The organism is Streptomyces venezuelae (assembly GCF_008642355.1).
Taxonomy (GTDB): domain Bacteria; phylum Actinomycetota; class Actinomycetes; order Streptomycetales; family Streptomycetaceae; genus Streptomyces; species Streptomyces venezuelae_B.
This window is the reverse complement of sequence record NZ_CP029193.1, coordinates 6812213-6867768: the sequence shown is the minus strand read 5'-3', so window position 1 is coordinate 6867768 and position 55556 is coordinate 6812213. Positions and strand designations below refer to the sequence as shown.

57 protein-coding genes (2 of these 57 running past the window's edge) are annotated in these 55556 nt (G+C 70.9%); 19 read left to right on the top strand and 38 right to left on the bottom strand.

What is annotated here, in order from left to right; all coding sequences use genetic code 11:
• The 6 genes from DEJ47_RS31440 to DEJ47_RS31415 all read left to right on the top strand — a co-directional run.
• Nucleotides 1-433 carry the 3' portion of a PhzF family phenazine biosynthesis isomerase gene (locus DEJ47_RS31440; RefSeq protein ID WP_150173960.1) on the top strand. It extends 404 nt beyond the left edge of the window, so the window shows 433 of its 837 coding nt (coding positions 405-837); its start codon lies off the left edge, out of view; it ends in the stop codon at nucleotides 431-433.
• A complete protein-coding gene (phzG, locus tag DEJ47_RS31435) occupies nucleotides 426-1076 on the top strand; it encodes a phenazine biosynthesis FMN-dependent oxidase PhzG (protein ID WP_150163946.1) in 651 nt (216 codons plus the stop codon). The genes DEJ47_RS31440 and phzG overlap by 8 nt, the downstream gene beginning before the upstream one ends.
• Before the next feature lie 32 nt (nucleotides 1077-1108).
• Nucleotides 1109-1597 (top strand): PhzA/PhzB family protein, encoded by a 489-nt coding sequence (locus DEJ47_RS31430; RefSeq protein ID WP_150163945.1) that lies wholly within the window; start codon nucleotides 1109-1111, stop codon nucleotides 1595-1597.
• Nucleotides 1598-1644: 47 nt separating this feature from the next.
• Entirely contained in the window at nucleotides 1645-2670 is a 1026-nt protein-coding gene (locus tag DEJ47_RS31425) for a methyltransferase (RefSeq protein ID WP_150173958.1), read from the top strand.
• A 115-nt stretch (nucleotides 2671-2785) separates the two neighbouring features.
• Nucleotides 2786-3997: a phage tail sheath family protein gene (locus tag DEJ47_RS31420; protein WP_150173956.1), complete on the top strand. Its 1212-nt coding sequence runs from the start codon at nucleotides 2786-2788 to the stop codon at nucleotides 3995-3997.
• A 51-nt stretch (nucleotides 3998-4048) separates the two neighbouring features.
• A complete protein-coding gene (locus tag DEJ47_RS31415) occupies nucleotides 4049-4687 on the top strand; it encodes a hypothetical protein (protein WP_223828560.1) in 639 nt (212 codons plus the stop codon).
• A gap of 176 nt (nucleotides 4688-4863) precedes the next feature.
• On the opposite strand, the gene aroC is transcribed toward DEJ47_RS31415, so the two are convergent.
• The 15 genes from aroC to DEJ47_RS31340 form a co-directional block, all read right to left on the bottom strand.
• Nucleotides 4864-6048 carry a chorismate synthase gene (gene aroC / locus DEJ47_RS31410; RefSeq protein WP_150173954.1) on the bottom strand — a complete coding sequence of 395 codons (1185 nt, stop codon included), beginning with the start codon at nucleotides 6046-6048 and terminating at the stop codon, nucleotides 4864-4866.
• Between the two features lie 40 nt (nucleotides 6049-6088).
• Complete coding sequence (gene aroA / locus DEJ47_RS31405) at nucleotides 6089-7357, bottom strand: 3-phosphoshikimate 1-carboxyvinyltransferase (RefSeq protein WP_223828559.1); 1269 nt, start codon at nucleotides 7355-7357, stop codon at nucleotides 6089-6091.
• 155 nt (nucleotides 7358-7512) lie between these two features.
• Nucleotides 7513-8508: a 3-oxoacyl-ACP synthase III family protein gene (locus DEJ47_RS31400; RefSeq protein WP_150173952.1), complete on the bottom strand. Its 996-nt coding sequence runs from the start codon at nucleotides 8506-8508 to the stop codon at nucleotides 7513-7515.
• Nucleotides 8509-8512: 4 nt separating this feature from the next.
• Complete coding sequence (locus tag DEJ47_RS31395; protein WP_150173950.1) at nucleotides 8513-9688, bottom strand: hydroxymethylglutaryl-CoA synthase; 1176 nt, start codon at nucleotides 9686-9688, stop codon at nucleotides 8513-8515.
• A gap of 3 nt (nucleotides 9689-9691) precedes the next feature.
• Entirely contained in the window at nucleotides 9692-10753 is a 1062-nt protein-coding gene (locus DEJ47_RS31390; protein WP_150173948.1) for a hydroxymethylglutaryl-CoA reductase, read from the bottom strand.
• Entirely contained in the window at nucleotides 10750-11841 is a 1092-nt protein-coding gene (gene fni / locus DEJ47_RS31385; protein ID WP_150173946.1) for a type 2 isopentenyl-diphosphate Delta-isomerase, read from the bottom strand. The genes DEJ47_RS31390 and fni overlap by 4 nt, the downstream gene beginning before the upstream one ends.
• Complete coding sequence (locus tag DEJ47_RS31380; protein WP_150173944.1) at nucleotides 11838-12953, bottom strand: phosphomevalonate kinase; 1116 nt, start codon at nucleotides 12951-12953, stop codon at nucleotides 11838-11840. Before DEJ47_RS31380 ends, fni begins: the two co-directional genes overlap by 4 nt.
• Nucleotides 12950-14005, bottom strand: coding sequence for a diphosphomevalonate decarboxylase (mvaD, locus tag DEJ47_RS31375; RefSeq protein ID WP_150173942.1), 1056 nt, complete (start codon nucleotides 14003-14005; stop codon nucleotides 12950-12952). Before mvaD ends, DEJ47_RS31380 begins: the two co-directional genes overlap by 4 nt.
• Entirely contained in the window at nucleotides 13995-15032 is a 1038-nt protein-coding gene (gene mvk / locus DEJ47_RS31370; protein ID WP_150173940.1) for a mevalonate kinase, read from the bottom strand. The genes mvaD and mvk overlap by 11 nt, the downstream gene beginning before the upstream one ends.
• A 124-nt stretch (nucleotides 15033-15156) precedes the next feature.
• Complete coding sequence (locus DEJ47_RS31365; protein ID WP_161236282.1) at nucleotides 15157-16065, bottom strand: aromatic prenyltransferase; 909 nt, start codon at nucleotides 16063-16065, stop codon at nucleotides 15157-15159.
• A gap of 403 nt (nucleotides 16066-16468) precedes the next feature.
• Nucleotides 16469-17860: a dihydropyrimidinase gene (hydA, locus tag DEJ47_RS31360; protein ID WP_150173936.1), complete on the bottom strand. Its 1392-nt coding sequence runs from the start codon at nucleotides 17858-17860 to the stop codon at nucleotides 16469-16471.
• Between the two features lie 49 nt (nucleotides 17861-17909).
• Nucleotides 17910-19193, bottom strand: coding sequence for an aspartate aminotransferase family protein (locus DEJ47_RS31355; RefSeq protein ID WP_150173934.1), 1284 nt, complete (start codon nucleotides 19191-19193; stop codon nucleotides 17910-17912).
• Nucleotides 19190-20032: a nitrilase-related carbon-nitrogen hydrolase gene (locus DEJ47_RS31350; protein WP_150173932.1), complete on the bottom strand. Its 843-nt coding sequence runs from the start codon at nucleotides 20030-20032 to the stop codon at nucleotides 19190-19192. Before DEJ47_RS31350 ends, DEJ47_RS31355 begins: the two co-directional genes overlap by 4 nt.
• Before the next feature lie 172 nt (nucleotides 20033-20204).
• Complete coding sequence (locus tag DEJ47_RS31345) at nucleotides 20205-21398, bottom strand: hypothetical protein (protein WP_150173930.1); 1194 nt, start codon at nucleotides 21396-21398, stop codon at nucleotides 20205-20207.
• Nucleotides 21399-21519: 121 nt separating this feature from the next.
• Nucleotides 21520-21771 carry a helix-turn-helix domain-containing protein gene (locus DEJ47_RS31340; RefSeq protein ID WP_150173928.1) on the bottom strand — a complete coding sequence of 84 codons (252 nt, stop codon included), beginning with the start codon at nucleotides 21769-21771 and terminating at the stop codon, nucleotides 21520-21522.
• Nucleotides 21772-21834: 63 nt separating this feature from the next.
• Between DEJ47_RS31340 and map the strand changes: the two genes are divergently transcribed.
• Nucleotides 21835-22602, top strand: coding sequence for a type I methionyl aminopeptidase (gene map, locus DEJ47_RS31335; RefSeq protein WP_150173926.1), 768 nt, complete (start codon nucleotides 21835-21837; stop codon nucleotides 22600-22602).
• 162 nt (nucleotides 22603-22764) lie between these two features.
• Here the strand turns inward: map and ggt are convergent, their stop codons facing one another.
• Nucleotides 22765-24600 (bottom strand): gamma-glutamyltransferase, encoded by a 1836-nt coding sequence (ggt, locus tag DEJ47_RS31330; RefSeq protein WP_150173924.1) that lies wholly within the window; start codon nucleotides 24598-24600, stop codon nucleotides 22765-22767.
• A 104-nt stretch (nucleotides 24601-24704) separates the two neighbouring features.
• Here ggt and DEJ47_RS31325 point away from each other — a divergent pair, with 104 nt between their 5' ends.
• The 3 genes from DEJ47_RS31325 to DEJ47_RS31315 all read left to right on the top strand — a co-directional run bounded on the left by DEJ47_RS31325 (nucleotide 24705) and on the right by DEJ47_RS31315 (nucleotide 28519).
• Nucleotides 24705-25460: a hypothetical protein gene (locus tag DEJ47_RS31325; RefSeq protein WP_150173922.1), complete on the top strand. Its 756-nt coding sequence runs from the start codon at nucleotides 24705-24707 to the stop codon at nucleotides 25458-25460.
• Nucleotides 25461-25594: 134 nt separating this feature from the next.
• Nucleotides 25595-26779, top strand: coding sequence for an Ig-like domain-containing protein (locus DEJ47_RS31320; protein ID WP_150173920.1), 1185 nt, complete (start codon nucleotides 25595-25597; stop codon nucleotides 26777-26779).
• 117 nt (nucleotides 26780-26896) lie between these two features.
• Nucleotides 26897-28519: an alpha/beta fold hydrolase gene (locus DEJ47_RS31315; protein ID WP_150173918.1), complete on the top strand. Its 1623-nt coding sequence runs from the start codon at nucleotides 26897-26899 to the stop codon at nucleotides 28517-28519.
• Between the two features lie 37 nt (nucleotides 28520-28556).
• Here the strand turns inward: DEJ47_RS31315 and DEJ47_RS31310 are convergent, their stop codons facing one another.
• The 11 genes from DEJ47_RS31310 to DEJ47_RS31260 form a co-directional block, all read right to left on the bottom strand.
• On the bottom strand, nucleotides 28557-29426 hold the full coding sequence (locus tag DEJ47_RS31310; protein ID WP_150173916.1) for an amino acid ABC transporter permease: 870 nt from the start codon (nucleotides 29424-29426) through the stop codon (nucleotides 28557-28559).
• Nucleotides 29423-30067, bottom strand: coding sequence for an amino acid ABC transporter permease (locus DEJ47_RS31305; protein WP_150173914.1), 645 nt, complete (start codon nucleotides 30065-30067; stop codon nucleotides 29423-29425). Before DEJ47_RS31305 ends, DEJ47_RS31310 begins: the two co-directional genes overlap by 4 nt.
• A 9-nt stretch (nucleotides 30068-30076) precedes the next feature.
• On the bottom strand, nucleotides 30077-31009 hold the full coding sequence (locus DEJ47_RS31300; protein WP_150173911.1) for a glutamate ABC transporter substrate-binding protein: 933 nt from the start codon (nucleotides 31007-31009) through the stop codon (nucleotides 30077-30079).
• A 19-nt stretch (nucleotides 31010-31028) separates the two neighbouring features.
• On the bottom strand, nucleotides 31029-31772 hold the full coding sequence (locus tag DEJ47_RS31295) for an amino acid ABC transporter ATP-binding protein (RefSeq protein ID WP_150173909.1): 744 nt from the start codon (nucleotides 31770-31772) through the stop codon (nucleotides 31029-31031).
• Nucleotides 31773-31938: 166 nt separating this feature from the next.
• On the bottom strand, nucleotides 31939-32382 hold the full coding sequence (locus tag DEJ47_RS31290; RefSeq protein ID WP_150173907.1) for a DUF6278 family protein: 444 nt from the start codon (nucleotides 32380-32382) through the stop codon (nucleotides 31939-31941).
• 76 nt (nucleotides 32383-32458) lie between these two features.
• The gene (locus tag DEJ47_RS31285; protein WP_150173905.1) at nucleotides 32459-33706 is read right to left on the bottom strand and encodes a PP2C family protein-serine/threonine phosphatase; all 1248 of its coding nucleotides are present in this window, start codon (nucleotides 33704-33706) and stop codon (nucleotides 32459-32461) included.
• Entirely contained in the window at nucleotides 33703-34713 is a 1011-nt protein-coding gene (locus tag DEJ47_RS31280) for a SpoIIE family protein phosphatase (RefSeq protein WP_150173903.1), read from the bottom strand. Before DEJ47_RS31280 ends, DEJ47_RS31285 begins: the two co-directional genes overlap by 4 nt.
• A complete protein-coding gene (locus DEJ47_RS31275; protein ID WP_161235564.1) occupies nucleotides 34710-35153 on the bottom strand; it encodes an anti-sigma regulatory factor in 444 nt (147 codons plus the stop codon). Before DEJ47_RS31275 ends, DEJ47_RS31280 begins: the two co-directional genes overlap by 4 nt.
• 19 nt (nucleotides 35154-35172) lie before the next feature.
• Nucleotides 35173-35580: an STAS domain-containing protein gene (locus tag DEJ47_RS31270; protein WP_150173899.1), complete on the bottom strand. Its 408-nt coding sequence runs from the start codon at nucleotides 35578-35580 to the stop codon at nucleotides 35173-35175.
• Nucleotides 35577-36458, bottom strand: coding sequence for an STAS domain-containing protein (locus DEJ47_RS31265; protein WP_150173897.1), 882 nt, complete (start codon nucleotides 36456-36458; stop codon nucleotides 35577-35579). Before DEJ47_RS31265 ends, DEJ47_RS31270 begins: the two co-directional genes overlap by 4 nt.
• Nucleotides 36459-36638: 180 nt before the next feature.
• Nucleotides 36639-37139, bottom strand: a complete 501-nt coding sequence (locus tag DEJ47_RS31260; protein WP_150173895.1) for a MarR family winged helix-turn-helix transcriptional regulator — start codon at nucleotides 37137-37139, stop codon at nucleotides 36639-36641.
• 121 nt (nucleotides 37140-37260) lie between these two features.
• Between DEJ47_RS31260 and DEJ47_RS31255 the strand changes: the two genes are divergently transcribed.
• The 8 genes from DEJ47_RS31255 to DEJ47_RS31225 all read left to right on the top strand — a co-directional run bounded on the left by DEJ47_RS31255 (nucleotide 37261) and on the right by DEJ47_RS31225 (nucleotide 44222).
• The gene (locus DEJ47_RS31255; protein ID WP_190415659.1) at nucleotides 37261-38415 is read left to right on the top strand and encodes a PP2C family protein-serine/threonine phosphatase; all 1155 of its coding nucleotides are present in this window, start codon (nucleotides 37261-37263) and stop codon (nucleotides 38413-38415) included.
• 106 nt (nucleotides 38416-38521) lie between these two features.
• Nucleotides 38522-38932, top strand: a complete 411-nt coding sequence (locus tag DEJ47_RS31250; RefSeq protein ID WP_150173891.1) for an ATP-binding protein — start codon at nucleotides 38522-38524, stop codon at nucleotides 38930-38932.
• Nucleotides 38933-39037: 105 nt separating this feature from the next.
• Nucleotides 39038-39184 carry a hypothetical protein gene (locus DEJ47_RS36660; protein ID WP_165283570.1) on the top strand — a complete coding sequence of 49 codons (147 nt, stop codon included), beginning with the start codon at nucleotides 39038-39040 and terminating at the stop codon, nucleotides 39182-39184.
• Complete coding sequence (locus DEJ47_RS31245; RefSeq protein ID WP_150173889.1) at nucleotides 39181-39864, top strand: PRC-barrel domain-containing protein; 684 nt, start codon at nucleotides 39181-39183, stop codon at nucleotides 39862-39864. The genes DEJ47_RS36660 and DEJ47_RS31245 overlap by 4 nt, the downstream gene beginning before the upstream one ends.
• The gene (locus tag DEJ47_RS31240) at nucleotides 39861-40286 is read left to right on the top strand and encodes a hypothetical protein (RefSeq protein WP_150173887.1); all 426 of its coding nucleotides are present in this window, start codon (nucleotides 39861-39863) and stop codon (nucleotides 40284-40286) included. The genes DEJ47_RS31245 and DEJ47_RS31240 overlap by 4 nt, the downstream gene beginning before the upstream one ends.
• A 99-nt stretch (nucleotides 40287-40385) precedes the next feature.
• The gene (locus tag DEJ47_RS31235) at nucleotides 40386-41657 is read left to right on the top strand and encodes a sensor histidine kinase (protein WP_150173885.1); all 1272 of its coding nucleotides are present in this window, start codon (nucleotides 40386-40388) and stop codon (nucleotides 41655-41657) included.
• Complete coding sequence (locus tag DEJ47_RS31230) at nucleotides 41654-42313, top strand: response regulator (RefSeq protein ID WP_150173883.1); 660 nt, start codon at nucleotides 41654-41656, stop codon at nucleotides 42311-42313. The genes DEJ47_RS31235 and DEJ47_RS31230 overlap by 4 nt, the downstream gene beginning before the upstream one ends.
• A gap of 103 nt (nucleotides 42314-42416) precedes the next feature.
• On the top strand, nucleotides 42417-44222 hold the full coding sequence (locus DEJ47_RS31225) for an SGNH/GDSL hydrolase family protein (protein WP_150173881.1): 1806 nt from the start codon (nucleotides 42417-42419) through the stop codon (nucleotides 44220-44222).
• A gap of 14 nt (nucleotides 44223-44236) precedes the next feature.
• Here the strand turns inward: DEJ47_RS31225 and DEJ47_RS31220 are convergent, their stop codons facing one another.
• The 5 genes from DEJ47_RS31220 to DEJ47_RS31200 form a co-directional block, all read right to left on the bottom strand.
• Nucleotides 44237-45016, bottom strand: a complete 780-nt coding sequence (locus tag DEJ47_RS31220; protein WP_150173879.1) for an exodeoxyribonuclease III — start codon at nucleotides 45014-45016, stop codon at nucleotides 44237-44239.
• 30 nt (nucleotides 45017-45046) lie between these two features.
• Nucleotides 45047-45679 (bottom strand): MBL fold metallo-hydrolase, encoded by a 633-nt coding sequence (locus tag DEJ47_RS31215; protein WP_150175987.1) that lies wholly within the window; start codon nucleotides 45677-45679, stop codon nucleotides 45047-45049.
• 73 nt (nucleotides 45680-45752) lie between these two features.
• On the bottom strand, nucleotides 45753-47063 hold the full coding sequence (pcaC, locus tag DEJ47_RS31210; protein WP_150173877.1) for a 4-carboxymuconolactone decarboxylase: 1311 nt from the start codon (nucleotides 47061-47063) through the stop codon (nucleotides 45753-45755).
• A 214-nt stretch (nucleotides 47064-47277) separates the two neighbouring features.
• Nucleotides 47278-47589, bottom strand: a complete 312-nt coding sequence (locus DEJ47_RS31205) for a hypothetical protein (RefSeq protein WP_150173876.1) — start codon at nucleotides 47587-47589, stop codon at nucleotides 47278-47280.
• 140 nt (nucleotides 47590-47729) lie between these two features.
• Entirely contained in the window at nucleotides 47730-48989 is a 1260-nt protein-coding gene (locus DEJ47_RS31200; protein WP_150173874.1) for an arginine deiminase, read from the bottom strand.
• A gap of 143 nt (nucleotides 48990-49132) precedes the next feature.
• On the opposite strand from DEJ47_RS31200, the gene DEJ47_RS31195 reads away from it, so the two are divergent.
• On the top strand, nucleotides 49133-50059 hold the full coding sequence (locus DEJ47_RS31195) for an ornithine cyclodeaminase family protein (RefSeq protein ID WP_223828558.1): 927 nt from the start codon (nucleotides 49133-49135) through the stop codon (nucleotides 50057-50059).
• 33 nt (nucleotides 50060-50092) lie between these two features.
• Here DEJ47_RS31195 and DEJ47_RS31190 read toward each other — a convergent pair whose 3' ends face one another.
• From DEJ47_RS31190 to DEJ47_RS31165, 6 genes are all read right to left on the bottom strand, one after another.
• Nucleotides 50093-51388 (bottom strand): sulfite oxidase, encoded by a 1296-nt coding sequence (locus DEJ47_RS31190; RefSeq protein ID WP_150175986.1) that lies wholly within the window; start codon nucleotides 51386-51388, stop codon nucleotides 50093-50095.
• A gap of 103 nt (nucleotides 51389-51491) precedes the next feature.
• Nucleotides 51492-52103: a sugar kinase gene (locus tag DEJ47_RS31185; protein ID WP_150173870.1), complete on the bottom strand. Its 612-nt coding sequence runs from the start codon at nucleotides 52101-52103 to the stop codon at nucleotides 51492-51494.
• Nucleotides 52104-53261: an ROK family glucokinase gene (locus DEJ47_RS31180; RefSeq protein ID WP_150173868.1), complete on the bottom strand. Its 1158-nt coding sequence runs from the start codon at nucleotides 53259-53261 to the stop codon at nucleotides 52104-52106.
• 223 nt (nucleotides 53262-53484) lie between these two features.
• Nucleotides 53485-54306: an ATP-binding cassette domain-containing protein gene (locus tag DEJ47_RS31175; RefSeq protein WP_150173866.1), complete on the bottom strand. Its 822-nt coding sequence runs from the start codon at nucleotides 54304-54306 to the stop codon at nucleotides 53485-53487.
• Between the two features lie 8 nt (nucleotides 54307-54314).
• On the bottom strand, nucleotides 54315-55370 hold the full coding sequence (locus tag DEJ47_RS31170) for an ABC transporter permease (RefSeq protein WP_150173864.1): 1056 nt from the start codon (nucleotides 55368-55370) through the stop codon (nucleotides 54315-54317).
• Nucleotides 55367-55556: the end of a sugar ABC transporter substrate-binding protein gene (locus DEJ47_RS31165; RefSeq protein WP_190415657.1), read on the bottom strand. Its footprint extends 830 nt past the window's final position; the window shows 190 of its 1020 coding nt (coding positions 831-1020); its start codon lies beyond the right edge, outside the window; the stop codon is at nucleotides 55367-55369. Before DEJ47_RS31165 ends, DEJ47_RS31170 begins: the two co-directional genes overlap by 4 nt.

Genomic DNA, 55556 nt, shown 5'->3' with positions numbered 1-55556 from the left:
AGCCCTGGGCATCCGCGAGTCGACGCTGCCGGTGGAGATCTACCGCAACGGCCCGCGGCACGTCCTGGTCGGCTTCGAGAGCTTCGAGGCCCTGTCGAAGGTCGACCCCGACCACCGCGCCCTCGCGAGCTTCCCCGACATGGCGACGAACTGCATCGCCGGCTCCGGGACGACCTGGCGCAACCGCATGTTCTCGCCCGCCTACGGAGTCGTGGAGGACGCCGCCACCGGCTCCGTCGCGGGACCCATCGCCATTCACGCGGCCCGCCACGGCCTCGCCTCGTACGGGCAGCGCATCGAGATCACCCAGGGCATCGAGATCGGCCGCCCCTCCCCCATGAACGCGCTGGTCCAGGGCGAGGGCGACCGCGTCGACTCCGTCGAGGTCTCGGGCCACGGCGTCGTCACGATCGAAGGAGTGATCCATGTCTGATGTACGGCGTTCCGAGACGCTGACGGGCTCCCTCGAGGTGGCCTTCCCCGAGTTCCGTACGCCGCCCGCGGAGCCGCTGGGCCTGCTGTCCGCCTGGCTGAAGACGGCCACCGAGCAGGGCGTACGCGAACCGCGCGCCCTGGCCCTGGCCACCGCCGATGCGCGGGGGCGCACCTCCTCGCGCATCCTGGCCGTCAACCAGGTCACCGACCGCGGGATCGTGTTCATCACCCACGCCGGCAGCCAGAAGGGCCGCGAACTGGCCGCCAATCCCTGGGCGTCGGGGGTGCTGTACTGGCGCGAGACCAGCCAGCAGATCACCGTGGCCGGGCCGGTGCGCCAGTTGCCGCGCGCCGCCGCGGAGGAACTGTGGGCGGCGCGCGCGGTGTTCACCCACCCCATGTCGAGCGTGTCGCTGCAGAGCGAGCCGCTGCGCGACCTGGACCACCTTGAAGAGATCCGGGCCAGGGCGCTGCAGCTGGGCGAGCCGCCGCGGGCGCTGCCCTGCCCCGACACGTTCGTGGCCTTTGTCCTGGAGCCGGACGCCGTGGAGTTCTGGGCGAACGGCACCGACCGGCTGCACGAACGGCTGCGCTACGACCGCACCGACAGCGGCTGGGACACCACCCGCCTGCAGCCCTGACCCCCTGCCCCCACCCGTACTTCGGAGATGCGATGACCGCCCCCGCCGCCGCCCCGGTGTTCACCAACCACCTCGAGCTGCGCGCCCGCAACCGGCGGGCCGTGGAGCAGTACATGGAGACCGGGCGCGAGGCCCGGCTGCGCCGCTACACCCTCTACACCGAGGACGGCACCGCCGCCCTGTTCAACACCGACATCGGCCGCCCCATCACCGTCCAGGGCCACGCCAGGCTGCAAAAGCACAACGAACTCTCCCTGCAGGTGCTGCCCGACTGGCAGTGGTCCGACGTGCAGATCTACGAGACCCAGGACCCGGCCGTCATCTGGGTGGAGTGCGAGGGCGAGGGCACCATCCGCTTCCCCGGCTATCCCGAGGGCCACTACCGCAACCACTTCATCCACGGCTTCACCCTGGAGAACGGACGCATCGCCGCCAGCCGCGAATACACCAACCCCATCGAACACATGCGGGCCCTGAACATCGACACCCCACACATCCAACGCGACTGGATCCCCTCCTGAACCCGGCAACACCGCCCCCCCATACCCGTACGAGGAAAGACAGGTCAATGAGCCCGGAGAGCACCCCCCGACCGGCAGCCCGCGCCACCATCGACCTCATCACCGCCGCCTGGCACACCCAGGCCGTCTACGCGGCGGCCAAGCTGGGCCTGCCCGATCTGATCGAGGCGGGGCACACAGGACCCGCCGAGCTCGCCAAGGCCGCGGGCGCGGACGAGGACGCCGTCCGCCGACTGCTGCGTCTGCTGCTGCGTCTCGGCGTCGTGGACGGCGACGAGAACGACGGCTACCGCAACACCGACGTAGGCGACATGCTGCGGGACAGGCCCGGCTCGCTGCGCGACGTCTCCCTGCTCTACGGCGAGGAGTTCTACCGGGCCTGGGGCGAGTCGATCGAGACGTTCCGTACCGGCAGGACGGGTTTCGAGAAGGCGTACGGCCGGTCCCTCGTCGGCTATCTGGGCGAGGACCCCGATGCCGCGGAGCGCTTCCAGCGGGCCATGAAGGCCCAGGCCAAGAACTTCGCCTTCGACGCGGTCCCCCAGCACATCGACTTCGGCGCCGACCGGCACATCGTCGACATCGGGGGCGGCAGCGGCCAGCTGCTCGCCACGGTCCTCGGCGCCGCGCCCGAGGCACGCGGGACCCTGATCGACCTCGAACACACCATGCCCATCGCCCGAGCGCACCTGGAACAGACCGTGGGGGCCGACCGCGCCGATCTCGTCGCCGGGGACATGTTCACCACCCCGGTCCCGCGCGAGGCCGACACCTATCTCCTGTCCCGGGTCCTCGGCGACTGGCAGGAGGAGGACTGCGTACGCCTCCTGCGTTCCATACGCGAGGCCATGGCCCCGCACTCCCGCCTCCTGATCATCGAGATGGTCGTCCAGGACGGCAGGGCCGGGCTGCTGGCCCCGCTGTGGGACCTCCACCTGATGGTCGTCAACGGCGGTCATCAGCGTTCCATCGGCGAGTACCGCGAGCTGGCGGCCCGCACCGGTCTGTCCATCGAACGGTCTGTCCAACTGCCCATGGAAACCTCCGCCTTGGTGCTCACTCCGGCAGGCTGAAGTTCCGGCGGGCCGAAGCTCCAGCGGGCCGAAGCTCCAGTGGGCTCAAGACCGCCCGCTCCGGTCCGCGCCACCCGGTCGCGGATCTCCCTCACGTCGTGACCGAGGAGTCTGCATGCCACAACAGCAGCCGAATCAACCGCGCACAGCAACCACCACCGGCCCCCTCGGGCCCGGAGTCCGGCTCCGGGAGGCGGACGTCGCAGGCGGAGCGGGCCACGGCGCGCCCTACATCCACGGCGTGCACACCTCGGTGGCCGCCTTCATCGGGGACGCCCCCGGCCTGCCGGCCAAGCCCGCCTTCGTACGGCATCCGCTGGAGTTCATCGAGGCGTTCTCGCCCCGCAGGAACGAGGGGGAACCGCCGTCCCACATCCACGACGCCGTGCTCGGCCACTTCCGCAACGGAGGCGGCGGAGCATGGGTCCTGGGGACGGGGGAAGCCGCGACAGGCGGCGAAGAGAGGGAGCAGGACCGGATCTCGGCCTACCGGTCCGCCCTGGCCAGGCTGGAGCGGCTGCCGGAGGTCAGCCTCGTGGTCGCTCCGGACCTGTGGCGGGTGGCGGACGACGCGGACCGCGTCGCCCGGGAGATCGCCGGGCACTGCCGCCGCGTGGGGCACCGGGTCGCGCTGCTGCACACCCGGCAGGGCCTCGACCCCGTCGACGTGCGCCACCGGCCGTTCGGGCTCGCGGAACCCGACGCCCGGTTCGTCGCCGTGCACTATCCGTGGATCACGGTGACCGAGGTCGGCGGGCACGAACGTCTGGTGCCGCCTTCGGGTCATGTGTCGGGTATGTGCTGCCGCGGCGACACGGAGCAGGGCGTCCACGCGACTCCGGTGGGCGCGCTGGTGGGCGTGGTCAAGCAGGAGCGCGACCTGTCCGAGCACGAGCGGGAGTCGGTCACCGGACACGGGGTCAACTGCCTGCGGTTCGTCCAGGGGAAGGGCGTGCGGGTGCTCAGCGCGCGGACGCTGTCCACCGACGCCGACTGGGCGGAACTCGGCGTGCGCCGTCTGGTGAACTACACCCGCGCCTCCCTCGAACAGGGCACCCGTTGGGCCGCGTTCGACACCAACTCGGCTCAACTGCGCGCACTCGTGAGCCAGTCGACGACGACTTTCCTCAAGGGCCTCTGGCGGCAGGGCGCGCTGCCCGGCGCGTCCCCGACCGAGGCCTTCGAGGTCGTCTGCGACGACACCAACAACACCCCCGAGGACGTGGCGAACGGCCGGGTGAACCTCGACGTCGGCCTCGCCGCCCTGCGGCCCGCCGAGTTCGTCACGTTCCGGATCCAGCACGACACACGCAACAGAACCACTTGACCGGGGCGGACCCGTAGGGGCCGTCCAGCCACTACAAGGAGACAAAAACCCATGGAGACCCATTCATGCCCGGAAAACCACAGAGCGGAGATACGTGACACGACCGACGTGCGGCACTCGTTGCTCTGCGACGCCTGCGTCGGAAAGCTGGAGCGCGATCTGCGCGCGCTTCCCGGCCTCCATCAAGAAGGCCTGCACCACATCATGGCCACGTCCCGGCGGCGTAATCCCACCAAGGTGTCCGGTAGCCGCAGGCGGGACCACTTGAACGTTTCCGCGCTCGACGCACGGGGCAATATCGTCGCCATTCTGGAATCGTGGGCGAGTTACGTGGCGGATGAACTCGGGGTCACGGTCCCGGGCCGTTCCGTACCGCACCTGACGTGTTTTCTGCTGCACCATCTGGAGTGGCTCACGACCCAGCCACCGGCCGAGGATTTCGCGGCCGAGATCCGGGACCTGCGGACCGAGCTGCTCCGCGTCATCGACCCCGAATCGGGCGACCGCACCCCACTCACCCGGCAGTGCGTGGTGGACAGGTGCACGGGCACGATCGACGCCTCACCCCACGGTCCCGGTGCGGCGGCCGGGAACGGCAGCATCCGGTGTTCCGCGGGGCACGCGTGGGAAGTACGCGAGTGGCTCGTCCTGCGGCACCTCATGGACCGGCAGCGCAAGGAGGCCGCGTGACCGCCGTCCGGCGCGGGTATTGACGTAGGAACGGCTTCGCAGGGACGCACGGCCTGCTCAGCGGGAGAGAGCAGGGTGGAGCGCGACGGAGCCCCCTGGTGGAGGCGGCCTCTTGCGGAGGTCGCCTCCATTCGTACGTCGAAGGCAGGCTCAAGTAGGGCTGTTGGCCACCCGGTTCAGCGGATCTGCAGGTGGTCGAGGTAGGACCGCACGTTGCGGCGCGTCTCGGGAACACTGTCCCCGCCGAACTTCTCCGCGACCGCATCCGCGAGCACCAACGCCACCATCGCCTCCGCGACGATCCCCGCCGCCGGCACAGCACACACATCCGAGCGCTGGTGATGCGCCTTGGCCGCCTCACCCGTCGCCACATCGATCGTCGCCAACGCCCGCGGCACCGTCGCGATCGGCTTCATCGCCGCCCGCACCCGCAACAGCTCACCCGTGGACAGACCACCCTCCGTACCACCGGAGCGGCCCGAGGTACGCCGGATGCCGTCCTCGGTCGTGACGATCTCGTCATGCGCCTTCGAACCCGGCACGCGGGCCAGATCGAAGCCGTCACCAACCTCCACGCCCTTGATCGCCTGAATGCCCATGAGCGCCGCCGCCAGACGTGCGTCCAGGCGACGGTCCCAGTGCACGTGCGAGCCGAGCCCGACCGGCACCCCGTACGCGAGGACCTCCACGACACCGCCCAGGGTGTCGCCGTCCTTGTGAGCCTGATCGATCTCCGCGACCATCGCCTTCGACGCGTCCGCATCCAGGCACCGCACCGGATCCGCGTCCAGCTTCTCGACATCCGCGGGGGTCGGGTACACGCCGTAGGGGGCCTTGGCCGACGCCAGCTCCGTCACATGCGAGACAATCTCGATCCCGGCCGTCTCCTTCAAAAACGACCGCGCCACCGCACCCAGCGCCACCCGCGCCGCGGTCTCCCGCGCCGACGCCCGCTCAAGCACCGGCCGCGCCTCGTCGAAGCCGTACTTCTGCATGCCCGCCAGATCCGCGTGCCCCGGACGCGGCCGGGTCAGCGGGGCATTACGGGCGAGATCGGCCAGCACTTCCGGATCCACCGGATCGGCCGACATCACCTGCTCCCACTTGGGCCACTCCGTATTGCCCACCATCACCGCGATCGGCGAACCCATGCTCAAACCGTGCCGGACCCCGCCCAAGAACGTGACCTCATCACGCTCGAACTTCATCCGCGCACCCCGGCCATACCCAAGACGCCGCCGCGCCAGATGATCCGCCACCATCTCCGTCGTCACCGGAACGCCGGCGGGAAGACCCTCCAACGTCGCGACAAGCGCGGGTCCGTGCGACTCCCCCGCGGTCAGCCAACGCAACCTGCTCAACGGTGCTCCTCCGTGGTGCTGACGTGGTGCGGATCGGTACTCAGGGACTGTCCTGGAACAGGCGGCGTATCTCGTCGTGGAACTCGGGGAACGTCTTCGCCACGCAGTCCGGGTCGTCCAGCGAGACCGTGCCCGGTACGGCGAGCCCGAGGACCGAGAACGACATCGCGATCCGGTGGTCGCGGTGACAGGCGATACGGGCGGGGCGCGGCGTCCCGGGGTGGATGGTGAGCCGGTCGGGGCCCTCGGCGGTCTCGATGCCGCAGGCGCGGAGGTTCTCCGCCATCGCGGCGACGCGGTCGGACTCCTTCAGCCGGGCGTGGGCGACGCCGGTGATCGTGATGGGGGCGTCAGCGAGCGGCGCGATGGCCGCGAGGGTCATGAAGGTGTCGGAGATCTCGCCCATGTCGACGGTGAAGCCGCCCCGCAACGGACCGTTGCCGGTGACGGTGGTGGCGGTCGGGCCGACGCGGACGTCGGCGCCGGTCCGCCGCAGGACGTCGACGAAGCGCAGGTCGCCCTGGAGACTTTCGGTGCCGAGGCCGGGCACGGTGACGGTGCCTCCGGTGACGGCCGCCGCGGCGAAGACGTACGAGGCGGAGGACGCGTCGGGTTCGACCACGATGTCGGTGGCGTCGTAGGGCCGTGGCGCGACACGGATGGTGCCGTCGGCGCTCTCCTCGACGTCGGCCCCGAAGCGCCGCATCAGGGCGAGGGTCATGTCGATGTAGGGGCGGCTGACCAGGTCTCCGGTGCGGATCCGCAGGCCGCGGCGCATGAGGGGGGCCGCCATCAGGAGGCCGCTGAGGTACTGGCTGCTCAGGGAGGAGTCCACGGAGAGGTCGCCGCCCTCGACGCCGCGGGCGCGGAGCAGCAGAGGGAGTCCGTTGCCGGGGCCCGGTTCGAGGTCGGCGCCCAGGGCGCGGAGCGCTTCGATGAGGGGGCGCTGCGGGCGGGCACGCAGTTGCGACGAGCCGTCGAAGAGGAAGGTGCCGTGTCCGGTGGCGGCGAACGGGGGCAGGAAGCGGGCCGCGGTTCCGGCGTCGGCGCACCAGGGGCGGGCGGAGCCGGTGGGGCCGCGTCCCGTGCCGGTCACTTTCCAGAACGTGTCCCCCGGCCCTGCCTGCACCGGGATGCCGCACACGTCGAGTGCCTGGCGGAAGGCGACCGTGTCCTCGCTCACGAGCGGGGCGCGGACGGTGCTCGTGCCGTCGGCCGCGGCGGCGAGGAGCAGCAGCCGGTTGGTCAGACTCTTGGATCCCGGTACTCGGGCGGCCAGGCCGGTGCCGGGCTCCTTCTCCGTGATCACGCGGTGCCTCCTGCGGCGCGGTGACGAAAGGTTCGCGGTGACGAAAGGTTCGGGGTGAAAGCTCGGGGTACTGCCAGGCCGGGGAGCTCGCTCGGGGGAAGTGGAGCTCCCCGGCCCGTTCACGGGTGACCGCCTGGGCAGTCCCTAGGTGCGGGTCACCATTCGAGGAGGGCGAGTCCCGCGGCCATGCCGCCGCCGAAGCCCGCCATCAGGATCAGGTCGCCGGGACTGAAGGCGCCCTCGCGGGCCGCCGTGTCCAGCGTGATCGGGATGGAGGCCGCGCCGGTGTTGCCGTACTGCTCCAGCGTCAGGTGCGTGGTGGCACGGGACAGGGACAGGTCCCCGATCACCGTGTCGAGCATGACACCGTTGGCCTGGTGCGGGACGAAGTGCGCGATGTCGTCGGGCACCACTCCCGCCTCGTGCAGGAACTGCTTGGTGAGCTGCGGCAGTTGCTCGAGCACGAAGCGGCGCACTTCGCGTCCGTCCATCGCGAAGTACTGGAGTCCCGCGTCGAGGACGGCCTGGTCGGGGGGTTGCCTGCTGCCTCCGGCGGGCACCCGGATCAGGTCCGCGAGCTCGCCGAAGGTGTGCAGCGCGACATGCCGCACCCGGGCCCCGGTGGAGCCGGTTCCCGCGCCGAGGACCATGGCCCCGGCGCCGTCGCCGAACAGCACGACCGTCTTGCGGTCGGCGGGATCGAGGATCCGCGAGTACACGTCCGCGCCGATCACCAGGGCGTGGCCGCCCCGCCGCGCCAGCATGCCCTCGACCACCGAGAGGGCGTACATGCTGCCCGAGCAGACCGCGTTGACGTCGAAGGAGGCCGCGCCGAGCGCGCCCAGCTTCTGCTGCACGTACACCGCGGTCGGCGGCTGCGGCCGGTCCGGCGTGGACGTGGCCACCACGATCACGGACAGCTGGGCCGCGGTGATGCCCGCCGACTCCAGTGCGGCCCGCGCCGCCTTGACCGCCAGGTCCGATGTGGCCTCGTCCGGCGCGGCCCACCGCCGCTCCCGGATCGCGGTCTTGCGGACGATCCACTCGCCCTCGACCCCGGCCGGCGCCCCGACCTCGTCATTGGAGACGATGCGGTCCGGCACGTAGTGGCCGGTGCCGAGAACGGCGATGTCGGTCGCCATGTCCGTCATGCGCCTACCGCCGTTCGTAGATGCGCTTGTGGCCGCGCAGGGCTGCGAGACGGAACTGCCCGCCGCTCTGCACCGGCGTCGGGTAGTCCCCGCCGTCGGTGGGGAACTTCCGCTCGTGCAGCTCCCGGTAGCCCGCGTAGTCGAGGACCGTGCGGCGCTCGACGGCCTTCCGGTGCTCGGCGGTGCGCAGCCGGTCGCGGTAGCCGGGGACGACCTGGCCCGCGAAGAACTCCGCGACGCTGCCCGAGCCGTAGCTGAGGAAGCCGATGGAGCGGCCGGTCAGGTCGTCGGCCTGGTCGAGCAGCGCGGCGAGGCCGAGGTACACGGACGCCGTGTAGCTGTTGCCGATGACCCGGTTGTACGCCGTGGTCTGCCCCAGCGCCTGCTCGACGGCGTCCTTGTCGCTGTCGTGGCCGCAGTACTCGAGCAGGTGGCGGTGGGCCTTGTACGCCATCTTGGTGAAGGGCTGGTGGTAGCAGAACGCGGCGAACTCGTCGAGGGAGTGGCCGCCCTGCTCCGCGTAGTCCTTCCAGCAGCCCTCGACGGCCTGGAGGTAGGCGGAGATCGACTCCTGCCCGTCGACGAGCGCGGCGTCCCGGTAGTTGGGCCGCCAGAAGTCCATGACGTCGGCGGTGAACAGTCCGGAAGGGCCGTCGAACCTGATGAGCTGCGGGTCGGCGCCGACCAGCATCGCGACGGCCGCCGCGCCCTGCGTGGCCTCGCCGGGGCTGTCCAGTTCGTACTTGGACACGTCGCTGGCGATCACGAGGACCTGCTGCGAGGGGTCCCTGGCCACCAGGCCCAGCGCGAACTGGAGCCCGGCGGTAGCGCCGTAGCAGGCCTGTTTCAGCTCGACGACGCGTGCCGCCGACGGCAGCCCGAGCAGCGAATGGACGTACACACCGCCGGACTTGGCCTGGTCGATGGACGACTCGGTGGCGAAGACGACCGTGCGGATGCGCTCGCTGCCGTGCCGCTCGATGATCGGTGCCGCCGCGGCGGCGCCCAGCGTGACGATGTCCTCGTCGGCCGCCGGCACGCTCATCGACTCCTGGCCGATGCCGATGTGGTACTTGCCGATCTCCGTGCCGTTGTACTCGGCGAGCGCCGTGTGCGGCAGCACGAACTCGGTCGTCGCGAACGACAGATCGTGGATTCCTATGCCTGAGTCACTGGCCATGCCCTATACACCGACCTTTTCCGTCTTGTTGCCGCGCTCCAACTGGACGTGTGCACGCATCAGTTCGCCGGGGTTCGTCTGCGCGGCGAGGAGTGAGAGCTCACCGCACAGGACCGTCGCCGCCCCGATCACCGCGAGACGGCGGGCGTTCTCGCCGGGCTCGCGGTCGGCCCGGCAGCCGAGCCGGGCGAGGTTGGTCTCCACGAATTCGAGGCCCTTGCCGTTGCCGACCGTGCCGACGATCAGGTTCGGCAGGGTGCAGGCGAAGTACAGGTCGCCGTCGCGGTCCTCGGCCATGGTGACGCCCTGCGAGCCCTCGACGATGTTGGCCGCGTCCTGGCCGGTGGCCAGGTAGAAGCCGAGGAGCATGTTGGCGTAGTGGGCGTTCGCCGAGCGGATGCCGCCGGCGAGCAGGGTGCCGAGCATGTTCTTGCGGATGTTCAGCTGGACGACCTTGGCGGCCGTCGTGTGCAGGACGTCGGTGACGATGTCACGCGGGATCAGGAGTTCCGTGACCACGTTCTTGCCGCGGCCGAGGATGCCGTTGATCGCGGTGGCCTTCTTGTCCGTGCAGTAGTTGCCGGAGATCGACCCGTAGGAGATGCCGGGGATGGTCTCCAGGAGGTGCTTCAGGAGGGCGTCGGACGCGAGCGTCGCCATGTTGTGGCCCGAGGCGTCGCCGGTGGTGAACTCGAAGCGGATGAAGAGCAGGTTGGCGTTGATCTCGTGCCGGATGTTGATCAGCTGGGCGAACCTGCTGCAGCCGCGCACCACCTCGCGCAGCTCGTCGATGCGCGCGTCGATGGCCCGCGCGGCGACGTAGGCGGTCTGCGCGTCCGTCGCCTCCACGAGCACCGAGCGGGTCATCCGCTCGTCGACGAGCGTGGCGACGATGCCTTCCTGGACGAGCCTGGACACCTTGGCGCCGCGGCCCACGGAGGGCCACAGCGGCGTCTCGTAGGTGGCGAGGGGGACGTGGGTCTCGGTGGTGGCGACGTTCCCGGAGATGCGGATCGGGCCGACCCACCGCATCGGGACGCCGGCGATCGCGTGGGTCTCGGTCATCGGGTGCTCCCCGTCAGCTGGTGGGCGGCCTCGACGGAGCGGGAGCGCTGCGCGAACTGTCCCGTGTCGATGCCTCGGTCGGCGCAGAAGTCACGGAGTTCACCGCGGATGAGCAGGTCGCAGCGCGTCAGGTCGGCGGGGGTGCGCGCGCCGAGCATGGTCTGCAGGGCGGCGAGCTGGTCGAGCCACGTCGAGATCTGCGCGATCAGCGCGGAGACGCCCTCGTCCTTCAGGGTGCGCAGGAATCCACCGGAGGCGCCGACGCCGGACGCGCCGAGCGCCAGCGCGCGGGCGACGTCGAGGGCGTTGCGCACGCCGCCGGAGGCGAGGACGGGGATGCCGACGTCCTGGGTGTCGAGGAGGCAGGCCGCGGTGGACTGTCCCCAGCCGTGCATGAACGCGTACTCGCCGAGTTCGCGCCGGCCGTTCTCGATGCGGGCGAAGTCCGTGCCGCCGCGGCCGCCGAGGTCGGCGATCTGCACGCCGAGGCTCTCGATGAGCAGGACGGTCTCCCGGCTGAGGCCGTTGCCGACCTCCTTGACGATGACGGGGACCTCGACGGCCGCCGCGATCTTCTCGATCTGCGGGACCCAGGAGGAGAACGACCGGTCGCCCTCGGGCATCGGTGTTTCCTGCGCGGTGTTGATGTGGATCTGCAGGGCGTTCGCCTGTACGAGGTCGATGGCGCGCTGCACCTTGTCGACCGAGGCCGTCGCGTTGACGTTGGCGAGCACGAACCCGTCGGGGTTCTCCTTGCGGAGCACGCTGAACGTGTCGGCGCAGGACGGGTCCTTGAAGTACGCGCTCATGGACCCGGAGGCGACGGCGACGCCGGTCTCGCGGGCCGCGATGGCCAGGTCACGGTTGATGATGCCGGTGCTGACGCTGCCGCCGGTCATCGCGTTGATGTAGAGGGGCACCGGCCAGGAGATGCCGGCGAAGGTCGTGGCCAGGGACACGTCCGGCCGGTCGATGCCGGCCAGCGCGTGGTGGACGAACGACACCTCGTCGAACTGGTTGTGTCCGCTGTGCTGGCGCTGGTGCTCGACAGCGAGCCGGACGTGGTCGTCCTTGCGTTGAGAGATCATTCTGCGTTCCCTTCCATGGCGGGACGGATCGGCAAGGGCCGCACGCCCGCCGTGGTCCACCGGTTCCGTACGTTGGCGATGTCCTGTGCCGCTTCGGCGTCGAGCAGCGCGATGCCGCAGTCGCCGCCGCCCGCCCCGGAGGGCTTGGCGGCGCCGCCGACGGCTTCGGCTGCCTCGCACAGCGCGGTCAGCCGTGGCGTGAAGATCCCGAGCCCGACCTCGTCGTCGAGGCGGGCCAGCTCGTGCCGGGCGCGCCGGATCTGCCGCAGCAGGCCCTCGCCGTCGCCGCCCTCCAGGGCGTCGACGGCGGCCGTCACGAAGTCGTTGCTGGTCTCCACGAACTTCTGGTGCGATGCGCTGCCCCGCCATGTCCGCCGGTCGAGGCCGGAGACGAGGGACGAGGTGGAAGCCGGTGTCCCGGTCCAGCCGACTTCCAGTGCGAGGCCCGCGGGCCGCGGCAGCGCGCGTACCTCGTGGCCGGGCCAGGGCACGCGCAGCGCCTCTTCGACGCCCGCCCGGCCGGCCAGGTCGAGGACGGCTGCCCGGTCGGGGGCCCGGTAGGTGATCCAGCCGCCCCAGGTGCCCGCGGCGAGGTCGCCGCCGGAGGCTCTGGGTTCGAGGCCCGCGGTGGCGAGCATCGCGAGGCGGTAGCGGGCGTCGCGCGTCAGGTGGAGGCCGCAGTGGGCCGCCAGGGCGGCGACGGTCGCCACGACGACCGCGCCGCTGGACCCGAACCCGAACTTGATGCCGTTGTCGTGCAGTTCGCTGCTGACCGACACGTCGAGCGCGGGTGCGGGCAGGCCGCGTTCGGCGAGCAGTCGGCCGACGGTCTCGATGGCCGCGGCGACGTGGGTGAAGCTCTCGTGGAGCAGTTGCTCGTCCCGCGGCTCCGTCCCGCCGAGCCGTCCGTCCCGCCAGCGGCAGTGCGCCGGGTGCGGGGCGAGGTCGGAGGAGAGGACGACACCGGGGCCGCCGGGGTCGGACACGGTGACGGTGACGTATCGGTCGACGGCGATGAGGATGGCCGGGTTGCCCGGCTCCACGACCGCGTACTCCCCGGCGACGAAGAGTTTGCCCGGCGCGCGCCGGACGGTCGTCGGCCGTCCGGTCACCGTCCGTCCCCGGTGAGCAGCCGGGCGCCGGGGCCGGGCCGGGCGATGTGGATGGCACCGCCCTGCGCGGCGCCGCGCACGACACCGGCCACCCGGTCGGCGTCCGCGTTGCGGCAGAGCACCTTCACGTTGGGTCCGGCGTCCATGGTGGCGTAGGCGAGGACACCGTCCCGTCTGAGCTGCAGGACGCTGTCGAGGACGGTGAGCGAGGCGGGCGACATGTAGCGCACCGCGGGGCGGGCGGCCAGCATCGTGGCGTGCATGCCGAGCGCGTTGCGTTCCGCGATCTCGCCGACCGTTTCGAGGTCGCCGCGGCCGAGTGCCTCGCGCATGGCGGTCAGGTCGTCCTTGCTGGAGACGGCCCACGGTTCGAAGAGCGGTGAGGTGTCGACGGTCCTGCGCATCGCCGCCCTGCTGGACACGTCCTTGGGTCCGGCGTTGACGACGGCGACGACGAGGGCCGGGTCGAGCGGCCCGGCGGGGACCGGCTCGGCGTACGAGCTGAGGTCCGCCTCCTCCTCGGGAGCGTCGTGGCGTCCGGCGTGCCAGACGACGAAGTCCCCGAAGAGGGAGCGGGACGCCGACCCGGATCCGCGCCGGGCCAGGCGGGAGAGGGCGGTGGCGTCGAGGTCGAGGCCGTAGGCGGTGGCCGCGGCGACGGCCAGGGCGGCGAAGCCGCTCGCCGACGACGCGAGGCCCGCCCCGGTGGGGACGGTGTTCTCGGTGTCCACGACGGCGCGGTCGGTGCTTCCGGCGCGCTCGCGCACCAGGTCGAGGAAGGCGACGATGCGCCGCTCGGCCTCGCCCTGCGCGGGCTTGCCCCCGAGCGTCACTTCGTCGTGACCCGCTCCCGGGCTGCGTCGCACGCGGGTGGTGGTCGGGAAGATGTCCAGGGTCATCGAGAGGCTGTCGGTGCGCGGCAGGATGAGCCGCTCGTCGAGCTTGCCCCAGTACTTGATCAGTGCGATGTTCGGGTGCGCGACGGCGGTCGCGCTTCCCGCGGTGCCCGTCGGTGCGGTCAGCACCGCCGTGGCCTGTTGTTCAGCGACCATGGCCGGCAAATCCCCTCAGCGGTACGACCCATGTCTGTTCGGCGCCGGCTTCGTGCAGCCGCCGGGTCACCGCGCTCGCCTGCTCGGACTGGGTGAGCGCGAGCACGCAGCCGCCCATGCCGCCACCCGTGATCTTGGCGCCGAGACTGCCCGCGGAGAGCGCCCCTTCGACGAGGGCGTCGATGCGGTCGGTGCTCAGTCCGGCGGCGCGGAGCAGCTCGTGATACTCCGTCATGCGGGTGCCGAGCTCCTCGGGCTTGCCGTCGGCGAGTGCGTGCCGGGCCTCGTCGGTGAGGTCCGTGGCACGGCGTACGAAGCTCTCCTGCGCTCCCGCGTGGCGCTGGAAGCCTTCGCGGAGCATGCTGACCGCGTCCTTGGTCCTGCCCACCTCGCCGCTGTCGGCGATGATGAACAACTCCTCGCATCCGATGGCGAGTTCCTCGGAACGGCCCTGCTGGAAGAGGAGGGGGCCCGGTGCGCCGACGGCGGTGGCGTCGACGCCGCTCGCGCGGCCGTGGGCCACGTTCTCGGCGGTCTGCACGAGGTCGAACGCGGTCTGCGGTGTGACCTCGCGGTCGAAGAGGTCGGCGAGCGCGAACACCACGGCGCGTGCGCAGGCGGCGCTGGAGCCGAGGCCGCGGCCGGGCGGGATGGCGCAGTCCAGGATCACGTCGAGGTGTACGTCGTCGGAGACGTTCATGGTCGTCCGGAACTCGGCGCTGAGTCGCCGGAGCCAGTCGGAGGCTTGGGTGGCCACCGGCCGGGAGGCAGAACCGGTCATGGTCAGCGACACGTCGCCGGCGTCGCCGGGTGACTGTGCGGACCAGCCGGCGCTCGCCGTGACCGCGAGCTGCGGCACCGGGAGCGCGAGGGCGGGAGCGCCGTAGACGACCGCGTGCTCCCCCAGCAAAATGGTCTTCGCGTGGGCGCGACCGATTCCGACGGAACGAGCGCGACGGATTTCTGACACCCCTTCCGCTGAGCTCGGTGTCGTCAACGCACTCAGCTCCCTTTGTGTTTTCCGCATGGAGATCGCATCATCCAGATTTCTAGGAATGAATGAGCCGTTCCAGAGAAAAGGGCCTGCGGGGAGAAAGGGGACTTCCTCTCCACAGGCCCTCGCACTTCGGACCCCGACGGGCGACCGATGATCAGGAGTCGGAACGCAGGAGCTTCTCCACGCGCTTCTGCCACTGGTAGTACGAGGCGATCTTGTGGTATTCGCCCTTCGGCGTCGACGCGATGCCGTAGACGTAGTTGCGGCCCGTGGTGTCGTACGGCGCTTCCTTGATGAGGCGCTCGAAGGTCGGGGCGAACGAGATCGGCAGGCCCAGCGGCTCGGGCGTCATGACCGAGTACGTGAACCGGTTGATGGCCGGGGAGTCCCAGTTCAGGGTCACGTAGATGACGAAGGAGCGCTCGCAGAAGCGCAGGAGCTCCTCGCTCGGCTCGGAGAGGCCGAGCTCGCCGAGGATCGCGCGGACGCCCTTCTCCTCGAAGACCTCGGCGGGCACACGGTCGCCGACGCCGCCGCCGAAGTACAGGTTCATCGTGCGCTTCGAGTAGTCGATGCCCACGGTGCTGACCATCTCGTCGATGCCCCACTTCTTGAAGAAGTCGAGGTTGGCGCCGACGGCGGCCGGGATCGACGGGAGCTCGACGAGGTCGGAGACCTTGATGAGGTTCTCCGCGCTGGGGAAGGACCAGGTCTTCGTGAAGCCCCCGGCGACGCCGAAGTCGACGCCGCAGCTGGTGATGGGGGTGTTGGCGTGGACCTCCTTCAGGAGGCTGCCGACGGCGTGGTCCGTCTTCGGGGTGAGGCCGTGCTCCAGAGCGCGGGCGTACGGGTCGAAGCCCTTCGGGAGCATCGTGAAGCGGGCGTCGAGGTCGTCGGCACTGCTGCCGGTCGAGGCGCGGAACGAGATGACGGACTGCCCGACGACGTCCTCGTAGGCGTTGAGGATGGGCCAGACCTTGTCACGCGAGGCGGTGACGTCCACCAGCCGAGCCGTCTTCTCGATGATCGAGTACAGCTCTTCGAGATTGGCGAACTCTGACATTGTTCCTCCACTGGATCTTGGCGTCTGTTGCGAACAGGAGCGCATCAAGCAGTTCGGCTTAGGATCGTCAATCAGGGCATGCGTGATGGCCCGCGACATGGCAGGCATGCATGGAATGCGATGGGGTATCGGTACTGGACCGAGCAGAGAGTCGGTCTCGCCTGTACCAACCGGCGGCCTCGGCGCTCAACCCACGGCCTTGCGGCGGTTTTTGGGCAGAGTCGGCGTGCAGAAATAGTGACACGGGCGGCGCCTTCGAGCCAAGAGGCCCCCAAAGTGACCCGGGTCACATCGCGTGAAGTCGCCTCAGCATCAGGCACGTTGAAAGGGGCGGGGACCGGTCATCCGGTACCCGCCCCTGAACTGCGGTCACCCGCCGACGGATCAGCGCGCACGGCGTCCCTCACACGTACTGGCAGATCCCCCGCTCCAGGAACGACCCGTGCCCCGCGCGCCCGGCGTACGTGCGTTGGTCGATCACGGGGACGCCCCGGGACAGCACCGTCTCCACGCGCCCCGTCACCCGCTTGCCCTCGTAGGCCGAGTAGTCCACGTTCATGTGGTGGGTCCGCGCCGACATGGTCTGTTCGGCGTGCGGGTCGTAGATGACGATGTCGGCGTCGGCGCCCGGCGTGATCGTGCCCTTCCTCGGGTACAGGCCGAACATCCTGGCCGGCGTCGCACAGGCCACCTCGATCCAGCGGCGCCGGCTGATGTGCCCGTCGACGACGGCCTGATGGAGCAGGTCCATGCGGTTCTCGACGCCCGGCATGCCGTTGGGGATCTTCGAGAAGTCCTCGCGGCCCATCTCCTTCTGCCCCTTGAAGCAGAACGGACAGTGGTCCGTGGAGACCACCTGGAGGTCGTTCGTGCGCAGCCCCCGCCACAGGACCGCCTGGTGCTCCTTGGGGCGCAGTGGGGTCGAGCACACGTACTTCGCGCCCTCGAAGTCCGGCTCCGCGAGGTTGTCCGTCGACAGGAAGAGGTACTGCGGGCACGTCTCGCCGAAGACCGGGAGGCCGTCGTCGCGTGCCCGGGTCAGCTCGGCGACGGCTTCCTGCGCCGACACGTGCACCACGTACAGCGGGGCGCCCGCCACCTGGCTGAGCCGGATGACCCGGTGCGTCGCCTCCGCCTCCAGGAGGGCCTTGCGGACCTCTCCGTGGTGGCGGGGGTCCCGTTCGCCGCGCGCGAGGGCCTGTTCCACCAGGACGTCGATGGCGAGGCCGTTCTCCGCGTGCGCCATCACGAGGCCGCCGTTGGCGCCCGCGCGCTGCATCGCCCGGAGGATCTGCCCGTCGTCGGAGAAGAAGACGCCGGGGTAGGCGGTGAACAGCTTGAACGAGGTGACGCCGGAGGAGACGAGGGTGTCCATCTCCTTGAGCGAGGACTCGTTCACGTCCGACATGATCATGTGGAAGCCGTAGTCCACGGCGCACCGCCCGGCCGCCTTCTCGTGCCAGGCGTCGAGGCCCTCCGCGAGCGTGCCGCCCTTGGGCTGGATCGCGAAGTCGATGATGGTCGTCGTGCCGCCCCAGGCCGCGGCGCGGGTGCCGGTCTCGAAGGTGTCGGCGGCGAGGGTGCCGCCGAACGGCATCTCCATGTGGGTGTGGGCGTCGACGCCGCCCGGGATGACGTACTTCCCGGACGCGTCGATCACGTGGTCGGCCGTCCAGCCGTGGCTGTCGCGGGTGGCGAGCGCGGCGACGCGGCCGTCCTCCACCAGGACGTCGACGGGCAGTTCGTCGGAGGCCGTGATGACCAGGCCGCCGGTGATCAGAGTGCGGGTACTCATGGGTTGCGCTCCCTTTCCTGCGGGCCCGCGAGGACCGTGCGTGCCCGGACTACGCGCCGCGCAGGGCGCGTTCGAGGATCGCGGCGCCTTCCTCCGCCTCCGCGACGGTCAGCGAGAGCGGCGGGGCCACACGCAGCACGCTGGTGTCGTGGCCGCCGCCCTTGCCGATGAGCAGTCCGCCCTCGCGGGCCGCTTCGAGCACGGCCGCGGCGGCCTGCGGGTTCGGCCGGCCCGAGTCGGGCTCGACCAGCTCGATGCCGATCATCAGGCCGCGTCCGCGCACCTCGCGCACGACGGGCAGCTGGGCGCAGATCGCGCGCAGCCGCTCGATGAGGAGCCCGCCGACGCGCCGCGCGTTGCCCTGGAGGTCGTGCTCCAGGAGGTACGCGAGGTTGGCGAGGCCGGCCGCCATGGTGACCGGGGACCCGCCGAACGTCGAGATGGAGTTGGCGTCGAGGGAGTGCATGACGTCGGCGCGGGCCACGACGCCGCCGACCGACATGCCGTTGCCGATGCCCTTGGCGAAGGTGAGGATGTCCGGCGGCCCGTTCTGCGCGTGGGCCTGCCAGCCCCAGAAGTGGTCGCCCGTGCGGCCCCAGCCGGTCTGCACCTCGTCGGAGATCCACAGGATGCCGTGCTCGTCGAGGACTTCCTTGAACGCGGCGTACAGCCCGTCGGGCGGCGAGGTGAAGCCGCCGACGCCCTGGACCGGCTCGGCGATGAGCGCGGCCACTCCCCCACGGCCCTGCCCGAGCATGTCCCGCAGGTCGGCGACGCAGGCGGCGGTGAACTCGGCGTCGCTCAGGGCCGCGTAGGGGCCGCGGCTGCGGACGCCGCCGTGGACGTACAGCGTCTGGAGCGGCGAGAGGCTGGTCGGCGACCACGACTGGTTGCCGGTGATGCCGACGGTCGTGAAGGACCGGCCGTGGTAGCTGTTGCGCATCGCCAGAATCTGGTTGGAGCGGCGGTGTGCGGTGGCGAGCAGGAGGGCCGCGTCGTTGGCCTCGGTGCCCGAGGTGGTGAAGAAGACACGGGCGTCGGGGATGCCGGACAACGCCGCGACACGCTCGGCGAGTTCGACCATCGGGCGGTTGAGGTAGAGCGTCGAGGAATGGATGATCCGCCCGGCCTGCTCGCTCACCGCCTTGGTGACCTCGGGCAGGGCGTGGGCCGTCATGGTGGTGAGGATGCCGCCGAAGAAGTCGAGGTACTTCCTGCCGTCGGCGCCCCAGACGTGGCGCCCCTCGCCGTGGGTGAGCTCCATGGGGCGTTCGTAGTAGAGCGCGAGCCAGTCGGGCAGCACGGCCCGATGGCGGTCGTACAGATCGGTCACGGCTGCACCAGCCCTTCGTAGGCGTCGGGACGGCGGTCGCGGTAGAACGCCCACTGCTGGCGTACTTCCTCGATGAGGCCGAAGTCGAGGTCCCTGACGACGAGTTCCTCGGATTTGTCGCTCGCGGTCTCGCCGACGAACTGGCCGCGCGGGTCGACGAAGTACGACGTTCCGTAGAAGTCGTTGTCGCCGTACTCCTCCTGGCCGACGCGGTTGATCGCGGCGACGAAGTACTCGTTGGCGACGGCGGCCGCGGGCTGTTCGAGCTGCCAGAGGTATGCGGAGAGGCCGCGGGACGTGGCGGAGGGGTTGTAGACGATCTGGGCGCCGTTCAGACCCAACTGGCGCCATCCTTCGGGGAAGTGGCGGTCGTAGCAGATGTAGACGCCGACCTTGCCGACCGCGGTGTCGAAGACGGGCCAGCCCAGGTTGCCCGGCTTGAAGTAGTACTTCTCCCAGAACCCCTTGACCTGGGGGATGTGGTGTTTGCGGTACTTGCCGAGGTAGCTGCCGTCTGCGTCGACGACGGCGGCGGTGTTGAAGTAGAAGCCCGACTGCTCGACCTCGAAGACGGGGACGACGATCACCATGCCGGTCTCGCGCGCGAGTTCCCGCATGCGGGTGACCGTGGGGCCGTCCGGGACGGGCTCGGCCCAGCGGTAGTGCTCGGCCTCCTGGACCTGGCAGAAGTAGGGGGCGTTGAAGACTTCCTGGAAGCCGATCACCTTCGCGCCCTGCCGGGCCGCCTCGCGGGCGTGTTCCTCATGCTTGGCGATCATGGATTCGGTGTCGCCTGTCCAGGTCGCCTGGACCAGTGCGGCGCGTACGACATTGGCCATGAGCTGCTCCTTCGTATGCCCTTGAGAGGACGTCGACGAGCCTCTACGCACGTAGATCTGCTGCGTGGATCCGAGAAACGTAAGCCTCCCCCGAGGGGCTGAGCAAGACCATCGCCGCCAACCGGCACGGACGATCATGTTTCACACCCGTGCGGGCGAGGACTGCCCGCGGTCAGGCGCTGAATCCCGCCACGCGCAGGGCGTGCACGAGGTCCCAGTGGTGCTCCTCGGAGACTCCCCGTGCCGCCTCCAGGAGCAGGGGTATGAGCCGGTGCGGGTCGGTGTGCGCACAGCGGGCCACGTCCTCGGGGGTGCGGACGCGCAGGTAGGAGTCGAGCAGGGCACGGGCCTCGCGCTCCCGGCCCGCGTCGAGCAGTGCGACGATCGCCTCGGCGATTTCTGGGGCGGGGCGCGCGACGCCCTGCCGCAGCAGCTTCCTGCAGTCGTCGGCACGGCCGGTTCCCGCCAGCGCGTCCGCGAGGGCGACGAGCCGGTCCGGCGGCAGCGACGCGGCCTCCCACAGCAGTGTCGCCCAGTCGGCGGCGAGGCCCGCGCGGTGCAGCTCGGCGGCGAACGCGGGCAACAGCTCCGCGGGCCAGCCCGCGGCTTCGACGAGCACGCCGTGCGCCTCGCCGCTGCGGCCCTCGCCGCGCAGCTTGATGAGCTCCCGCACGGCGTCGGACACGGGTTCGGGGTGGGGTTCGGGGTGAGGCCGGGGCTGCGACTGGGGCTGAGGCGCAGCGCCGTAGAGGTCCTCGGCGCCGTAGAGGTCTTCCGCGGGGGGCGCGGGGTCCTGCCGGGGTACGTGCGGTCCGTCGTCCGGCGTCGCCGTGCCGAGGTCGACCCACGAGGGGCGCTGCGCGTCGGCGAGGCGGTCCATCCGCTCCTGGATCTCGGCGCAGCGCGCCGTGGCGCGGTCGTGGTCGTCGCGGACCCAGGCGAGGTCCAGGTTGATGCGTTCGATGTCGGCGGGGTCGGCCGCCGTGCCCAGCTGTCGTGTCAGGTCCACCTGGCGTTCCAGGGCGATCCTCTGCTCGGTGAGCATCATGTCGAGCCGGTCGCCGAGCAGCTCGCGACCGCCGGGCCGGGCGTCGTAGGCGGCGACGGAAGCCCGGTGCAGTGCGCGTGCCGTGTCGGCCTCGCGCTCGGCCTCCGGGACGCCGCGGTCGGCCGCGAGGTCGTGCAGCAGCGCCTGCACCACGTCCCAGGGCGGCACTTCCGCGCCCTCCAGGCAGGCCCGCATGCCGTCCGGGTCGCGCTGCCAGAACACGCCGCACCAGCCCGCCGACTGGTCGAGCCGTCCGAGCAGCTCACTCAGGTATCTCGCGAACTCCCTGACCTGAACCGGGAGTTGTCCCACTGCCATCTGACCAGCACCGTCCCGTGAAGCCTGGAGTCTTCCGGTCCGGAAGATAACACCAGACGTGTTACGGGACGACTACATGTGGTTTTCGACCGGCATGACTCAGGCCAGCACGCGCCCGCACTCACGCCACCACCAGCTCGCACCGCCGCACCAGCTCGTCCAGCGAGAGCCCGAGCACCGACGCCAGCGCCGCCACGGTGAACAGTGCGGGCGTGGGTGCGCGCCCCGTCTCGATCTTCCGCAGCGTCTCCGCCGAGAGCCCCGCCTCCGCGGCGACCGAAACCATGCTCCGCTCCGCGCGGGCCTCACGAAGAAGCACCCCGAGGCGCTCGCCGCGCTCGCGCTCTTCCGGGGTCAAAGGAGTCCGAACCATGCGCCCACTCTACCCCGACACCGATTTGTATACCGGCATTCAAATACCGGTATAGTTATTGGCATGGTGGAACTCAAGACAGCAGAATCGATCGACGCGATGCGCGAAGCGGGCCGCATCGTCGCGCAAGCGCTCACCGCCGCCCGCGAGGCCGCGGCCGTGGGCGTCTCCCTGCTCGACCTGGACGCGGTCGCCCACGACGTCCTGCGCGAGGCAGGCGCCTCCTCCCCCTTCCTCGGTTACCGCCCGCACTTCGCCCCGACCCCGTTCCCCGCCGTCCTGTGCGCCTCCGTCAACGACGCGATCGTCCACGGCATCCCGACCTCCTACCGGCTGCGCGACGGCGACCTCGTCTCCCTCGACTGCGGCGCCGAACTCGGGGGCTGGGCCGGCGACTCGGCCATCAGCTTCACCGTCGGCACCCCGCGCCCCGAGGACGAGCGCCTGATCCGGACGGCGGAGCGCGCGCTGGAGGCGGGCATCGCGGCGGCGGTCGTCGGCAACCGCATCGGCGACATCGCGCACGCCATCGGCACCGTCTGCCGCACGGAGGGGTACGGCATCCCGGAGGGCTTCGGCGGCCACGGCATCGGCCGCCGCATGCACGAGGACCCGGGCGTCCCGAACGAGGGCCGCCCCGGCCGCGGCATGCCCCTGCGCCCCGGTATGGCCCTCGCCATCGAGCCGATGGTGATCGCAGGCGGCGGCGACGGCTACCACCCCGCCCCGGACGGCTGGACGCTCCGCACGAACGACGGCAGCCGCGCGGCGCACGCGGAGCACTCCGTCGCGATCACCGAGGACGGCCCCAGGATCCTCACCGCACTGTGACGTCGCGGGGGACAGTCCCCGCCGTGGATCGAACGAGCTGGAGCGGAACCGCTCGGCGTCACCTGTCCCGTAGGCGTACGACCATGCTCGCAGGCGTACGACCTTTCTCGTGGCCGCACGACCGCCGGGGGCCGCCAGGCCGCGCGACCCCCGGCGCCGCCCTCACCTCTCGGGGCGCACCACCATCGCCGAGCCGCCGCCCCGGCGGACCTTCTCCGCCGCAGCGAGCCACTTGCCGCCCGGCAGCCGCTGCACGCCCGTGGCCGCGCCGATCTCCGGGTTCTGCTTGAAGGAGTGACCGATCGCCTCCAGGGAGCCCTTCAGCGGGCTGTTCCAGAGGCCCGGTTCGAGTTCGGTCTGTGCGGCGTTGCGCTGGCTCGCGCGCGGCGCGGCGATCGCGTCGACCAGCGGAAGGCCCCGGTCGACGAAGCCCGTCAGGGTCTGCAGGACGGTGGTGACGATGGTGGCGCCGCCCGGTGAGCCGAGGGCCACCACGGGCTTGCCGTGCTTCAGCACGATCGTCGGTGAGATCGAGGAGCGCGGCCGCTTGCCGGGTCCCGGCAGGTTCGGGTCGTGCACCGCGGGGTCGGCGGGCGCGAACGAGAAGTCGGTGAGTTCGTTGTTGAGCAGGAAGCCGCGGCCCGGGACGGTGATGCCGCTGCCGCCCGTCGACTCGATGGTGAGGGTGTACGCCACGACGTTGCCCCACTTGTCGGCGGCCGTGAGGTGCGTGGTGTTCTCACCCTCGTACGTCGTCGGCGCCGCCGCGTCACCCTTGCCGCAGGGCGTCGGGTGACGCGGGTCGCCGGGCGCGAGCGGGCTCTTGAGCACCGCCGTGTCCTTGATCAGGCACTCCCGCGAGTCGGCGAACCGCTGCGAGAGGAGTTCCTGCGTCGGTACGTCCTCGAAGGCGGGGTCGCCCACCCAGCGGCCCCGGTCGGCGAACGCGACGCGGCTGGCCTCGATGTAGCGGTGCAGGTATGCCGCCTTCGACGCCTTGGAGAGGTCGGTGCGCTCCAGGATGTTGAGCGCTTCGCCGACGGTCGTGCCGCCGGAGGACGAGGGCGCCATGGAGTACACGTCGAGTCCGCGGTAGGAGGTCTTGGTCGGGGCCTGGCGCTTGACCGCGTACGCCCTCAGGTCCTTGCGGGAGAGGTCGCCGGGCCGCACCACGCGGTCCGCCGCCGGGTCGACGGGCGGCTTGTTCACCGTCCGTACGAAGTCCTTGCCGAGATCGCCCCGGTACAGGGCCCCGACGCCCTTGCTGCCGAGTTCCTCGTAGGTGCGCGCCAGGTCGGGGTTCTTGAACGTCGAGCCGACCACGGGCAGCTTGCCGCCGGGCAGGAACAGCTTCGCCGTGGCGGGGAAGTCCCTGAACCGCTTCTCGTTCGCCTCGGTCTGCGAACGGAACGTCGGATCGACGGTGAACCCGTCGCGCGCGAGGCGTTCGGCGGGTTTCAGGAGGGTGCCGAGGCTTCTGCTGCCCCAGGCGTCGAGCGCCGACTGCCAGGTGGCGGGCGTGCCGGGGGTGCCGACGCCGAGGCCGCTGGTGACGGCCTGGTCGAAGGGGATCGGCTTGCCGTTCTCCAGGAAGAGGCCGGAGTCGGCGGTGCGCGGGGCGGTCTCGCGGCCGTCGATGGTGCTGACCTTGCGGGTCTTCGCGTCGTAGTGGACGAAGTATCCGCCGCCGCCGACGCCCGCCGAGTAGGGCTCGGTGACGCCGAGCGCGGCGGCGGTGGCGACGGCCGCGTCCACGGCGTTGCCGCCCTTCCTGAGCACCTCGATGCCGGCGGCCGAGGCGTCCGGGTCGACGCTGGCGACGGCGCCGCCGTGGCCGACGGCGACCGGCGTCTTCTCCGGCGCGGCCGGTTCCGCCGAGCGCGTGGGCGAAGCCGGTTCCGCTGAGCGCGTAGGCGAAGGGGGCGCGGCCGCACCGACCGACACCAATACCCCTCCGACCGCCAATAGCGTCAGATTCCGTACGACAGCGCGACGCATTCGTACCTCCAGTCAACAAGCGTCTGCGCAGCGTAACTTCGCGGTGCCCGTCGCGTCAGGACCTCATCGAACACGGGTCCGGCGGCCCGCTAGCATGCGCCCCCATGACTGAAGACGTGCGCAACCTCGTCCTCGGCCTGATCGCGGTCGGCATCAGTGCCGTGCTTGGCTGGCTCGCCCGCGGCTACCTGTGGAAGCGCAGGCTCCGCCGCAAGCAGGCCTTCTTCGGGCTGCCCGACAACGCCGAGTCGCTGCTCGTGGTCAACCGTGACGCGGGCGGCCCCGAGCTGACCGTGGTGCGCCAGGACGTGTTCGCGCTCATCGAACTGTCCGGCGTGATCAAGGAGTGCGGCGGGCACGCGCAGGTCGTCGCGCACGACGCGGCCCAGCAGGGCTTCGGCGAGCGCACCGAGTTCTGCGTGGGCAATCCGGTGGCGAACCGCCGCATGGCCGCACACATGCACTCCCTGCTGCCCGGCGTCCGTGTGAACTCGGAACCGGACCCTGTGCCCGACCGCGGGGCGTTCCAGATCGGCAGCGAGCGTTACCGCCTGGAGGCCGGGCTCACCGAGTACGTGATCCTCGCCCGCCTCACCGCCGACCAGGGCCAGGAGGCGAGACCGGTGTTCCTCTTCTGCGGCCAGCGCGCCGTCACCAGCCAGGCGGCCGCCCGCTATCTGGCCCGCCACCACGAGAAGCTCGCCCGCAAGCACGGCAACAACTCCTTCGTCCTGCTCCTGAAGGTCGTCAATTCGCAGGCGTACGGTCCCGACGTCGTCGAGCTCGTCGCGGACGTGACGCGCGCCGCGCAGACCCCGATCCCCACGCCGTCGGCCCGCAACTCCCATCGCGCCAAGTGACTCGGCGCTCACCCTGCGCCGACACACCTGAGGCCCCTCTGTGACCTGGCAGGCAATTTCCGCACATCGGGCAACCTGAACGCGGCTTCAGGCCTCTCTCCGTGCAGTTCCACATTCGCACGGAGGTACGTTCCTTGACCCCCCAGAGCTCCACGAGCCGCCGACGCCCGCTTCGCACCCGTCATGCGGCAGCCGCGGGCCTTGCGGTGCTCACCGCCGCCCTGACCGCCTGCTCGGGCGGCGGCGAGTCGTCCTCCGCCGAGGCCGCCGAGAAGCCGCAGATCAAGGTGAACCTCTCCGGCAAGCAGGCGGAGGCGGGCAAGCCCGTCAAGGTCAGCCTCGCCGACGGCAGGCTGAAGAAGGTCACGGTCGCCGACGACAAGGGCGCCGCACTGCCCGGCAAGGTGTCGGCGAACGGCACCACCTGGACGTCGGAGCGCAAGGCGGCGCCCGGCACCGCGTACAAGGTGGAGGCGACCACCGCCGAGGGCGGCAGCGCGAAGTCGTCGTTCGAGACGGCCGCGCCCGAGAAGGTCAACAAGGTGACCCTCGCCCCGGGCAAGAACACCACCGTCGGCATCGCCCAGCCCCTGTCGATCACCTTCGACAACCCGGTGCGCAACAAGGCCGAGGTCGAGAAGCACCTCAAGGTGACGACCTCGAACGGCACCGAGGGCTCCTGGGGCTGGATCAAGAACTACGACGGCAAGGACCGCGTCGACTGGCGGCCCAAGGAGTACTGGAAGTCCGGCACGAAGGTGAAGCTGGACGCCCGGCTCAACGGCATCGACTCGGGCGGCGACGACTGGTTCGTGCGTGACTACGCGACGAACTTCACCGTCGGCAAGAGCCAGGTCGTCAAGGTGAACCTGGACAGCAAGACGGCGACGCTCACGCGCGACGGCAAGACCGTGAAGTCGCTGCCCATGTCGGCCGGCACCCCCGGCGGCGACAAGGCGTCCTGGGGCGGCACGTCCGTCCTGATGTCGAAGGAGGGCACGATCAACATGCGCTCCGAGACGGTCGGCCTGGGCGACTCCTACGACAAGATGGTCGACTACTCGATGCGCCTGACCTGGTCGGGCATGTACGCGCACGCGGCCCCCTGGAACGCGTCGTACTTCGGCAACACCAACCACAGCTCGGGCTGCGTCGGCATGAGCGACGGCAACGCGGGCTGGCTCTACGGCCAGGCCCAGATAGGCGACCCCTTCGAGGTCACGGGCAGCGGCTCGAAGGGCGTTCCGGACCCAGGCAACGGCTACGGCGAGTGGAACCTCTCCTGGTCCGACTGGCAGGCCAAGAGCGCGCTCGCGTAAACCGTGCCCCCTTCAACGATCGTTACCGGGGCGTAACTTACCGACGGGTTACCCCCGGTAAAGGTTCACGGTTACCGTCGGGTCACTTTGCACTTTCAACGAGTGAGGAAGTGACCCGTGAGAGCTCCGCACCCCCACCGGGCCCTGCGCACGACCACCGTCGGTGCCGTCTCCGCGACCCTCGTCGCCGGCGCCGCCCTCGGTCTCGCGCCCGCGGCGCAGGCGGCACCGGCCGCCGCGCCGCGAGCCGCGGGTTCCGCCGCCTCCGCCGACACCGACGTCCGCTTCGTCGACATCCCCGGCGACGGCGGCACGATCCTCAAGGCCAACGTCTTCACCCCCCAGGGCGCGAAGGCGGGCGACGGCAGGAAGTACCCGTCCATCGTGCTGCCCACCAGCTGGGCCATGCCCCAGATCGAGTACGTCGCCCAGGCCCAGAAGCTCGCGGACTCCGGGTACGTCGTGGTCAGTTACAACTCGCGCGGCTTCTGGCAGTCCGGCGGCGAGATCGAGACCGCGGGCCCGAAGGACATCGCCGACGCCTCCAAGGTCATCGACTGGACCCTGGCGAACACCCCCGCCGACCCGGAGAAGGTCGGCATGGCGGGCGTCTCCTACGGCGCGGGCATCAGCCTGCTCGCCGCCGGGCACGACAAGCGGGTCAAGGCCGTCGCCGCCCTCAGCGGCTGGGCCGACCTCATCGACTCGATCTACAGCGGACGCACCCAGCACGCGCAGGCCGCCGCCCTGCTCGGCGGCGCGGGCGCGCTCACCGGCCGCCCCAGCGCCGAGCTCCAGCAGACCCTCAAGGACTTCCTCGGGTCCGATCTGGACAAGGAGGACGAGATGATCGCGTGGGGCGCGAAGCGCTCCCCCGTGACCCACCTCGACCGGATCAACGACAACGGCGCGGCCATCATGCTCGGCAACGCCTGGGGCGACACGCTCTTCCCGCCCAACCAGTACGCCGAGTTCTACGAGCGCCTGACCGGGCCCAAGCGCCTGGAGTTCCGCCCCGGCGACCACGCCACGGCGGAGGCGACCGGCCTCCTCGGCCTGCCCAACGACACCTGGACCTCCACCCGGCGCTGGTTCGACCACTACCTCAAGGGCGCCGACAACGGCATCGACAAGGAACAGCCCGTCCAGCTCAAGTCCCGGTCCACCGGCGGCTACGAGGGCTACCCCGACTGGAAGTCGGTCGGCCCCACCCGCAAGAAGATCGACATGGCGGGCTCGACCACGATCCGCACGAACGTCGACTCGGGCGCCAACGGCGGCATCGCCATCCTGTCCAACGCCCTCGACCAGTTCCTGAAGATCCCGCCGACGGCCTCGGTGCCGCTGCTCCCGCGCCGCTACACGGGCGTCTGGCAGTCGGAGAGGTACACGTCGGTCCAGCGGGTGCGCGGGACCGCGAAGCTGCACACGACGCTCTCCAGCACCAAGGAGAGCGGCACCCTCGTCGCGTACCTCTACGACGTGGGCCCGCTCGGCCTCGGCAAGCTGGTCAGCAACGCGCCGTACACCTTCCACGGCAAGACGCCCGGCAAGCCGTTCGGCGTCGACCTGGAGCTGTTCTCCACGGCCTACGACGTACCGGCAGGGCACAGGCTCGCCCTGGTCGTCGACACGGTCGACCCGCTCTACATCGAGCACAACCCGTCCGGCGCGCAGCTGACCTTCTCCTCACCGGCGGCGGACCCGTCGTACGTGTCCGTCCCCCTGCGCGAGCAGTGATCTCCGGCTGCTGCCGGGTGGGCGTCGGCCCTGTTCGCTACTGCGTACCCGGCAGCAGCGTCCCTGGTTCGGCCGGGGCCACGTCAGCGGCCTCGGTCTTGGGATTCCGCCGCTGCCGCTTCGACACCCACTGGGCGAACCACGACAGCAACATGCACATCCCGATGTAGATCGGTGAGATCACCATGACAACGGGGATGAAGGGCAAATCGTAGTCGAGGTTCGACGCGATGAGCTTCCCGGCATGGAGGAACTCCTCGTAGGTGATCAGATATCCGAGCGAGGTGTCCTTCAGGGCCACCACCAACTGGCTGATGATGGCGGGCAACATGGCCCGCACGGCCTGCGGTACGAGGACGTGTCCCATGACCTGTGTCTTGCGCATTCCGAGCGCGTAGGCCGCCTCCCGCTGCCCCCTCTCGACGGAGTTGACGCCGGATCGGAAGACCTCGGCGAGTACGGAACCGTTGTAGAGCGTGAGTCCGGCGACCAGCGCGGGCAGCGGCTGCACCTTCAGCGCCACGAAGACGAAGAAGATCATCACGAGCACGGGCATGGCGCGGAAGAACTCCACGACGAGCGTGGCGAGCCAGCGCACGGGGCGATGGTCGGAGAGCCGTCCCATCGCCAGCAGCCCGCCGAGCGCGAGCGCGAGGACCGCGGAGATGGCGAAGGCCTTGAGCGTGTTGCCGAGGCCGCGCAGGAGCAGTTCCTGGATGCCCTTGTACTCGAAGGGCGTCCACTTCGTGGCCGTGAACTGGTCGGTGTCGAACAGCAGATACAGGATCCACCCGACGAGGGCCAGCACGAGCAGGGTGGAGATGACGCCGTACAGCTTGTGCCGGCGCACGGTCTTCGGGCCGGGGATGTCGTAGAGGGCGGTCGAATCGTGGGAGAGGGCTTTCATCGGGCGACTCCCCAGCGCTTTTCGAGGACATTGAAGATCGCGCTGATGGCGAGGGTGATGATGAGGTAGCCGACGGCGATCCAGACGAAGGTCCAGATGATGTTGTAGCCGAGCTCGCTGAGCGTCTTGTACGAGCCGAGCAGCTCGGTGACGCTGAACGCGCCCGCGATCGCCGAGTTCTTGGCGAGCGCGATGAGGTTGGAGCCGACCGGCGCGATGACGGACCGGAACGCCTGCGGCAGCACGACCGTCGACAGGGTCTGGCCGAAGCTCATGCCGAGGCTTCTGGCCGCCTCGCCCTGCCCCTTGGGCACGGTGTTGATGCCCGACCTGAGCGCCTCGCAGATGAAGGCGGAGGTGTAGCAGCCGAGGGCGAGCACGGCGAACACCTTGAAGGGCAGCACGAGCCCGAAGCGCGGCAGCCCGAGCAGCACCGCGAAGAAGAGCAGCGTGAGCGGGGTGTTGCGCAGGACCGTCACCCACACCGTGCCGAACGCCCGGAACGACCCGACGGGCGCCACGCGGAACGACGCCATGACGAAGCCGAGGGCGAGGGCCAGGAGCGAGGCGTAGACGGTCAGTTCGACGGTGCCGAGGAAACCCTTGCCGAACGTGGAGAAGTTGTCTGTCAGTACGTCCACGACGCCTCCTCAGCTCGCCGGGTAGCGGTCGATGGCGGGGGGCTTCGGCGCCGGGACCCCGGAGAGGCCGAGGGTGGCGTCGTAGGCCTTCTTCCAGTCGCCGTCCTTTCCGCGGGCGGCGAGGGCGTCGTCGACGGCGAACCGGAGGGCGTTGTCGCCCCGGGGCACCCCGATGCCGTACGGCTCCTCGGAGAACGGCTTGCCGACCACCTTGAGTTCGTCGGGCGCCTTGGCCGCGTAGCCGATCAGGATCGCGTCGTCGGTGGTGACGGCGTCGACCTGATAGGTCAGCAGGTTGTCGACGCAGATCGAGTACGTGTCGTAGGCGACGAGGGTGGCCTTCGGGTAATCCGCCTGGATCCGCTGGTACGGGGTGGATCCGGCGGCGGAGCAGACGCGTTTGCCGGCCAGGTCCCCGGGGCCCTTGATGTCCTCCTCGTCGGTGCGTACCAACAGGCCCTGGCCCGCCATGTAGTAAGGACCGCCGAACCCGACGAGCTTCTTGCGGTTGTCGTTGATGGTGTAGGTGCCCACGTAGAAATCGATCTGCCCGTTCTGCAGGGCGGTCTCGCGGTTGGCCGACGCGATGGTCTTGTACTCGATCTTCTGGGGATCGAGGCCGAGCGAGGCCGAGACCATCTTGGCGATCTCGATGTCGAAGCCCGAGTAGGCGCCGCTCGCCGGGTCCTTCTCGCCGAGGTAGGGCTGGTCCTCCTTGGCGCCGACCACGAAGCGTCCGCGGCTCTTCGCCTTCTTCCAGGTCCCCGACTCCGGCAGTTGGAAGCCGGTCGCCACCCGGTACTTCGGCAGTTCCTCGGCCGCGGGGCCCTTGGTGGGCGGGCTGCCCTCCTTGCCGCACGCGGCGGCGGCGCAGGCGGCGAGCACGAGCGCCGCGAACAGGCGCGTCGTACGCGCGGTGCGGCGCGTGGTGTGTCGTCTCACGAGCACGTCCCCTCCCCCGTCAGTGCTTGAGGATCTTGGAGAGGAAGTCCTTGGCGCGCTCGCTCTCCGGGCGGGTGAAGAAGTCCTCGGGTGTCCGGTCCTCGACGATGCGGCCGTCGGCCATGAAGACGACGCGGTTGGCCGCGGAACGCGCGAAGCCCATCTCGTGGGTGACGACGACCATCGTCATGCCCTCGCGGGCGAGCTGCTGCATGACTTCGAGGACCTCGTTGATCATCTCGGGGTCGAGGGCCGACGTCGGCTCGTCGAAGAGGAGGGCCTTGGGGTCCATGGCGAGGGCGCGGGCGATGGCCACGCGCTGCTGCTGGCCTCCGGAGAGCTGCGCCGGGTACTTCTCGGCGTGCGCGGAGAGGCCCACGCGCTCCAGGAGTTCGCGGGAACGCTTGTCCGCCTCGTCCTTCTTGCGGCCCCGGACCTTGATCTGTGCGAGGGAGACGTTCTGGAGGACGGTCTTGTGCGCGAAGAGGTTGAAGGACTGGAAGACCATGCCGACCTCGGCGCGGAGCCGCGCGAGCGCCTTCCCCTCGTCGGGCAGCGGCCGTCCGTCGAGTCTGATCTCTCCCGACTGGATCGTCTCGAGCCGGTTGATGGTCCGGCACAGTGTCGACTTGCCCGACCCCGAAGGGCCGATGACGACGACCACCTCCCCCTTGCCGACGGTGAGGTCGATGTCCTGGAGGACATGCAGCTCTCCGTAGTACTTGTTCACATCACGCAGCTCGATCAAAGGATCGACGGCCATGGCAAGACCTGCCCACTCTCAGCTGTGTTCGTCCGCGCAAACTATCCACGTGGAAACGGGACTTACTGGACGACACGCACTTATGGGCATTAACCGTATTTGCGGCAATTCGGGTTACGAGGGATACATCTACGGGGTTGCGTAATACGGGGATACGTATACGGGGTTACGTCTCCGACGCCTCGCCGTAGACCTGCGACAGCTCGGGGGCGCCCTGCACCGCCCAGTCCAGCCCCGCCTCGACGACCTGGATGTCCCGCCCGGTCTTCAGCCGCACGACGGGACTCCCGCCGGGCCACACGTGCCAGGTCGCGCCCGGCACCGTCCGCACCACCACGGTGCCCAGGTAGAGGCCCGCGTCGTTGCCGAGCCACGGCAGCAGCTCGGGGTCGTCGCGCCAGCGTGGCAGGAGCTGGTCGAGGGCGGCCAACGACGCCGGGGAGTCGTCGAGTTCGAGCCCCGCGGCACTGGCCTGGGACCGCAGCAGCTCACACTCGGACAGCAGGGCGGCCACGCCGTCCGGGTCCTCCTCGAACACGGCCGCGAGCCCCTTGGCCGGGTCCGTCGCGGTGTGCCGCCTGCGCCACTTGTCGAGGAACGGGATGTTCATGATCGACCCCTCCGTGTCCCTTTTCCGCGAATGCATCCTGCATCAGTTGATCACGAAATCGGTCGAATCACCCTACTCAGGAAGTACGCCGTACGGCGATCGCGAGGGTGTCGTCCTGGTGAAGCACCTCGCTGACCAGCTCTTCGGCCACGAGGCCCGGGATGCGTTCGGTCGGCTCGGCGCGGTGGCGGCACAGGGCGTCCTTCAGCCGCGCCTCGCCCTCGCACGGGTCCCTGCGGCTCTCGGTGAGGCCGTCCGTGTAGAGCAGCAGCACGTCGTCGGGGCCGAGGTGCGTGGTCAGGACGCGTTCGCTGCCGGGCAGCGGGAAGCCGACGCCGCGCCCGCGCACCTCCAGATACGTCGCGGTGCCGTCGCCGTGGCAGAGGAGCGCCGGCGGGTGGCTGCCGTTGGCCAGGTCGAGGCGGCCGTCGGCCGGGTGCAGGCGGGCCAGCTGCAGGGTCGCCATGACGCTCTGGTCGAAGGGCGCGAGGATGCTGTCGGTGCGGGCCACGATGCTCTCCAGCGGGTGGCCTTCGAGGGCGAGGGTGCGCACCGCGTGGGTGACGGTCAGCGCGGTGCGCGTGCTGGCGATGCCGTGCCCGAGCGCGTCGACGACGGTGATGTGGACGGTGCCGTCCGGCAGGGTGAACCAGTCGTACAGGTCTCCGCCGGTCGGGGCCTCGTCGCTGGCGGGCGCGTAGTGCACCGCGAGTTCGAGGCCCGCGACGTGCAGGGGCCTCGGGCGCAGGGCGTCCTCCAGGGCGCGCAGGGTGCGTCCGTGCGCCGTGCGCAGCTGCTCGTCACGCTCTTCCAGCTGTACGTAGAGGGCCAGGACCCCGCTGTTGGTCTCGGCCAGCTCGTCCTTGAGCCTGCGGTGCTCGTCGGCGAGGGCGTCGGCGCGGGCCAGCGCCGCGCGGAGCTCCTCCTCCAGGAGTGCGACGTCGGCGTCGTCGTGCCGCGGCTTCGCCGCGCGCAGGGCCGCGGGACGACTCGTGGTCTGTCCGTCGGGCAGGGGGAGGTTCCACACGACCGTCCCGTCGGGCCGGGCCTGTGCTCCGTGCGGCAGGGGGTCCGTCACCGGTTCCGTGCCGGAGGCCTGGTGGGGCAGGCGCAGGGCGAGGGTCAGCCGGCGCTCGCCGTCCTCGTCGGTGCCGCGCCCGCTCAGCAGGGTGACGGCGCGGCCGCCGCCGAGGACGGGGGCGGCGACTTCGCTGAGGGACTGCACCAGGCGGGCCCGCTCGTCGGCGGGCAGGCGGTGTCCGAGGGCGATGCTTCGTACGGTGTGCCGCAGCGCCGCGAGCGTACGGACGGTTTCGCGGGTCATCTCATTCCCAGGTGGGGGCCAAGAGCGAGGACGGTGGCATCGTCGCGGCGACGTCGGTGCGTGTGGGCCAGCGAGGCCGCGAGAAGTGCCGGGGGCAGGGTGAGGCGTGCGGCCGTGGCGGCGTAGGCCCAGCGGTGGTCGATGCCGTCGGTGTGCAGGACGACACTGGTGTGCGGGGTCAGGTCCACGAACCGGCTCCTCGGGGTGGGCAGGGTGTATCCGACGATGCCCGCCTGCCCGGTGAGCTGGTGGTTGACGCCTTCTGAGGTCAGCGTCACGGCGCGGACGTTGCCCACACCACAGTATTCGGCGCGTCCGGGGGCGACGCGCAGGGCGGCGACGGCGGCGCCGCGGGTGTGTCGCAGCGCTTTGTGCAGCGCGGTCATGATCTCGGCCAGCGGGGCGTGGGGGTGGGCGAGGAACGTGCGCTCGGCCCGCTGGGTCGCCGCGGCCGCCTCGGGTCCGTGGCCGAGGCCGTCGATGACCAGAGCGGTGCGTATGCCGTCCTGTTCGGCGACGGCGTATCCGTCGCCGCTGGCGTCCTCCCCGTCGGCGGGCAGGCACAGGGCTCCGGTGGCGCCCGCGGACCGTGCGGCGCCGGGCGGGGCGATGCGGGCATGGGCGAGCGTGCCGAGCTCCGCGTTCGAGCGGATGGCGAAGTCGGTGGCGATCCGGCGCGCGGCGCCCAGACCGGCGCCCATCGTCTTGGTGGTGCTGTACCCGTCCCTGAGGCTCAGCCCGATGTCGCGCATGCCGGGGCCGCTGTCGACCGCGACGACGTCCATGCCGCCCACGAGAGGCGAGCGCTGGACGAACAGGGCGCCGTTGCGGGCGTGCTTGATGATGTTGCTGGCCAGCTCGCTCGCCAGGACCGCCGCCTGGTCGGGCAGCGCACCCGGCATCGCGCAGGCGGTCGCGAGCGAGCGGGCCTGGTCGGCTGCGCTCTGCACAGCGCTCGGATGGTCTATGGCGATGTGCAGAGTGCGTACCGTCGAGCCGGTGTTCATCGTCGTTCGTTCCAGCGCACGGCCGTGATGGTGGTGCCGAGGCCCGGCGACGAGTCCACGTGGAACTCGTGCATGAGACGGCGGGCGCCGCCCAGGCCGTGCCCGAGTCCGGCACCGGTCGTGTACCCGTCGGTGAACGCCTGGTCGAGGTCGGCGATGCCGGGACCCTGGTCGCTCACCTGCAGGCGCAGCCCGCACCGGTCGCCCTGTCCGACGGTCTCCAGGGACAGGGTGCCGCCCCCGCCGTGCACGTAGGCGTTGCGGGCGAGTTCGCTGGCGGCGGTGACGATGCGCGTCTGGTCCACGAGCCCGAAGCCTGCGCGCTGCGTCGCGTCCCGTACCGCGTGCCGCACGGTGAGGAGGTCCTCCTCCGAGCGGATGGGGTGGACGGTGCGAGCGCCGTCCTCCGGGGTGCTTCCGGAGCGGGTGGGGGCGGGCAGGGTGGTCGTCTTGTCGAGATCACCGTAGAGGGACAACGCGGGCCCCCTTTGGGGGTCGAGGAGCCGGCTGCCAGCCCAACGCGATCATGCCCTGCTCCGCGTTGAGGGTCGTCTCCACACCGGACAGCTCCAGGCCGAGTTCCACGAGGGTGATGGCGACGGCCGGCCGCATGCCGGCCACTATCACCCGGGCTCCCAGCAGCCGGGCCGTAGTGGTCAGTTCCATGAGCGTGCGGGCCACGAACGAGTCGATGATCTCGAGGCGGGAGATGTCGATGAGGATCGCGCGCGCACGGTCGGCGACGATGCGCTCGGTGAGTTCCTCGGTGACGGCTACGGCCGCCTTGTCGTCGAGTTCATTGAGCAGGCCGGTGACCAGCACGTCGCCCAGGCGCAGGATCGGGACTCCGTTCAAGTCGCCACTCACCGCGCATCCGCGAGAGAGGCCCGCTGTGTCGGCTGGTCCGTGAGCATGGGGATGGCCGCGGCGAGTGCGTCGGCCAGCGTCGACCGCGTCAGGATGGCCGACAGGTCGATGCCGAGCTGGGCGATGATCTGGGCGATCGGTGGCCGGATGCCGCTGATCACACAGTCGGCGCCCATCAGCCGCACCGCGTTGACCGTCTGCATCAAGTGGTGCGCCACGGCGGTGTCCACGGTGGGCACACCGGTGATGTCGATGATCGCGACCTGCGCCTCGTCCCGCTCGATGGCCTCCAGGAGGTTCTCCATCACGACCTGCGTACGGGTCGTGTCGAGCGTCCCGATCAGCGGTACGGCGAGCACGCGGTCCCACAGGCGCACCACCGGCGTCGACACCTCGAGGAGCTGGCGGCTCTGCCGCCGGATGATCTCCTCGCGCCCGTCCACGTAGATGTCGAAGGACATGGCGCCCGCGGTGTCGAGCAGGCGGTTGATGAAGAGCGCCGCGTGATAGAGCGCGGTGACGTCCCGCGTCTCCTGCTGCACCGCCTCCAACAGCGCTTCCTTGAGCGCCAGCACCGCCTGCGAGGTCGCGGTGGGGGTGGCACCGCCTCTGGCGCGGCGCAGCGAGAGGTCGGTGACGCACTGACGAAGACCGGGATGGGAGGCCACCACGTCCCGCGCGGGCAGCTCGGTCTCCAGGCCGGCGAGCAGCGCCTCGACCAAGGAGTCGGCCTCTTCGTTCAGCTCCGCCTCGGTGACGCCGGTCTCCAGGACCGCCAGTTCCGACTGGAGCTCGACCCAGCGGTCGGCGACCTTCTCCCCCTGCTCGCGCAGGGCGGCGATGACGCGCAACCGGGCTTCGGACTCACTGGAGTTCATTCCATCCACCTTAGCAATTGTTGTCGCACGGCAAATGTTAGCCGAGGTATGCGATCTTCGAAGGCGGAAGTCGGGTACGTCACTGCCGGACACACGCGAGTACCTGGATGCGCCAGGAGTAAACTCACGTGATCGGGCGAACCGTTACGGCACGCTTCGCGTCCCGGCCTCGCTCTCGTCTCAAGCGGACTCGGCGGTGCCGTCCCGCGTGGGAGGCCGCCCCGGGGCGGTGTCCTCCACCACCCGCTGGAAGCCGCTCAGACCGCGCACCAGAGCGGAACGCTCCGTGGGGCGCATCGCCGAAATGGCGTCAAGCAACGCACTCTCCCGGCGGGCCCGCAGTTCGTTGAGGTAATTTTTGCCCCGGCTCGACAAGCGCAGTTCGAGCTCACGGCGGCTGGCTGAACTGAGGGATCGCTCAATGAAGCCCAGGGCATGAAGGCGGTCACACATACGACTCACCGAAGACGGCGCCGACCCCAGACACTCGCCGAGGGTCCTCAGATTGATGCCCTGAGCGCCGTCCAAGACGTACAGCACACGCAGCTGTGACGACGAAACGGGTGCGGTCGGGGCGATGTCCCTGCCCCTGCTCCACAGCACCTCGAGCAGTTCGATGACTTCCCGGGCAGCATGCGTGGCCGCATCCTGACCGCCCCTGATGGAAGTTTCGGAGTCCATGGCCTCAACTGTGACACTTCGCAATGGCCCTGTCAGTCGCTGAGACACGGCGGACACCCGGCCCCTTCCCGCACTCCCGACCCGAACCGGAACAGGTGGTACCCAACACGTGGACAGATTCATGGCTGTGGAGCGAGCCCTGCGCACCTCAGCACCGCACGCACTTCTCGATACAGTGCGGAACGCGCTCATCGGCCGCTACACAGCCTGCTCGGTCGACCTGCTCATGGCCGACTACGCGATGACCATACTCCAACCGGTCGACGCGCTGCCGCGCACGGCGGCGCCCGTGGCGATCAACGGCAGCCCGGCCGGACGCGCCTTCGGCGCGCAGGAACCGTACATCGAGACCGGCGCCGACGGCGACCCCGTCACCCTCCACCTCCCGGTGAGCGTGCGCGGCGACCGCACCGGCATCCTCAGCGTCCGGCTCCCCGCGGAGGCCTGCGATGCCGGAACGGTGCGTGAGCTGGGCGAGCTCGCCGAGGTCCTCGCGCACGAGATCGTCGTGGCCGAACGGGACACCGACCTCTACCTCCAGGCGCGCCGCGCCGACCGGCTCACCCTCGCCGCCGAGATGCAGTGGGAACTGCTGCCCGGCCGCTCCTGCTCCCGCCCCGAGTACGACATCGGCGCCCAGCTCGAACCGGCGTACGCGATCCACGGCGACAACTTCGACTGGTCGGCCTCCGGCGACGACCTCACCCTCACCGTCACCAACGGCATGGGCGAGGGCATCGAGGCCGCGCTCCTCACCAACCTGGCCATCAACGCGCTGCGCAACGCACGCCGGGCCGGGCTGTCCCTGGTCGACCAGGCCTGCCTCGCCGACCAGGCCGTCTACGGCCATTACCAGGGCTCCGTCCACCTCTCCGTGCTCCTCCTGCGGTTCGATCTCGCCACGGGCGAGACGGAGGTCATCGACGCGGGCTCGCCCAAGATGTATCGCGTACGCGGCGGCAAGGCCGAGCCCATAGAGCTGGACGCGCAGCTTCCGCTCGGCATGGCCGAGGACACGCCCTACAGTGCTGAGCGCTTCCGCGCCGAGCCCGGTGACCGGCTGCTGTTCGTCAGCGACGGCGTCTACGACGTGGCGTCCCCGACGGGCGAGCGCTACAGCGAGCGCGCTCTCACCCGGGCGATGACCAGCACCCGCCTCCTGCCGCCCTCCCAGGTCCCGCGCGCGGTGCTGCACGAACTCTCCTGGCACCGCGGCCCCGCGGCGGCCGACGACGACGCGATGATTCTCTGCCTGGACTGGCGGGGCCGCCCCTGAATCGGCGGACCGCGCACATCGGCCGGAACGAAGGCGTTGAACACGCCATTAATCGGGCAGATGTTCTTTCCGGACGGGACGGCCGTCCCCAGGGAGGAGGAGTCTCATGCGGACGCAGCGCGCACCGCTCACCCGACCGCCGGCAACGGCCACTTTCGACAAGAGACCCGAAGCGGTCGCCGACGCACGGGACCTCACCCGGGCCTTCGTCGCCGGGCTGTCCCCGGCGGTGGAGGACCGGAAGGCGTCGAGCATCGAGCTCGTCGTCTCCGAACTCGTCACCAACGTGGTCCGGCACGCCCGCGGCACCCTGTGCTCCCTGCGCCTGCAGGCCCGCAAGGACGTCGTCACGGTCGCCGTCTCCGACGCGGACCCGCGGCCTCCGCAGGAACGCACACCCGATCTCATGGGCAGTACGGGCGGATTCGGCTGGCCGATGGTGCAGCGCCTGGCGCGGGTGGTGACCGTGACCCTGGACGCGTCCAGCAAGACGATACGGGCGGAACTGGCGCGGTAGCCCGGCGGGCAGGGGGTATCCGGACCCCGTCGGTTCCGTCCCGGGGGTTCGGTCCCCCGGGTCCGGTCCCCTGGGTTCGGTCTTGGTCGCTCCGGGAGGTGGACGATGGTGTGGTGGGCGTGGGTGATCGCCGTGGTCGTCGTGGTGGGTCTGCTGTGTGCCGCGGTCGTCGGCGTGCAGGCCCGGCGGCGCAGCGGCGGAGTGATCGTGGTGCGGCGTGGCCGCGGGACCGGACGGGGGAGGGTGCGATGACGTCGTCCGTTCCCGCGGCGCTGATGGCGGCCGGCGACCTGACCAAACGTCCGGTGGTCACTCTGGGCGGCGAGGCGGTCGCCCAGGTCAAGGATGTCGTGCTCGACGGTGCGGGGGGCCGCATAGCCGGGTTCACGCTGGCCGGCCGGGGGCTGCTGTCCGGTCCGCTGCGCAAGAGTCTGCCGTGGGCGGCGGTGCACGCGCTGGGTGTGGACGCCGTGATGATCACCTCGGCCGAGGCCCTGGAGGACAAGTCGGCCGTCGCTTCCTCCGAGGAGGCCACCGGCCTCGTCCGCGGGGCGCGCGTGCTGACGGACCAGGGGGTGCAGGTCGGCACCGTCCTGGACGTGGTGGTCGAGGCGGGCCGCGAAGGCCGGGTCGTCGGCGTGGAGATGTCGTCCACGGAGGCGCTCGGACGGCATGAGCGCACGGTGTTCCTGCCGCTCGGCGACCGTCCCGCCATGACCGGTGACACGCTGATGGTGCCGGCGCAGGACACCGGGCACGCCGTCGAGGAACTGGGCGACCTGGCCACGGCGTTGTGGCGCAAGCGACTCGCCGGTCCCGGCCGTCCCGGCACGAAGGGGCTCGGTACTACAGGCCCCGGCACTACAGGACTCGGCACGACGGGACTGGGCACTACAGGACTCGGCACCACGGGTGAGGAGCGGACCTCATGATGCTGCTGACCCGGACCGTGGGCCGCCCCGTCGTGAGCTCGTCGGACGCCGCGCAGGTCGGCACGGTCGCCGGTCTCGTCCTCGCCCCGGAGGAGGCCCGGATCACCGCGCTCCGGCTGGACGGGGCCAAGGACGGCGCCGACGTGGTGGCCTGGACGGACGTGCACGCGGTGGGGCCGGACGCGGTGGTCGTCAAGGCGGCAGCGGCGGCCCGGTTCGCGTCCACGGACTCGTCCGCGAGCCAGGATCTGCTCGGCAAGCGGCTCCTGACGGAACTGGGTGACGCCTCCGGAACCCTCGCCGACGTCGCCTTCGACCCCGAGTCGGGCCGCATAGACACCCTCCACACCTCCCGCGGCGAACGCATCCCGGGCCATCACCTGCTCGGGGTCGGCTCGTACGCCGTGGTCGTGCGCGTCTGACGATGCGTCGGCCCCGGTACTCACCGGGGCGGCTGTCGACCGTGGTTGTACACCCGTGGCTCGATTCCCCGTGCGACTCCCCCTGATTACGATCGGCGCATGTCGGCCACCCCGTTCCTCCCGCTGGTCACGTACGCGCCGCCAGGCGTGTGGGTGGCCGTGTCCTGGTGCTTGGGCATCGTGTTCGGGGCACGTGCGTACTACGGGATCTCGTGGCTGCCGACGAGCACGGTGCCGGGGCCCGGCCCGTGGCAGTGGCTGCTGGTGGCCGTCGCCGCCGGGACGGTGCTGTGGGCGAGCCGCCTGACGGCCCGGCGCCCTCTGCTGTCGCTGGGGCTGCTGATCGGCGCCTCGTACGTCGCGACGCATGCGATCGGCGCGACGAACCTGGGCTTCCTGCAGTACGCGGCGGTGGACATCGCGATGGGTTCCGTCGTGGCGACCGCCGCCCGCGGCACCCGTGCCGCCGCCGTCGCCATGGCCCTGTGCGTCCATCCTCTGTACGCCCTCCTCCGGCAGCTGCTCGGGCTGCCCACCCGGCACGCGCACACCCTCACCTCCAGCTGGTCCGACTGGCAGACCCCCGTCCTGCTGGCCGTCGTCGCCTGGCTGGTCGGCGACTCGGTGCGCCGCACCCGCGCCGCCACGGAGCGGCTCGGCGCGCAGGCCGCCGCGCAGGCCGTCACCGCCGAACGGCTCCGCATCGCCCGGGAGATGCACGACACGGTGGCCCACAGCATCGGCATCATCGCGCTGCAGGCGGGCGCGGCGGCCCGGGTCGTCGAGACCCAGCCGGCCGGGGCGCGCGAGGCGATGACCGCGGTGGAGAAGGCGGGCCGGGAGACGCTGGCCGGGCTGCGCCGGATGGTGGTCGCGCTGCGCGAGAGCGAGTCGGGCGAGGAGCGGGACGGCGAGCGGGGCCCGGCCCGGGGGCACGGTCCGGCGGCGCCACGCGGGCCCGCCGAAGGCCTCGCGGACGTCGACAGGATGGCCGCGTCGACGACGGCCGCCGGAGTGCGCGTCGACGTGGTGTGGCGGGGCGAGCGGCGACCACTGCCCGCGGACATCGACCTGTCGGCGTACCGCATCATCCAGGAGTCCGTCACCAACGTGGTGCGGCACGCGGGCACGGCGTCCTGCACCGTGTCCGTGGACCATCGCGAGAAGGAGCTCATCATCGAGATCGAGGACTCGGGAAGCGGTGGCACCGGAGCGACCCGCGGTGCGGGGCACGGCGCCGGGTTCGGCCTGGCCGGCATGCGCGAGCGCGTCGCCCTGCTGCACGGCGGGTTCAGCGCCGCGCCCCGGCCCGGCGGGGGCTTCCTGGTCAGCGCCAGCCTGCCCGTACCGGCCGCGGCGGTCGCCCGATGACGGTCCGCGTCCTGCTGGTCGACGACCAGCCCCTGGTCCGCACCGCCCTGAGCATGGTGATCACCGAGGCCCCGGACATCGAGGTCGCCGGCGAGGCCGCCTCCGGTGACGAGGCGGTCCGGCTCTGCGCCGAACTGCGCCCGGACGTCGTGGTGATGGACATTCGGATGCCCGGCATGGACGGCATCGAGGCGACCCGCCTGATCACGTCGGGCGCCACGCCCGCGCACGTCGTCGTCCTGACCACGTTCGACGACGACGATTACGTGTACGGGGCGCTGCGCGCGGGCGCCGCCGGATTCCTCGTCAAGGACATGGCCCTGGACGACATCCTCGCGGCGGTGCGCACGGTCGCGACCGGCGACGGACTGATCGCGCCGAGCGTCACACGCCGCCTCATCAAGGAGTTCGCGGGGCGCCCCGAGTCCGCGCCGCCGCGCGAGGTGTCGATCGCCGGCATCACGGATCGCGAACGCGAGGTGCTCACCCTGGTGGGGCGCGGCCTGTCGAACACCGAGATAGCCGCGGAGCTCTGTCTGAGCGTCGCCACGGCGAAGACGTATCTGACGCGGCTCCTGGCGAAGCTCGACGCCAGGGACCGCGTGCAGCTGGTGATCATCGCGTACGAGAGGGGGCTGGTGTCGACGGGGTCCTGACGGAGTGCGGGCTCGGTCCGGATGGTTCCGCGGCCCGGTCCGGTGAGTTCGCGTCGTGTTCACGCGCCCCTCATTGACTCGCCTCCCGTGCCTCCTTAGCTTCATGGCGCATCTGCCACCGCGGGAGGGGACTGTCGTGCGCCGACGTATCTGGGGAACGGCCGCCGTGCTCGCCTTGGTCACGGGCCTCGTGCCGGTGACGTCGGCGCAGGCCGCGGCGGCGCACAGACCCGGGCCGCTCCCCCTGGAGCGGCTCTTCGACAACCGCGCGGTCAGCGACGACGCGCGTCCCGCCGCCGCGGACTTCGACGGCTCGGGCGGCTCGCTGTCCGCGCGGGACCTGACGGCCGCGGGCTGGACTCCCGGGCGGACCCTCGGCATCGAGGGGGCGCGGCTCACCTGGCCGCGGACCGCGCCGGGCAGGCCGGACAACGTGCGCGCCGACGGTCAGTCGGTGCGGGTGCGCGGGCGCGGCGACGCGCTCGCCTTCCTGGTCGCGGGGACGGGTGGCGAGGCGAGCGGCACGGGCACGGTCCGCTACCGGGACGGCTCGCGCGGCTCCTACCGGCTCACCGCGCCGGACTGGCGCTCGGGCCCGCTCGCCACGAAGTCCGTGGCCCTGCCGCACATCAACACGCCCGGCGGCCAACTCGCCGAGAAGGCACGGCTCCACGTGGTGACAGTGCCGCTCGCCCACGGGCGGGAGGTCGCCTCGGTGAACCTGCCGCGCGACCCGGGCGCCCCGGACCTGCACGTGTTCGCCCTGTCGGTGCGGGCCGCGACGAAGGGCTGGACGGGCACCTGGTCGGCGTCGACCGCGGGCTACACGGCGGTGGGGCCGTGGTCCGACCGGACCGTGCGGCTCGTCGTGCACACGAGCACCGGCGGGCCGCGGGTACGCATCCGGCTCGACAACACGTTCGCCGCGGGCCCGGTGCGGATCGGGAGCGCGACGGTGGCGGTGCAGGAGGCCGGGGCGGGGGCCCGGGGCGCACCGCGTCCGCTGTCCTTCCGCGGCGCCCCGGGCGCGGAGCTTCCGGCGGGCGCCCAGGCGTACAGCGACCCCCTCGACTTCGACGTGCCGGCCGACGCGAACCTTTTGGTCAGCTTCCACCTCCCCGGCCCCGTCGTGGCGGCGCCCGTGCACAGCCAGGCCGTACAGCGCTCGTACGTCAGCGGTCCCGGCGACCACACGGCGGACGGCTCCCCGGCGGCGTACACCTCGACGATCACGTCCTGGCCGCTGCTCACCGGCGTCGACGTCGGCGGCGGGCCCGGCTCGGTCGTGCTGCTCGGCGACTCGATCACCGACGGCGTGAAGTCGACGCAGGACGCCAACCGGCGCTGGCCCAACGTCCTGGCGACGCGGCTCCTGAACCAGTCGGCCGTCCCGGCCTACGGCGTGCTGAACCAGGGCATCTCCGCGAACCGCGTGGTCGCCGACCGCTATCCCGGTGACGGCGTCTCCACCGATACGGGCGGTGTGAGCGCCTTGCACCGCCTGGACCGCGACGTCCTGGCCCAGACGTCGGCGCGTACCGTCGTCGTCTTCGAGGGGATCAACGACGTGCGCTGGGGCGCGTCGGCGGACCAGGTGATCGCGGGGCTGCGGGAGATCGCGGACCGTGCGCGGGCGCGCGGACTGCGGACCGTGGCGGCGACGATCACGCCGTGCGAGGGCGAGTCCCTGTGCACGGCGACCGCGAACCGGCAGCGGGAGGCCGTCAACGCCTACCTGCGGACCAGTGACGACTTCGACGCCGTGCTCGACTTCGACGCGGTGCTGCGGGACCCCGCGCACCCGGCACGGATGCTCCCCGCCTACGACAGCGGGGACCATCTGCACCCGGGCGACACGGGCCTCGCGGCGCTGGCGGACTCGGTGGACCTGCGGCTCCTCGTGCCGTAACCCGCCCGCGCTCCTCAGACGTCGAGGTCGACCACGACGGGGGCGTGGTCGGACGCGCCCTTGCCCTTGCGCTCCTCCCGGTCCACGTACGAGTCGGAGACGGCCTTCGCGAACGGCTCGTTTCCGTAGACGAGGTCGATGCGCATGCCCCGGTTCTTGGGGAAGCCGAGCTGGCGGTAGTCCCAGTATGTGAACGGGTGGGCGTACTTGAGGGGGCGGGGCACGACGTCGGTGAGGCCCGTCTCGCGCAGGGCGGCGAGGGCGGCGCGCTCGGGCTCGGAGACGTGCGTGGCGCCGACGAAGAGCGCCGGGTCCCAGACGTCGTCGTCGGTCGGTGCCACGTTGAAGTCGCCGAGGACGGCGAAGGGGCGGGGGCCCGCCGCGTCGGCGGCGACCGCCGCCTTCAGGGCCTCGAACCACTGCAGCTTGTACGCGTAGTGGGCGTGGTCGACCTCGCGGCCGTTCGGCACGTACACCGACCAGAGGCGGACGGGGCCGCAGGTCGCGGAGATCGCGCGGGGCTCCTCCGCGCCGTCGTACCCCGGCCCGCCCGGGAGGCCCTTGACCACGTCGTCGAGGCCGACCTTGGAGACCAGCGCGACGCCGTTCCACCGCCCCGTCGCGTTCACCGCCGACTCGTACCCGAGCTCGCGGAGCGCGTCGGCGGGGAACTGCTCGGCCGTCGTCTTGGTCTCCTGTATGCACAGCACGTCCGTGCCGGTGGCCTCCAGCCAGGCCAGGAGCCTCGGCAGACGGGCGGTGATCGAGTTCACGTTCCAGGTCGCAATGCGCATGCCTCACAACCTACCGGGCGGCACTGACAGTCACAGATCCGCGGACTCCCCCGGCGTCAGACGCAGGTGCTCGGCCCCGCCGAGAGCGCCGATCTGGTTGTCGTAGATGGGCCGGGCGAGGTCGGTGAGGAGCGCGTCGTGGATGTCGTAGGCGCGCTGCGGCTTGACCTCGCGTACGTAGTCGATCACTTCGCTGATCTTGTTCCACGGGGCCATGACGGGGAGCATCAGCGTCTCGACGGGCTGGTCGGGGACGGTGAGGGCGTCCCCGGGGTGGAACACCGTTCCGTCGACGAGATAGCCGACGTTGGTGATCCGCGGGATGTCGGGATGGATCACGGCGTGCAGTTCGCCGTGGACCTGGACGTCGAACCCGGCGGCGGTGAACGTGTCGCCGTGGCCGACGGTGTGCACGCGGCCGGGGAAGGCCGCCGAGATCCGGTCCGCGACCGACTTGAGGGTCCAGATCTCGGTTCCGGGGCGGGCTTCCATGGCGGTCCGCAGCCGGTCCTCGTCGAAGTGGTCCGGGTGCTCGTGCGTGACGAGGATGGCGTCGGCGCCGAGCGCGGCGTCCTCCTCGCTGAAGCCGCCGGGATCGACGACGAGCGTGCGCCCGTCCTTTTCCAGACGCACGCACGCGTGGGACTTCTTCGTGAACGTCATGCGCGGCGTGCGCCCGGCCCTGCTGTCGGGAGTTTCGGGGGACTCGGGAGATGTCGTCATGTCTCCCATCCTGCTACTCCTGCGGCGTGGTTTCCTCACGGATCACGGCCTGCGCGACCTTGAACGCGGAGTTCGCCGCGGGGACGCCGCAGTACACGGCGGCCTGGAGCAGGACCTCCTTGATCTCGGCCGGGGTGAGACCGTTCCGCAGCGCCGCCCGGGTGTGGAACGCCAGCTCGTCCAGGTGACCGCCCGCGACGAGCGCCGTGAGCGTGACGCAGCTGCGGGAGCGGCGGTCCAGGCCCGGCCGGTTCCAGATCTCACCCCACGCGTAGCGGGTGACGAGTTCCTGGAAGTCCCCCGAGAAGTCGTCGGCGGCGGCGAGCACGCGGTCGACGTGCGCGTCGCCGAGCACCTCCCGGCGCACCTTCATCCCCGCGCCGTACAGATCGGGTGCCGTGTTCCCCGGCACGGCCTCCGGCTGCTCCACCGGGCCGATCTCGGCGACGGGCGAGACGGGCGCGGGCGACGGCCCGAGGACGGGCTTGGGGGGCACGGCGGCGAGCACCGACTGGCCGCCGCCCATGGTGGCGTCGGGCGCGGGCTGCCAGGCGGTGGAGAAGTGCCGTACGAGGAGATCGGTGACGGCGGCGGGCTGCTCGACGGGGGCGAGATGCGAGGCACCGGGGACGACGGCGAGCCGCGCGTCCGGAATCCCGGCGACGAGCGTACGGGCCTCGCCCTGCCCGGTGACCTGGTCCTCGGACCCGACGAGCACGAGAGTGGGCACGCCTATCCTGCCGAGCTCGGCGCGCACGTCGAAGGCGGCGAGGGCCTCGCAGGCGGCGATGTAGCAGCCGGGATCGGTGGTGCGCACCATCTGCACGGCCCAGTCGGTGATCGCGGGCTGCGCGGCGGCGAAACCGGGTGTGAACCAGCGGTCGGGGGCGGAGCGTGCGATGGGGTCGAGCCCGTTGCTGCGCACGATGACGCCGCGCTGCCGGAACTCGTCGGCGGTGCCGAACCGCGGCGACGCGGCGATGAGCGCGAGCGAGGCGACGCGGTGCGGGTGCCGCAGCGCGAGCTCGGCGCCGATGGCCCCGCCGAAGGCGCAGCCGGCGTACCCGAAGCGGTGCACGCCGAGCTCGTCGAGTGTGGCGAGCAGCCGGTCGGCGAGCTCTCCGACGGACCCGCACGGGTGCGCGGGTGCCCCGCCGTGCCCCGGCATGTCGAAGCGGAACACCCGCCACTGCCGGACCAGCTCGGGTATCTGCCGGTCCCACATGTGCCATGTGGTGCCGAGGGAGGAACCCAGGATGAGGACTGGGGCGTCTTCGGGCCCGTCAAAGCGGTATTGCAGGGTGTTCTTCGGTGGCTCACTCACCTGCCCGACCCTCTCATCTGTCACCAGCAGTCACTGCGCCGGGGTGAACCAGCCGGCCCGCACTGCTCCGGGACCACCACGACTGCCCATAGGCCCAGGGAGGCGACGTACGCGCGCAGGAGGGCGTACGTCGCCGCCCGGGAGAGTATGACGCAGAGAGTCGCTCAGCTGACGTTTCTCACCTTCACCGTCACTCGTCCCCCACATCTCCGAGTCACATGGTGCCGTCGAAGAGTCCGTCGAAATCGATCTCGACGAGTTCGGTGTGCTCACCCTGCGGGGTGAGGGAGGTGGGACGGGTGTCCTTTCCGCAGACTCCGCCCGTCTGCGGGTTCAGAGCGTCGACTTTCATCTGCTTCAGGATCTCGATGTTCTTGAGGATGTCCTGGACGTACGCGCAGATGCTGTCGGTGAGCTTGTTCTCGGGGGCGGGGGGCGGTGCGGCCGCGGTGCCTGTCGTGGCGAGGGGGCCGAGTACTGCGACGACGGCCAGGCCGAGGCCGGCGAGGCCAGTGCGTGCGTTCATGGTTCTCCTGTGCCTGCGGTGGTTCCTGCTTCTCTCGCCTCATTCACCCAGCCCCCGCGGCGGACCGCATCTGGTGCACCCCCACTTGGCGCCGCAGCCGAGGAACCCGCGACGGAACCGGTCCCGGCGCCTCCGGAGTGTCAGAAGCCGACCGCGTCGCGGATCAGCGGGCACGTCATGCAGTGGCCGCCGCCGCGGCCCCGGCCCAGTTCGGCGCCGACGATCTCGATGACCTCGACGCCCGCCTTGCGCAGCAGCGCGTTGGTCTGGGTGTTGCGGTCGTACGTGAAGACCACGCCCGGCTCCAGGGCGACGGCGTTGTTGCCGCTGTCCCACTGCTGACGCTCCGACGCGTAGACGTCCCCGCCCGTCTCGATCACCCGCATGGCAGGGAGTCCCAGTGCCTCGGTGACGACGTCGACGAACGTACGGGATCCCTCGTCGGTGATGGAGACCCCCGCGGGGCCGTCACCGGGGCGGAGGGTGAACGCGTGGACGTCGTCCATGATCTTCGGGTACAGGGTGACGATGTCGCGGTCGGCGAAGGTGAAGACGGTGTCCAGGTGCATCGCGGAGCGCAGTCTCGGCATGCCCGCGACGACGACCCGTTCGGCCGCGCCGTTGGCGAACAGGGCGGCGGCGACCTGGGTGATGGCCTGGCGGGAGGTGCGTTCGCTCATGCCCATGAGGACGACGCCGTTGCCGACAGGCATGATGTCGCCGCCCTCGAACGTGGCCTGGCCCCAGTCGAGTTCGGGGTCGCCCCACCAGACGGTGGCGCCCGTGAAGTCGGGGTGGAACTCGTAGACCGCCTTCATCAGCAGCGTCTCGTCGTGCCGGGCGGGCCAGTAGAGCGGGTTCAGGGTCACGCCGCCGTACAACCAGCACGTGGTGTCGCGGGTGTAGAGGGTGTTCGGCAGTGGCGGCATCAGGTATTCGCCGACGCCGGTGGATTCGCGGACGAGTGAGACGTACGCGGAGCGGTACTCGTCCGGCAGGTCCGTGGTCGCGAGGCCGCCGATCAGGTACTCGGCGAGCCGCCGCGGCTCCAGCGTCTCCAGGTAGGCGCGGGTGTCGTCCATCAGGCCGATCCCCACCTGGTTCGCGGTGATCTTCCGCTCCAGGAGCCAGTCCCTGGCGCCGGGGACGCCCAGGGTCTGCGCGAGCAGGTCGTGCAGCTCGACGACCTCGACCCCTCGCCGCCGCAGCTCGGCGACGAAGGCGGCGTGGTCGCGCTGGGCGTTCTCCACCCACATGACGTCGTCGAAGAGCAGGTCGGCGGAGTTGGTCGGGGTCAGGCGGCGGTGGGCGAGGGCGGGCGCGCAGACCAGGACCTTGCGGAGTCTGCCGACCTCGGAGTGGACGCCGTAGCCCGGACCGGTGGTGTTGGTGCTCGTCACACTCGTCACACTCGTCACTGAGTGCCTTTCCGTCTACGCAGGTTCTGGTGCCTCGTGCTGATGCGTGTGCTTGGCGTCCGACGCCTGATGACTGATGCCTGATGCCTGTGCAATTTAACGCTTACGTCAAGGATTGTCCTTATATGCACATTGATGCCGACGCCATTGAACGCCTCGTCCCCATGTCCGCCGCGATCGACGCGCTGGAAGCCGTCCTCGTCGCCGGGCTCGACCCGGAGGCGGAGCCGGACCGCGGCGTCGTGGACGTGCCCGGCGGGCAGCTGCTCATGATGCCGTCGGCCACGGCGTCGTACGCGGGCGTGAAGGTCGCCACGGTCACGCCCGGCAACGCGGACCGCGGTCTCCCCCGTATCCAGGGCCTGTACGTCCTCCTGGACGGCGAGACCCACACGCCGCTGGCCCTCCTGGACGGCATCGCGCTGACGTCGCTGCGCACCCCCGCCGTGTCCGGGGTGGCCGTCCGGAAGCTGGCGGTGCCGGACGCCGGGCGGCTCGTCGTCTTCGGGACCGGGCCGCAGGCGTGGGGGCACGTGGAGGCGGTGCGGGCCGTGCGTCCGGGGCTGCGCCACGTCGACGTGGTCGCGCGGAACGCCGGTCGCGTGGCGGACTTCGTCGCGCGCTGCCGCGCCGTCGGCCTCTCCGCGTCCGCGGCGACGGCGGACGCCGTGGCCCACGCCGACGTGGTCTGCTGCTGCACCACGGCACGCGAGCCCCTCTTCGACAGCGCCCTGCTCCCCGACCACGCCGCGGTCGCCGCGGTCGGCTCCCACGAGCCGGACGCCCGCGAGGTCGACGCCGATCTCGTGGGCCGCGCCACGGTGGTGGCGGAGTCCCGCGCGGTGGCGGCGCGGGAGTGCGGCGACTTGGTGCTCGCCGCCTCCGAAGGCGCCTTCGACCTGGTGCGGCTGCACACGCTGGACGCCCTGGTCCGGGGTGAGGTGGAGGCCGAGGAGGGGCGCCCGCGTCTTTTCAAGTCGGCGGGGATGGCCTGGGAGGACCTGGCCGTGGCGGCCGCCGCGTACGAACGGTGGGCGGCGGCCGCCGGGTGAGCGGCCGGGGCGGTTGCTCCGGGGCGCGGCCCGTCAGCCGCTGACGGTGACCGCGTGCCGGATCACCGCGTCGAACAGGTACCCCTGGGTGTTGTGCACCGTCGTCTCCGGCTGGGTGCGGCCCGTGGAGTCGGTGGCCCGGGAGAGAAGTTCGGCCGGGCCGGTCCTTTCGGGCTTCCACGGGATGGACCACCGGGTCCAGGAGCCCTCCTGCCCGCGGTCGTGCAGCCGCGCCGCCCGCCAGGAGGCGCCGCCGTCCGTGCTCACCTCGACCCGTGTGATCGCGCCGTCGGCCGACCAGGCGCGGCCCGTGAGCCGGTGCCGGGTGTGTGCGGGCAGGTCCGCGTTCCAGGGCAGCTCGAAGGCCGACTTGATGGTCTGGCGGGCGAGCGGGGCACTGCCCTCGGGCGGGTAGGCGTCGCCGAACAGGCGGTAGAAGTCCGTGTTCCAGGGCGAGTACAGGGGCTGGGTGGAGACCTCGATGTCGCCCAGCCACTTGATCGAGGAGATGCCCACCCAGGACGGGGCGAGGAGACGCACCGGATGGCCGTGGTCGGGCGGCAGAGGGGCACCGTTCATCTCATACGCGAGGATGACGTCGTCCAGTGCCTTGGAGACCGGCATGGGGCGGCGCACCCGGCCGTAGTTCGTACCGTTCGACGTGACGTACTCGTCGTCGAGCCCGCGCGGCATGATGTCGACCGCCCGGCGGGAGAGACCGGCTTTCTGCAGGACGTCGGCGAGGCGTACGCCTCGCCAGTGGGCCACGCCGATCGCACCCGTCGTCCAGGGGGTGCCCGAGCCCGCCCGGCCCTGCTGCGTCTTGAAGAAGTTCCTGGCGTTGCCCGCGCACTCCACGAACGCCGTGCGCGTCACCGGCTTGAAGCGCCTCAGGTCTGCCAGGGTGAACTCCCGCGCGCGGCCCGTCAGCCCGTCGCCCCAGATGTTCAGCTTCCAGGTGGCCGCGTCGAGGCGCGGGGTCGTCGTGTGGTTGCGGACGAAGAAGCGGGAGACCGGGGTGGTGAAGCCGGTGTCGGCGAACGACTCGAAGCGGGCCTCGGCGTTCGTGCCGTGGACGATGAACCACTCCGGCGGCAGCGGCTTGACGATGCCCGGTCCCGCCGCGGCGGCGCGGGGCGCTGACAGGGCCACCGGCACCGTCGAGGCCAGGCCCGCGGCGGCGACCAGCCGCAGCATGTCGCGGCGCGCCACGCCACCGGCGCGGGCCTGCCCCGTCAACCACTGCTGCAGTCGGCGACGGTCGTACGCCGCCTCCGACTGCCTTGCATCCGTCACAACCGATGCGTCCGACGCGCCCGTTGACTCCATGTGTCTGCTCATGACGTCACGGTAGGAAACGCCGGCCGCGGCCCACCGGAGATCGCCTTGATCTTCACAATCGACGCGGTTTGTTGCAGGCGGCCCTCGTGTCTCAGGGCGTCGTCGTCGAGACCACGTACACCATCGGGTGCTGCGCGTTGGAGCGGTCCACCACGACGTCCAGGGTCGGCGCCGGGTCCTTCTGCCGGTGGGTGAGGCCGTACCAGGGGCCGGGGCCCGTGAACTCCCAGCCGACGACGTTGCGGTCGCGCTTGCTGATGGTGATGTCGTCGGCTTTGAAGGCGCTCTCCTCGCTGCCGATCTGCTTGAGGAACCTGGTCAGGCCCGCGTTGCTGGTGAGGAACTGCACGTAGAGACGGCTGGTGCGCCAGTTGTTCGTCTCGTAGTAGGCGACCTCTTCGGAGTACGGCTGAACCGGTACGTCGTACAGGCGCCGCTGCACCCGGGAGGGCCAGCCCGCGGTGAGGCCCGTCGCGGAGTACTTGTCCTCCTTGTCGCGGCCGCTGTTGCGGCTCTGGTTCGCGGAGATCACCAGGTAGCCGGCGGGCACGCCGATCAGCAGCACGATGATGATCGCCGTCAGCCAGCGGCGGCGGATCATGTGGCTGCGGGCCTCGGTCCTGCGGGCCGGACCCCCCTCCCCGTCCGGCGGCTCGGGCGCGCCGGATCGGTCCGGGGACGAGGGCTGGCGTGGCACGGTCATCTACTGGGTTCCCTGGGATGTGCGGTCGTCGGTGCGGCGCGCCTCGGCGTAGCGCTCATAGCGTTCGTAGCGCTCCACGCGGCGTCGGTTGGCGCGGCGGAAGCGGCGGGCGACCAGGCGGGCCAGGTCGGCGGCGCCCACCATGCCGGCCTCGGGGCCGAGCTGGGCGCGGGCGATACGGGCCTCCGGGCGGTAGCCGCGGCCGGTGAGGTGGCGGCGGAAGGCGTCGCGGGCCGGACCGATCAGGAGGTCGTCGGCGGCGCTGACGCCGCCGCCGATCACGAAGCAGGAGGGGTCGAGGGCGGCGGCGAGGTTGGCGATGCCGACGCCGAGCCACTGGCCGATGTCCTGGAGGAGCTCGACGCACATGGCGTCGCCCTCGCGGGCCAGCTCGGTGATGAGGGGTCCCGTGATGTCGGGGACGTTGCCCTTGACGCGCTCGATGATGCCGTACGCGACCGGGGAGTCGGCGGCGGCGAGCTCGCGGGCCTCCCTGACGAGGGCGTTGCCCGAGCTGTACTGCTCCCAGCAGCCGCGGTTGCCGCACGGGCAGCGGTGGCCGCCGGGGACGACCTGCATGTGCCCGAACTCGCCGGCGACGCCGAACTTGCCGCGCTTGACGGCGCCGTCCTCCAGGATCGCGCCGCCGATGCCCGTACCGAGGGTGATCATGACGAGGTGGTCCTCGCCGCGGCCCGCGCCGAAGCGCCACTCCGCCCAGGCGGCGGTGTTCGCGTCGTTGTCGACCATGACGGGCACGGCCAGGCGGCCCGAGATGCGGTCGCGGAGGGGTTCGTTGCGCCAGGACAGGTGCGGGGCGAAGAGCACGCGGTTGCGGTCCGCGTCGACCCAGCCCGCGGCGCCGATGCCGACGGCGTGCACGTCGTGGCGGTCGGACAGGTCGAGGACCAGCTCGACGATGGTGTCCTCGACGACCTTCGGACTCTTGGACTTGTCCGGGGTCTCCGTGCGGAGGGTCTCCAGGATGTTGCCGTCGGGGTCGACGACGCCCGCCATCACCTTGGTGCCGCCGATGTCGATGCCGACGGTGTTGACGCGGGGCGCCGTCAGATGCGATCGGCGTTCGCGGGTGCCCACGGTCCGCAGAACGGTGGCTCGTGCGGAGCCGCGGTGCGCGAGGTCGCGGTAGGTGCTCATTGCGGCGATTCTGCCTCACGCTCGCGGGGGCGCGCACAACGGGATCTCGCGGGGCGCGTAACAGGGTACGGGGCTCGGCTTCCCCAGGGGCGCGGGGAACTGCGCGCTCGGCCCACGAAAGGCCGCAGACGCGTCTGCCGGGTGACCCTGCAGATGCGTCTGCGGCTCCGCTGTGGCTGATCGCGCAGTTCCCCGCGCCCCTAAAAAACGGCACCCCGAGCCGTCAGGCGGGCCCGCGGCCCTCCAGTTCGTGGCGGAGGTCGTCCAGTTCGGAGCCGCCCGCCATCTGGCGGGTCAGTTCGTCGAGGGTGATGTCGTCGCGCGTGTAGCTGCCGGACATCGCGCCGCGCTTCAGGAGGACGAACCGGTCGCCGACCAGGTACGCGTGGTGCGGGTTGTGGGTGATGAGGACCACGCCCAGGCCCGCGTCCCGCGCCGCGGCCACGTATTTGAGGACGACCCCGGACTGCTTCACGCCGAGCGCCGCCGTCGGCTCGTCCAGGACGAGGACCTTCGCGCCGAAGTGGACGGCGCGGGCGATCGCCACACACTGCCGCTCGCCGCCCGAGAGCGTGCCGATGGGCTGGTCCACGTCGCGCAGGTCGATGCCCATGCGGAGCAGCTCCGCGTGCGTCGTCGCGCGCATGAGGTCGACGTCCATACGGCGGAAGGGACCGACCCCCTTCGTCGGCTCGGAGCCGAGGAAGAAGTTCCGCCAGACCGGCATGAGGGGCACCACGGCGAGGTCCTGGTAGACCGTGGCGATGCCCCGGTCCAGCGCCTCGCGCGGGTTGGCGAACCGCGCCTCCTCCCCCTCGATCGTGAAGGAGCCCGAGTCGTTCCTGTGCAGACCCGCGATGATCTTGATGAGGGTCGACTTGCCCGCGCCGTTGTCGCCGAGCACGCAGGAGATTTCCCCCGCGTGCACTTCGAGGGAGACACCTTCGAGCGCGCGGATGTTGCCGTAGTACTTGCTGACGTCGTCGAGCTCGACGAGCGGCGTGCGCCCGCCCCCGCCCTCGGGGACCGCGTCGGTCTTCGTCATGTCCGTGGTCACTTCGTCGCCTCCGCGCGCTTGCGGACCCAGTGGTTCAGGAGGGTCGCCAGGAGCAGCATCACGCCGAGGAAGAACTTGAACCAGTCCGAGTTCCACTCGGCGTACACGATGCCCTTGCTGACCATGCCGAAGATCAGCGCCCCGACGGCCGCACCGACCGCGGAGCCGTACCCACCGGTGATGAGGCAGCCGCCGATGACGGCGGCGACGATGTAGATCAGCTCGTTGCCGACGCCCTCGCCGGACTGCACGGTGTCGTACGAGAAGAGCAGGTGCTGGCCGGAGACCCAGGCGCCGAACGCGACGCCCATGTAGAGGCCGATCTTGGTCTTGGCGACCGGGACGCCGACCGCGCGGGCCGCGTCCTCGCCGCCGCCGACCGCGAAGATCCAGTTGCCGACGCGGGTGCGGAGCAGGATCCACGTGGCGACCGCGATCAGCGCGAGCCACCACAGGATCGTGACCTTGAAGTCGACGCCGCCGATCGTGATCGTCTCGGCGAAGATCTTCTTCGCGGAGGAGAAGCCCTCCATGTCGGAGATCGACTTGGTGGAGACCGTGCCGCTGATCATCTTGGTGAAGCCGAGGTTCATGCCGGTCAGCATCAGGAACGTGCCGAGCGTGATGATGAAGCTCGGCGGGTCCGTGCGGGTCAGCATGACGCCGTTGAAGACGCCGATGGCGAGGGTGACGAGCAGCGAGACGCCGACGCCGACCCAGACGTTCGCCGTCATCTGGTAGCTGAACATCGAGGAGACGAGGGCGGAGGTCGTCACGAGGACGCCCGCCGACAGGTCGAACTCGCCGCCGATCATGAGCAGCGCCACCGGCACCGCCATGATGCCGTGGGTCGAGGCGGCGTACAGGACCGTCGCGAGGCTGCTGGCCTGGAGGAAGCTGTCCGCGACGAACGAGAAGAAGATGAAGACGGCGATGGCGCCGACGACCGAGCCGAGCTCGGGGCGGCCCATCAGTTTCTTCAGCGGCGAGGTCTTGACGAGCCGCTCGTCGGTCTTGGCGCCCGGTGCCGGCGCCGGTGCTGTGGCGGTCATCGGGTCCCTCGCTTCGCGTATTCCTCCAGCTCGGCGGCCTGGTCCTTGGTGATGATCTGCGGTCCCGTGAGGACGGGCCGACCGCCGCCGAGGACGTCGGCGTTGTACTTGTACAGCCAGAGCAGGTCGACGGCCTGGTACCCCTGGAGGTAGGGCTGCTGGTCGACGGCGAAGCCGAGGTCGCCC

Bases quoted from the DNA above. Each gene is read 5' to 3' on its own strand.
- DEJ47_RS31255 (WP_190415659.1), top strand. From the start codon at position 37,261: ATGGCTGTGGAGCGAGCCCTGCGCACCTCAGCACCGCACGCACTTCTC.
- map (WP_150173926.1), top strand. From the start codon at position 21,835: ATGGTGGAACTCAAGACAGCAGAATCGATCGACGCGATGCGCGAAGCG.
- DEJ47_RS31180 (WP_150173868.1), bottom strand. From the start codon at position 53,261: ATGAGCACCTACCGCGACCTCGCGCACCGCGGCTCCGCACGAGCCACC.
- DEJ47_RS31185 (WP_150173870.1), bottom strand. From the start codon at position 52,103: ATGACCGTGCCACGCCAGCCCTCGTCCCCGGACCGATCCGGCGCGCCC.
- DEJ47_RS31240 (WP_150173887.1), top strand. From the start codon at position 39,861: ATGATGCTGCTGACCCGGACCGTGGGCCGCCCCGTCGTGAGCTCGTCG.
- DEJ47_RS31340 (WP_150173928.1), bottom strand. From the start codon at position 21,771: ATGGTTCGGACTCCTTTGACCCCGGAAGAGCGCGAGCGCGGCGAGCGC.
- DEJ47_RS31220 (WP_150173879.1), bottom strand. From the start codon at position 45,016: ATGCGCATTGCGACCTGGAACGTGAACTCGATCACCGCCCGTCTGCCG.
- hydA (WP_150173936.1), bottom strand. From the start codon at position 17,860: ATGAGTACCCGCACTCTGATCACCGGCGGCCTGGTCATCACGGCCTCC.
- DEJ47_RS31425 (WP_150173958.1), top strand. From the start codon at position 1,645: ATGAGCCCGGAGAGCACCCCCCGACCGGCAGCCCGCGCCACCATCGAC.
- DEJ47_RS31190 (WP_150175986.1), bottom strand. From the start codon at position 51,388: ATGGAGTCAACGGGCGCGTCGGACGCATCGGTTGTGACGGATGCAAGG.
- DEJ47_RS31350 (WP_150173932.1), bottom strand. From the start codon at position 20,032: ATGGCCAATGTCGTACGCGCCGCACTGGTCCAGGCGACCTGGACAGGC.
- ggt (WP_150173924.1), bottom strand. From the start codon at position 24,600: ATGCGTCGCGCTGTCGTACGGAATCTGACGCTATTGGCGGTCGGAGGG.
- DEJ47_RS31235 (WP_150173885.1), top strand. From the start codon at position 40,386: ATGTCGGCCACCCCGTTCCTCCCGCTGGTCACGTACGCGCCGCCAGGC.
- DEJ47_RS31280 (WP_150173903.1), bottom strand. From the start codon at position 34,713: ATGAACACCGGCTCGACGGTACGCACTCTGCACATCGCCATAGACCAT.
- mvk (WP_150173940.1), bottom strand. From the start codon at position 15,032: ATGCGGAAAACACAAAGGGAGCTGAGTGCGTTGACGACACCGAGCTCA.
- DEJ47_RS31400 (WP_150173952.1), bottom strand. From the start codon at position 8,508: ATGACGGACATGGCGACCGACATCGCCGTTCTCGGCACCGGCCACTAC.
- DEJ47_RS31430 (WP_150163945.1), top strand. From the start codon at position 1,109: ATGACCGCCCCCGCCGCCGCCCCGGTGTTCACCAACCACCTCGAGCTG.
- phzG (WP_150163946.1), top strand. From the start codon at position 426: ATGTCTGATGTACGGCGTTCCGAGACGCTGACGGGCTCCCTCGAGGTG.
- DEJ47_RS31245 (WP_150173889.1), top strand. From the start codon at position 39,181: ATGACGTCGTCCGTTCCCGCGGCGCTGATGGCGGCCGGCGACCTGACC.
- DEJ47_RS31395 (WP_150173950.1), bottom strand. From the start codon at position 9,688: ATGGCCAGTGACTCAGGCATAGGAATCCACGATCTGTCGTTCGCGACG.
- DEJ47_RS31365 (WP_161236282.1), bottom strand. From the start codon at position 16,065: ATGTCAGAGTTCGCCAATCTCGAAGAGCTGTACTCGATCATCGAGAAG.
- DEJ47_RS31215 (WP_150175987.1), bottom strand. From the start codon at position 45,679: ATGACGTTCACGAAGAAGTCCCACGCGTGCGTGCGTCTGGAAAAGGAC.
- DEJ47_RS31420 (WP_150173956.1), top strand. From the start codon at position 2,786: ATGCCACAACAGCAGCCGAATCAACCGCGCACAGCAACCACCACCGGC.
- DEJ47_RS31325 (WP_150173922.1), top strand. From the start codon at position 24,705: ATGACTGAAGACGTGCGCAACCTCGTCCTCGGCCTGATCGCGGTCGGC.
- DEJ47_RS31230 (WP_150173883.1), top strand. From the start codon at position 41,654: ATGACGGTCCGCGTCCTGCTGGTCGACGACCAGCCCCTGGTCCGCACC.
- DEJ47_RS31285 (WP_150173905.1), bottom strand. From the start codon at position 33,706: ATGACCCGCGAAACCGTCCGTACGCTCGCGGCGCTGCGGCACACCGTA.
- fni (WP_150173946.1), bottom strand. From the start codon at position 11,841: ATGATCTCTCAACGCAAGGACGACCACGTCCGGCTCGCTGTCGAGCAC.
- DEJ47_RS36660 (WP_165283570.1), top strand. From the start codon at position 39,038: ATGGTGTGGTGGGCGTGGGTGATCGCCGTGGTCGTCGTGGTGGGTCTG.
- mvaD (WP_150173942.1), bottom strand. From the start codon at position 14,005: ATGGTCGCTGAACAACAGGCCACGGCGGTGCTGACCGCACCGACGGGC.
- DEJ47_RS31310 (WP_150173916.1), bottom strand. From the start codon at position 29,426: ATGAAAGCCCTCTCCCACGATTCGACCGCCCTCTACGACATCCCCGGC.
- DEJ47_RS31250 (WP_150173891.1), top strand. From the start codon at position 38,522: ATGCGGACGCAGCGCGCACCGCTCACCCGACCGCCGGCAACGGCCACT.
- DEJ47_RS31260 (WP_150173895.1), bottom strand. From the start codon at position 37,139: ATGGACTCCGAAACTTCCATCAGGGGCGGTCAGGATGCGGCCACGCAT.
- DEJ47_RS31415 (WP_223828560.1), top strand. From the start codon at position 4,049: ATGGAGACCCATTCATGCCCGGAAAACCACAGAGCGGAGATACGTGAC.
- DEJ47_RS31390 (WP_150173948.1), bottom strand. From the start codon at position 10,753: ATGACCGAGACCCACGCGATCGCCGGCGTCCCGATGCGGTGGGTCGGC.
- DEJ47_RS31265 (WP_150173897.1), bottom strand. From the start codon at position 36,458: ATGAACTCCAGTGAGTCCGAAGCCCGGTTGCGCGTCATCGCCGCCCTG.
- DEJ47_RS31345 (WP_150173930.1), bottom strand. From the start codon at position 21,398: ATGGCAGTGGGACAACTCCCGGTTCAGGTCAGGGAGTTCGCGAGATAC.
- DEJ47_RS31175 (WP_150173866.1), bottom strand. From the start codon at position 54,306: ATGACGAAGACCGACGCGGTCCCCGAGGGCGGGGGCGGGCGCACGCCG.
- DEJ47_RS31195 (WP_223828558.1), top strand. From the start codon at position 49,133: ATGCACATTGATGCCGACGCCATTGAACGCCTCGTCCCCATGTCCGCC.
- DEJ47_RS31170 (WP_150173864.1), bottom strand. From the start codon at position 55,370: ATGACCGCCACAGCACCGGCGCCGGCACCGGGCGCCAAGACCGACGAG.
- DEJ47_RS31290 (WP_150173907.1), bottom strand. From the start codon at position 32,382: ATGAACATCCCGTTCCTCGACAAGTGGCGCAGGCGGCACACCGCGACG.
- DEJ47_RS31225 (WP_150173881.1), top strand. From the start codon at position 42,417: ATGGCGCATCTGCCACCGCGGGAGGGGACTGTCGTGCGCCGACGTATC.
- DEJ47_RS31205 (WP_150173876.1), bottom strand. From the start codon at position 47,589: ATGAACGCACGCACTGGCCTCGCCGGCCTCGGCCTGGCCGTCGTCGCA.
- DEJ47_RS31295 (WP_150173909.1), bottom strand. From the start codon at position 31,772: ATGGCCGTCGATCCTTTGATCGAGCTGCGTGATGTGAACAAGTACTAC.